Origin of the sequence: Achromobacter sp. MYb9 (assembly GCF_002975275.1) — a bacterium.
In the GTDB taxonomy this organism is placed as follows: domain Bacteria; phylum Pseudomonadota; class Gammaproteobacteria; order Burkholderiales; family Burkholderiaceae_B; genus Achromobacter.
In genome coordinates, this window is record NZ_PCOQ01000018.1 from 1 (window position 1) to 57,671 (window position 57,671).

The following is a 57,671-nucleotide window of genomic DNA, read 5'->3' on the forward strand; positions in this document are numbered from 1 at the left end:
CCGTATGCTCACCCCCGTCTCTCCCTCCGCCGACCTCCCCCCTGGCGCGCCCGCAGCGCCCGCCGCCCCTCTCACGGTCAGCACGCTTTCCCCCTTCGCCTTCCCCGCGTTCCGCATCATCTGGATCGCCAACCTGTTCGCCAACCTGGGCACCTGGGCGCAATCCGTCGCCGCCGCCTGGATCATCACCACCGAACAGAGCAGCCCCCTGATGGTCGCCATGATCCAGGTGGCCGCCGCCTTCCCGCTGGTTGCCCTGTCCATCCTGACCGGCGTGCTGGCCGACAACTACGACCGCCGCAAGGTCATGCTGACCGGCATGTTGCTGGAACTGGCCGGCGGCCTCTTCATCACCCTGCTGGCGTTCGCCGGCCTGCTGCATCCGATCACGCTGATCGCCTCGGTCTTTTGCATCGCCATCGGCAGCGCCATCGTCACCCCTGCCTGGCAAGCCGCCGTCGGCGAACAAGTTCCGCGCGCCCACGTCGGCAGCGCCGTCCTGCTCAACAGCGTCAACTACAACGTCGCGCGCGCCGTCGGCCCCGCCATCGGCGGCCTGCTGCTGGGCGCCCTGGGCGCGCCCTGGGTCTTCCTGCTGAACTGCTTCTGCTACGGCGGCCTGATCTGGGCGATCTGGCGCTGGCGGCGCGACCTGCCCGTGCGCCGCCTGCCGCCCGAAGGCCTGTTCGAAGGCGTCGTCGCCGCGCTGCGCTACACCCAGCACTCCACCGTGACGCGTGTCGTCATGCTGCGCTCGTTTGCCTTCGGCCTGTCGGCCAGCGCCTTGTGGGCGCTGCTGCCATTGCTGGCCCACGACCACGAAGAAGGCAGCGCCCTGCTGTACGGCTACATGCTGGGCGCGCTAGGCGTCGGCGCCATCCTGGGCAGCGCCTTCGTGCGCCGCGTGCAGGCCGCCTGGGGCGCGGGCGGACTGGTCACCGTGGCCGCCGCGCTGCTGGCCGCCTGCCTGTTGGCACTGGGGTTGACCAGCACCCTGTGGGTCGTCTTTCCCGCGCTGCTGGTGTCGGGCAGCTGCTGGATCGGCGTGCTGGCCACCTACAACACCACCGTCCAGATGCTCGTGCCCGACTGGGTCAAGGCACGCGCGCTGGCGCTTTACCAGACGGCCATCTTCGGCGGCCTGGCGGCGGGCTCGTTCATGTGGGGCCACTTCGCAGGCACCATGGGCGTATCCGGCGCGCTCAGCACCGCCGGCATCATGCTGGGCATCACCGTCGCGTTGCTGTATCGCTCGCGCCTGCCCGAACACGTGGACACCCAATCCCTGGCGCGCGTCGACAGCACCGAACCCGCGATGGCCGCGGCCGGCTTCAACACCCAGCACGGCGCGGTCCTGGTGGCGGTGGAATACCTGATCGAACACGACAAGCTATCCGCGCTGATCGGCGCCGCGCATCCGCTGCGGCTGCTGCGCCTGCGCAACGGCGCGCAGCAATGGCAATTGTTCCGCGACCTGGAACGCGAAGGCGTGTGGCGTGAAGTGTTCCTGGTGGAAAGCTGGATGCAATACCTGCGCATGATCGACCGCATGACGCTGGCCGACAAGATGGTGCTGGACGAAGTGCGCGCCCTGCACAGCGGCGACAAACCGCCGGTTGTGTCGCGCAACGTCAGCTACCTGGCCATGAACGAAGCGCAAGGCTTCTCCCTGCGCCGAGACCCCGAATCCCTATGACCCGCGAGGCCCGCCCATGCTTTCCTCCCTTTGGCGCAAGTGGCGGGCCTCGCGGCATGGCGGCCCGCAGCTGGACATCATCTTGTCGAGCGCCGATCCCGACGCCCCGCTAGCCGAGCGCAACCTGTGGATGGTGGATCTGAGCCGCTGGCTGGACCGCCCTGGCCGACCGGCGGCGTCCCCTTCCGCCGACACGGCGTCGGATACACCGCCCGATGCCGTCCGGCACCCGCAGCACACGCGGTTGCGCTACCTGCTGCAAGTGCTGGAAAACAATCCGGACCGCGCCGCCCCCGTCGCCGCCACCCTGCGTTCGCTGGTGGCCGACAACGACCCCACCTCGCTCCTGTGCGATACGGGCGTGGCCTCGCATCCCGGCTTCTGGGGCGAATTCTGGGAACGCGCGCAGGCGCGGCTGCTGCCTCCACCCCCCAACCGCGGCGACATGTTCGGCCTGTTCTCGCTGATCTTCCGCCGCGCCGGCGACGCGCGCTGGATCGAATCGCTGGACGATGACACCCTGGCCCGCATGCGCGCCCTGTACCGCCACGGCGACGGCGTGGCGCGCGCGGACCCCGCCGCGCCGGCGCCGCCCGCCCCGCGGCTTGAACAGGCGCTGACCAGCAGCATCCAGGTGCTGGTCAGCCAAGTCCGCGCGACGGGCTTGAGCCAGGACATCCGCTCGCGCCTGCCCGGCCGCGTGCAGGACACGCCATTCTTCGCGCTGGCCGCCGCCGCGGCCGAACTGTGCGATAGCGGGCCGGACACGCCGCGCGATGTGTTCGGCCGGCGGCTGAACATGTTCCGCGCGCTCTTGGACGGTTGCCGCACCGCCACGCAAGGCGTCTACGACGAACTGGAGAAAAACGGCGTATCCGTCGAAGTGGTGTTCCAGATCGAACGCATGAAGCTGCGGCTGGCCCGCATAGAACTGCTGCTGAGCGTGTGGGTGGACCCCACGCAGCGCCACAAATACGTGCACCTGACGGCCGAACTGATCCGCTCCACCCAGGCCCGCAGCAGCATCCGGCACCTGGCCGCCTCGTCGTTCGCGCAACTGGCGCGACGCGTCATGGAGCGCACCGCCGAAACCGGCGAACACTACATCGCGCGCGACGCCGCCGAGTACCTGACGATGTTGAAGGCGTCACTGGGCGGCGGCTTCATCATGGTGTTCACGGTCTACCTGAAATTCTTCATCGTCTCGCTGCACCTGGACAAGTTCATCGAAGGGCTGCTGGCGTCGTTGAACTACGCCGGCGGCTTCCTCGCCATCCACTTCGCGCACTTCACGCTGGCCACCAAGCAGCCCGCCATGACGGGACCCGCGCTGGCCCATCGGCTGGATGACGCCTATACGCCCGAAGGTCGCGACGCGTTCCTGGACGACACGCTGTCCATGATCCGTTCCAACGCGGCGGCCATCCTGGGCAACCTGGCCGTGGTCTTTCCCCTGGCCTGGGCCGTGCAATGGATTGCCGTGCACGGCCTGGACCGGCCGTTGATCAGCGCCGACAAGGCGCACGAAACGCTGGCGTCGTTTTCGATCTGGGGTGCGACGCCCATCTATGCGGCGGCCACCGGCGTGCTGCTGTGGCTGTCCAGCCTGATCGCCGGCTGGGCCGACAACTGGTTCGCACTGCACCGCGTGCATGACGTCATGGCCTACAACCGGCGCGCCCGGCACCTGTTCGGTGAACGCGGCGCGGCGCGCTGGGCCGGATTCTGGCAACGCAACATCTCGGGCATCGCCGGCAACGTGTCGCTAGGCCTGATGCTGGGCCTGGGCCCGGCCATCGTGAGCTTCTTCGGCCCGCACGTGGAAGTTCGCCACGTGACGCTCAGCGCGGGCCAGATCGGCACCGCGCTGGGCACGCTGGGATGGGAGGTCGTGCACACCCAAGTGTTCTGGATGGCGGTGGCGGGCACCGCCATGACGGGGCTGCTGAACGTGGGCGTGAGTTTCGCGCTGGCGTTCAATGTGGCGTTGCGCTCGCGCAACCTGCGCCGCGGCGACCGCGATTCGCTGTCCGCCAGCGTGCGCCAGCGCATCTGGCAGCGGCCGGCAACGCTGTTCTGGCCGGTCAAGCCCCGGCCGGCCCCCGAACGCGTTTAAGCCTGGGTTTCGGGCGCCCAGCCCCCCGGGACCCGTTGCAGGCGCGGTGACTCGAATGCGCAGGCCACGGGCAACGGCACGCCCGCTGCGTCGACCAGCCGCCCGTGCCAACGCGTGCCCTGGCGCATGGCCACGACGATGCCCGCCACCTCGGCTTCGCAACGCGCCAGCAGCGTCAGCGCGGACGCCATCGTCTGCCCCGTGCTGACGGCGTCGTCCACCACCAGCACGCGGCGGCCCCGCAGCATGCCCGCCAGGTTCGGGTCGACATACAAGCGCTTGCCGGCCTCGGGCGTGGTCAGGGACTGCACCGGCACGGACAGGCTTTCGTCATACCAGTACTTGCGGGAATAGCCGAACGGCACGTAGCGCGTGAAACCCAGCCCGCGCGCCACCAGCGGCGCAAACGCCAGGCCCAGCGTGGGCAGCCCCACGACCTCATCCGCGCCGAACACCCGCGCCCGGTCGGCCATGAACCCGGCTAGCGTCTCGACGACATCCAGGCTGGCGTGGTTGGCGATCAGCGACGCGACGCAACGGTCGGGATCGCCCGGCACGCCGCGCAGCGGCAGCACCAGATAGCGGCCATCGGGCAAGCGCGCGGGATAGCCACGGGAATAGGGCGGAGCGGCCGGAACGGACAGCGCGTCGGCCGCAACGATCTCTTGCCAGTAGTTCGTGGTGGCGTCGAAGGCCGGGGCCCGATCGGCGGGCGGCATAGCGGAAGCGGTCATACGGAAAACGCCGGGTTCAGAACGCGGGCGAGCCGGCAGTCAGGAAGCGCTCTGCCAGCGTGACCCAATAGCTGGCCGTCACCGGCAGGATGTCGTCGTTGAAATCGTAGTCGGGGTTATGCACCATGCAGCCGCCTTCGCCCTCGCCATTGCCGACGATGAAGTAGCTGCCCGGCACCGCTTCCAGCATGAAGGCGAAGTCGTCGCTGGCCTGCAGGGGCGCCAGGTCCGGGATCACCCGTTCGGCGCCCAGCCACTCGTGCGCGACCGCGACGGCGAATTGGGTCGCGTCGTGGTCGTTGATGACCGGCGGATAGCGCCACAGGTAGTCGACCTTGACCGTGGCACGGTGCACCGCCGCCTGCGCCGTGGCGATCGCGGTGATGCGTTCGCGCAGCAGCACGCGCGTTTCGGGGCGGCGGGCGCGCACCGTCAAGCGCAGTTCCACCGACTTCGGGATCACGTTGGGCGCGTCGCCGCCGTGGATGGCGCCGATGGTCACGACCGCCATGTCGTTGGGATCGACCTCGCGCGACACGATGGTCTGCAAGGCCAGGACGATGCTGGCGGCGGCCACGATCGGGTCCACGGCCACGTGCGGCATCGCGCCGTGCCCGCCCACGCCGCAGACCGTCAACACCACGGTGTCGGACGAGCTGTACATCACGCCGGACCGGAAGCCGAAGTGCCCGGCCGGATAACCGGGCTCGTTGTGGAAGCTGTACACGGCGTCGCACGGGAAGCGATCGAATAACCCGTCGGCGATCATTTTCTGCGCGCCCCCGTGGCCCTCTTCGGCGGGCTGGAAGATCAGGTGCACGGTGCCGTCGAACTGCGCGCGCTGCGCCAGTGCCCGGGCCGCGGCCAGCAGGGTGGCGGTGTGCCCGTCATGCCCGCAGGCATGCATCTTGCCGGGGTGCTGGCTTGCATAGGGCAGGCCGGTGGTCTCGTGAATGGGCAGGGCGTCCATGTCGGCGCGCAGGCCCAGCCGGCGCGCGCCCGATCCCCGGCGCAAGGTGCCGACCACGCCGGTCACGCCCAGGCCGCGGTGCACCTCGTAGCCCCAGGCCGCCAGGCGCTCGGCCACGAGATCGCCGGTGGCGACCTCCTGGTAGGCCAGTTCAGGATTCGCATGAATCCGATGGCGCAGCGCCACCATCTCTTGTTGGATCACCCGGATTTCAGGCAGCACGGGCCCCAGCGCGGAATCATTCATGTCGTGGCACATCCTTGGGAAGTCAGCAGCATCATTCCTGCTGGATATTGGCGCTTTTCACAATGTGCGCGTACACGGCCTTTTCCTTTTTCAGGAATTCGGCAAAGTCCGCCGGCGAACCTTCACCGGCGATAGCACCGCCTTCGGCCAGGCGCTGTTGCACGTCGTCCAGCTGCAGCACGGCGTTCACGGCCTGATTCAGCTGGCGCACGATTTGCGGGTCGGTGCCGGTGGGCGCGAATACGCCCATCCAGGTGTTCAGTTCAAAGCCTTTCAGCTGGGTCGTTTCGCCGAAGGCCGGCACGCCCGGCAGCGTGGCCACGCGCGCTGCCGACGTCACGCCCAGCGCGCGCAGCTTGTTCTGCCGCACCAGCGGCGTGGCGCTGGTGGTCACGAGCAAGCCCAGGTCCACCTGGCCGCCCATCACATCGTTGGTGATCTGCGCGCCGCCGCGATAGGGCACGTGGACCAATTTCACCTTGGCCTGGTCCTGCATCACTTCCATCGACAGGTGCAGCACGGTGCCAACCCCCGACGACGCATACGTCAGCGTGTCCGGCTTGGCGCGCGCCAAGGCGATCAGCTCGCCCATGTCGTTCACGGGCAGGCCCGGACGAGCCAGCAGCACGACGGGCGCGGTGGTCACCAGGGCGACGGGCGCCAGGTCTTTCTCGGCGTCGTACTTCACGGCGGAATTGATCAGCCGGGCCACGCTGATGGGGCCGTCGAACCCCATCACCAGCGTGTAGCCGTCGGGCGCGGCATGGGTGGCGCGGGCCACGCCCAGCACGCCGCCCGCGCCCGCCACGTTGTCCACGATGATCGATTGGTTCAACCGTTCCGACAGCTTCTGCGCCACCAGGCGCGCCGTCGTGTCCACGTTGCCGCCCGGGCTGAACGGCACGATCAGCGTCAACGGCTTCGCGCCGGGCCAAGGCGTCTGGGCCCACGCGGCAGGGGCGAGGCAAAGCGCGGCCGCCAGCGCGGACACGGACAGGAACAGGCGTTTGAGCATGATGAGGGCGAACGGGACGGATACGCGCGCGAAAGGCAGGGCGCGCAAGGAGGCGACGGCGCCATCCTACGCAGCTCGGGGTAATAACTGAAATGGTATATTTTTATAGATTCATCAGGTAAATCTATGACCAAGCGCCCCGAGCCGGACCGCCCGGCCACGCCGCCGCGCCAGCCGACGCTACGCCAGCTGCGCGGATTCAAAGAAGTGGCCCGGCACGCCAGCTTCAGCCGCGCGGCCCAGGCGCTGGCGCTGAGCCAGCCCGCCCTGTCCTCGGCAATCCGCGAGCTGGAAACGCTGATGGGCGTGGCGCTGTTTGAACGCAGCACGCATCATGTGCGCCTGACCCCAGCGGGGCTTGCCGCCCGGGCGCAGATCGAATGGCTGCTCAATACCTACACGCAAGGCGCCGACGACCTGCAACGCCTGCTGGACACGCAGGCCGCCACAGTGCGCATCGGCTGCATTCCGTCCACCATGCATCTGCTGGCGCCCGCCGTGGCGCAGTGGCGCTTGCGGCATCCCGAGACCGTGCTGATCTTGAGCGACCACTTGAACGATGAACTGATGGCCGCCCTGGACAACGGCGAACTCGACATCGGCCTGGGGCTGGATTTCGGCTTGATGCCCGGCGTGGCCGCCGCCTTCGTTGCCGAAGACGAGCTGGTCGCGGTAATGGCCGACACGCACCGGCTATCGCGCCGCAGCGCCGTCACCTGGCAGGACCTGAAGCACGAGCCGCTGGCGGTACTGTCGCGCGGCAGCACCTACGAGATGATCGTATCCACCTTGCGTCAGCAGGGCGCCGGCCTGGCCGCGACCGACACCTTGAACTACACCGACACGCTCTACAGCCTGGTGCGGGCCGGGCTGCGCGTGGGCCTGATCTCGCGCTTGTACACGCAAGGCCAGCGCCTGGATGGCCTGGCCATCGTGCCCGTGCAACGCCCGCAGATGACGCGCCGCATCTGCCTGATGACCCGCGCCCCCGAAACGCAGGCCCGGGCCGCCGTGCAACGCTGCTACGCGGAACTGACCGACATGCTGCGCGGCCGCGCCCCTTACTGACGAAGCGTTGAATTCCGATGCCGCATTAGAATCAGCTTTCCTGATTCCGGACGCTTCGTCCGGACGCCTCGCCCCACCCCGCCCCATGCTCTCGTTCTCCCGCAATACCGTCTATCCGGCTGGCGCCGGCCTGCCCGCCACCGAACGCCAGGGCGCCTTGTTGGCCGTCATGCTGGCGGTCTGCATGGCCAGCCTGGACACGGCCATCGCCAATACCGCGCTGCCCACCATCGCGCGCGACCTGCAGGCCAGCGACGCGGGGTCGATCTGGGTCATCAGCGGCTATCAATTGGCCATGGTGGCGGGGCTGTTGCCCGCGGCCGCCCTGGGCGAGATCCTGGGCCACCGGCGCGTCTACATCGTGGGGCTGGTGGTGTTCATCGTGTCGTCGCTGGCCTGTGGCCTGGCGCCGTCGTTGCCCGTGCTGGTGGTGGCGCGCATCCTGCAGGGGCTGGGCGCGGCCGGCGTGATGAGCGTGAACGGCGCATTGCTGCGCTTCATCTATCCGTCGCACATGCTGGGCCGCGGGCTGGGCCTGAACGCGATGGTGGTCGGCCTGTCGTTCGCGGCCGGCCCCACCGCGGCGTCCGCCATCCTGCTATTGGGATCGTGGCACTGGCTGTTCCTGGTCAACGTGCCCATCGGCATCGTGGCCGCCGTGCTGGCCCTGCGCGGCCTGCCGGAAACCGCCCGCGCGCCGCACGGCTTCGACGGCTTCGCTGCCTTGCTGTGCGCGCTGACGCTTGGCCTGTTCGTGCTGGGCTCGAATGAACTGGCGCACGGCGCGCCGTGGCCGCGCATCGCGCTGGAATGGGGCGGCGCCATCGCCAGCCTGTGGCTGCTGATGCGCCGGCAGGCAGGCCACCCCGCGCCGATCCTGGCGGTGGACCTGCTGCGCCGCCCCTTGTTCGCGTTGTCTGCCGCCACCGCCGTCTGCGCTTTCGCGGCGCAGGCGCTGGCATTCGTATCGCTGCCCTTCCTGTTCCAGTCCGTGCTGGGCTACAGCCAGGTGCACACGGGTTTCCTTATCACGCCCTGGCCCGTCGTGGTGGCCATCATGGCGCCGATCGCCGGACGCATGTCCGACCACTATCCCGCCGGCATCCTGGGCGGCGTCGGCCTGGCGCTGCTGGCCTTGGGGATGGTATTGCTGGCCTTGATGCCCGCCGCGCCGTCGGCCTGGGACATCTCGTGGCGCATGGCCATCTGCGGCGCGGGATTCGGTTTTTTCCAATCGCCCAACCTGCGCGCCATCATGACGTCGGCGCCTGCTTCGCGGGCGGGCGGCGCCAGCGGCATGATCGGCACCGTGCGCCTGCTGGGACAAGCCAGCGGCGCGGCGCTGGTGGCCGCCTGCTTCCATGTGTCCACGACACACGGCGCGATCGCCGCCTTGTGGCTGGGCGGTTTGTGCGCCGCGCTGGCCTGCATCGCCAGTTTTTCCCGCTTGCGTTTCGCCGCGTGAAAACGCTAACGAGCAACAATGTTGCGTTATTTTTCGATATATACGGGCATCTAGCCGATATATTCGTAAGTTGTGAAACAGCTGCTAAATATCGGTGAAGCCGGGTCGTTGTTGCTGGTGCAGCACTCGCTGTATCAGGGATACGACTCGTATGACACAGTTCTTGAAAGACATCACCATCCGCCGCATGATCCTGTGCACCCTGCTCATGATCAGCGCCTTGCTCACTGGCCTGTCAGCCATCAGCGTCAACGGCTTGCGTAGCGCGGGCGAAGCGCTCACCGCCAGCAACGAACTCCTTCACGAAGTCTCCGCCCTGTCCCGGGTCAACGATCAAATCATGCGCGCGCGGCTGCGGCTGTCGCGCCAGCTGGAGTACGCCAGCGAAGGCCAGACCGCACAGGCCGCGGAAGAAGGACGCAGCATCGACGCCGCGTTGGACGAAGCCAGACGCCAGCAAGCGATATTTGTGGACCTGGCGCAGAAGGATGCCCCGCCCGCCGTCATGGAATCCATGCAGGCCGGTTTCAACGCGCTTGTCACGGGCGGCATCGCCGTGCAGCGCCAGCACCTGGAAGCCGGCGACATCGCCCGCGCCCGGGCGCACGCGGCCAGCGCCGTCGTGACGGCCAGCCGCGCATTCGGCAAGAGCATCGAAAGCTATGAGGCCTATGCCAAGCAACGCGAAACGTTGCTGTGGGAAGCGGCCGCCGCCAAGCGCCAGCAGGCTTACATCGGAATGGGCGTCGTGCTGGGCGTCTGCCTGTTGCTGCTGGCATTGGGCGACCGCTACGTCGTGACGTTCGTGCGGCAACCGCTGGACTCGATCAAGGGCCATTTCCGGCGGATCGCCACGGGCGACCTGACCACGCCCATCGCGCCGTATGGCAACAACTGCGTCGGCCAGATCATCCCCTACCTGCAAGAGATGCAGGCCAGCCTGGTGCGCACGGTCCACGCCGTGCGCGACGGCGTGGTCGAGATCAATGCGGGCTCCAGCGAAATCGCCGCCGGCAACCAGGATTTGTCCAGCCGCACCGAGCAGCAGGCGGCGTCTCTGGAAGAAACCGCGGCCAGCATGGAGCAGTTGCTGTCCACCGTCACCAGCAACGCCGAAAACGCCCGGCAGGCCAACCAGATGGCGGCCACCGCCAGCGATGTGGTCCAGCGCGGCGGCCTGGCCGTGAAGGAAGCGGTCAGCACCATGCGCGAAATCGCGCAGGACGCCGGCCGCATCGAAGCCATCGTGAGCGTCATCGACGGCATCGCCTTCCAGACCAATATCCTGGCGCTGAACGCGGCGGTGGAAGCTGCCCGCGCGGGTGAGGAAGGCAAGGGCTTTGCGGTGGTGGCCGCCGAAGTCCGGTCGCTGGCGCAACGCAGCGCCAGCGCCGCCAAGGAGATCAAACAGTTGCTCAACGAGTCCGGCGCCACGGTGCAGGCCGGCGCCGCCCAGGTCGAGACGGCCGGCCGCAGCATGGAAGAGATCCTGGCAACCGTCGAACGCCTGACGCTGCTGGTCAGCGACATCGCGACGGCCTCGCGTGAACAGGTGACCGGCATCGATCAGGTGAACACGGCAGTGAACCAGATGGATCAGGTGACGCAGCAGAACGCGGCGCTGGTTGAAGAAGCCGCCGCGGCGGCGTCCTCGTTGGAGACCCAGGCGCAACGGCTGCAAGAGGCGGTCAGCGCGTTCCGGTTGCCCGCGCTGATCCGGGACCCGCGGGGCGTCGCGATAGCGGCTTGAGCGGCGCGCCGGCGGGCGCCAAAGGCGTCGGCGCCGCGCCCCGTCCGCCCGGCATCACTCCCGCACGTAGCAGGGGTATCGTGACTGCTGCGCCCGGGCGCGGGCCGGATCCACGTCGACCACCACGATCGATTCGCTGTCGGTGGTCTGGGCCAGCGGCTCGCCGTCGGGCTGGAAAGCGAACGCGCGGCCGCCAAACACCTGCCCGTCGGCCGTGCGGCCCGCCCGGTTGGAACTGACCACGTAGCAGCCGGACACCAGCGCCGCCATCGCGCCCGCCGTCAGCCAGCGGCCGACGGATGCGCCGCTTGCGCGCGGCACCACGATCAGCTCGGCCCCGTCCCGCCCGTAACGGCGCGCGCGTTCGTTGAACATGAGCTCGGTGCACAGTTGCACGCCAAGGCGGATGCCGCCCACCTCGAAGACCTCGAAGCCCTGCATCGTGGGCTGGAACCAGGTGGCCTCGAAGAAGCCCGGCTCTTCAGGGAACATCTGCTTGTGATGCAGCGGGGTGTAGCGCCCGCCCTGCAAGGCGAAAGCTTCGTTGGCCAGGCGGCCGCCGGCCGGCACCGGACGCGACGACACGACGGCGGGCAGTTCCAGCGCCGCCAACGCGCGCAAGCCGGCCTCGTGCAGCCGCACCGACTCGGCGGCCAGCGCCGGATCATAGGCGGGTAGCGCCGCCAGCCAGGGGCCGAACGGCATCTCGTTGGTAACCAGCAAGTCGGGCGCCAGTTCGCCGATGCGGTCGGCGATGCCCTCCCAGGTCGCGCCTTCCGGCGCCAGGTCCACGGGCCCTTCCATCATGCAGATCCGCATACGTTTTCCTCTACGCTTTGGCCATGCGCGCCCGCCATCGAGCGCCTTCCCGCCACATCGTAGAACACCACGCCGGCCCCCGGCACGGCGCTGGCGCATCAGGTCCGGATCGGACGCCTGTTGGTCCGAATTTGCCGCAGCCGTGGCCGGGCTCGGCCATGGCGGGCGATCAGTGCAGGCCCGCCACGTCCACCACGCCGCCGTGCCGAATGATGCGCTTGGGAAGATCGCCGCCGATCCAATAGGCCAGTTCGGACGGATGGGCAACATTCCACGCCACGAAGTCGGCGATCTTGCCCGGGGCCAGCACGCCGTGGGTGGCCTGCAACCCCAAAGCGCGGGCCGCGTGGGTGGTGACGCCGGCCAGCGCCTCTTCGGGCGTCATCCGGAACAGCGTGCAGGCCATGCCCAGCATCAGCCGCAACGACAGTACGGGCGACGTGCCCGGATTCAGATCGCTTGAAATGGCGATGGGCACGCCGTGCCGGCGCAGCAGGTCCAGCGGCGGCAACTGCGTTTCACGCAAGGCGTAGAAGGCGCCCGGCAGCAGCACCGCCACGGTGCCGGCGGCCGCCATCGCCACCACATCGCTTTCCGTCAGGTATTCCAGATGGTCGGCCGACAGGGCGCCATAACGTGCCGCCAGCGTCGCCCCATGCAAGGACGACAATTGTTCGGCATGCAGCTTGACCGGCAGACTCAGATGCGCCGCGGCCTTGAACACGCGTTCGACCTGTTCAGTCGAAAACGCCAGGTGCTCGCAGAACGCGTCGACCGCGTCGACCAGGCCTTCCGCGGCCAGCACGGGCAGCATGCGGCGCGCCACTTCGTCGATGTAGTCGTCGGCGCGCCCGGCATATTCCGGCGGCAGGGCATGCGCGGCCAGGCACGTGGCCTGCACCGTCAGCGGCAGCGTCCGGCCCAGGCGCCGCGCCACGCGCAGCATCTTTCGTTCGTTGGGCAGGTCCAGGCCGTAGCCCGACTTGACCTCCAGCGTGGTGACGCCATCGCGCAGAAGGTGCAAGGCGCGCTGACGCGCGCTGACGTACAGCGCATCTTCCGAGGCGGCGCGCGTGGCGCGCACGGTACTGGCGATACCGCCGCCCTGTGCCGCGATCGTGGCGTAGTCCACGCCTTGCAAGCGCTGCTCGAACTCCAGGCTGCGGTTGCCGCCGAACACCAGGTGCGTGTGGCAATCGATCAGCCCCGGCGTGACCCACGCGCCGCCCAGGTCATGCACCTGCGCGGCGTCGACGGCAGGCAAGTCTGTGTCTAAGCCGATCCATTCGATGCGGTCGGCCAGCGTCACAATGGCGGCGTGCGGGATCGCCGAATAGACGCCATCCACCATCGTGGCGGCGTGGCAATTGCGCCAGACCTGTCTCATCCCTTTCTCCTGAAAATCGTCCATCAATCCGAACCCTGCGCTACCGGCACCGGAATGCCGCCAGACGGAAGGTTGGGATGCACCCACATGCGGTACGCCACGCATAGCAGCGCGATCCACACCACGCCCACGGCCAGCGCCGCCTGCGTCCGGGGGAAATAGCCCAGCACGCCAAATACGAACAGCATGAACGCGATCGCCGCGATCGGCCCCACGGGCCAGAACGGCACCGGAAATTTCAACGCCGCAACCGCTTCCGGACTCATCTTGCGCCGCATCGCCACTTGCGACAACAGGATCATCAGCCAAACCCAGACCGTGGCAAAGGTGGCGATCGAGGCGATCAGCACGAACACGCCTTCGGGGATCAGGTAATTCAGCACGACGCCCAGCAGCAGCGCCGCCGACATCACGACGACAGTCATCCACGGCACGCCGTTACGCGACACCGCGCCGAAGCCGCGCGGCGCCTGGCCCTGCTGTGCCATGCCATACAGCATGCGGCCCGCGCCGAAGATGTCGCTATTGATCGCCGACACGGCTGCGGAGATCACCACGATGTTGAGGATCGTGGCCGCCGAACTGATGCCCAGGCTGTCGAAGATCTGCACGAAGGGACTGCCTTTGCTGCCAATCTGCGTCCACGGGAAGATGGACATCAGCACGAACAGCGTCAGCACGTAGAACAGCAGGATGCGCAGGGGCACCGCGTTGATGGCGCGCGGCAACGTGCGGCCCGGGTCCTTGGCCTCGCCCGCGGTGATGCCGATGATCTCGATGCCACCGAACGCGAAGACCACCACCGCCAGCGACGCGATCAGTCCGCCCACGCCGTTAGGCATGAAACCGCCGTGCGCCCACAGGTTATGCACGCCGGTCGCCGCGCTGTCCGCGTTCAGCTCGAAGCCGAACAGCATGATGCCCAGCCCGCCCGCGATCATCGCGATGATCGCGCCCACCTTCAACAGCGACAGCCAGAACTCCAGTTCGCCGAACACCTTGACCGAGCACAGGTTGATCGCGCCGATGAAGCACACGATGGACAGCACCCAGATCCAGCGCGGCACATCGGGATACCAAAAGCCCATGTACAGCCCGAAGGCCGTGATGTCGGCCAGGCAGACGATGATCATCTCGAAGGCGTATGTCCAGCCGGTCAGAAAGCCCGCGACCGGCCCGAGGTAGCTGGTGGCGTACTGCCCGAATGATCCCGACACCGGGTTGTGCACGGCCATTTCGCCCAACGCGCGCATCACCATGTAGACGGCGGCGCCCGCGATCAGGTAGGCCAGCAGCACCGAAGGCCCGGCCTCCTGGATGGCCTTGGCCGACCCGTAGAACAGCCCGGTCCCGATGGCGGACCCCAGGGCCATGAAGCGTATGTGCCGGGCAGTGAGCCCGCGTTTCAGGTCCTGCGCTGTTGCCTGTGTTTTTGCCTGCATTCCTGTCTCCATGCACTTGTAATAGGCGAGCACCGTCAACCGCCCGGCGCGCGCCATCTGCGGGCGCTGTCATCAGGCGTGAAATCAATGCGGCCCCTCTCGGGGCCGCGGTATCGGATTTAAAGGCTGGGCAGCAGGCCTGCCGGCATCAGGCCGTTCAGGACCTGCGCGGCGATCAGGCCGCTGGCGGCGGCGATGTCCGGCGCGAAGAAGCGGTCTTCTTCGTAGTGCGGCACCTGTTCGCGCAAGGCGCGGCGCGCCTGCTCAAGCTGCGGCGACGTCTTCAGGCCTTCCCGGAAATCCAGGCCCTGGCAGGCGCCCAGCCATTCGATCGCCAGGATGTCGCGCACGTTTTCGGCCATGGCCCAGAGCCGCTTGCCCGCGTTGGGCGCCATGGACACATGGTCTTCCTGGTTGGCGGACGTGGGCATGCTGTCCACGCTGGCGGGATGCGCCAGCGCCTTGTTGTCGCTGGCCAGCGCCGCCGCCGTCACCTGAGCGATCATGAAGCCCGAGTTCACGCCGCCCTTCGCCACCAGGAACGGCGGCAGTTGCGACATGTGCTTGTCCATCATCAGCGCGATGCGCCGTTCCGACAGCGCGCCGATTTCGGCCAGCGCCAGCGCCAGGTTATCGGCCACCATCGCCACGGGTTCGGCATGGAAGTTGCCGCCCGAGATCACGTCGCCCTGATCCACGAACACCAGCGGGTTGTCAGACACCGCGTTGGATTCGATCTGCAGCACCTGCGCGGCATGGCGGATCTGTGTCAGGCACGCGCCCATCACCTGAGGTTGGCAGCGCAGGGAATAGGGGTCCTGCACCTTTTCGCAATCCACGTGCGAATGGCCGACCTCGCTGTCACTGTCCAGCAGCCCGCGATAGACGGCCGCCACATCGATCTGCCCAAGCTGGCCGCGCGCTGCATGGATGCGGGCGTCGAACGGTACGCGCGAGCCCAGCATCGCTTCCACGCTGAGGCTGCCGCACACGAGACCCGCGGCCATCATGTCTTCGGCCTCGAACAGGCCGCGCAAGGCATACGCGGTGGACACCTGCGTACCGTTCAGCAACGCCAGGCCTTCCTTGGCCGCCAGCGTAAGCGGCGCCAGGCCCGCGCGGGCCAGCGCATCGTGCGCCGGCAGCCATTGCCCCTGATGACGGGCACGGCTTTCGCCCAGCAGCACCATCGACATGTGGGCCAGCGGCGCCAGGTCGCCAGAGGCGCCCACCGAGCCCTTCAGGGGAATATGCGGATAGACCTCGGCGTTCACCAGCGCGATCAGGCTGTCGATCACGTGGCGGCGGATGCCGGAGTAGCCCCGGGCCAGGCTGTTGATCTTCAGCACCATGATCAGGCGGACCATGGCGTCGTCCAGCGCTTCACCCACGCCGGCGGCGTGCGAGCGCACCAGCGAGCTTTGCAGCGCCTGGAGGTCTTCGCGGGCGATCTTGGTGGATGCCAGCAGGCCGAAACCCGTGTTGATGCCGTAGACGGTGCGGCCTTCGGCGATGATGCGCTCGACGGTTGCCACGCTGGCGTCGATGGCTTCACCCGCGCCGGGATCCAGCGTTACGCGGACCGGCTGCTGGTACACGCGCCGCAGATCCGACAACGTCAAATGGCCGGGTTTCAAATGCAAATCCATTCTGGGTCTCCTGTGCCGGTTGCCGGCATCATGCAATTTCATGGTCACGCCGGCTTTTCCGCCGGGTCGTGATGAACGGGCCGCGCGTCGCGGCGCGCGAACAGGTAGTAAAGGATGCTGGGCACGATCAGGCCGATGATCCACGAGATGTCCACGCCGCCCAGCCGTTCGACCATCGGGCCCGTATAGAGCTTGGTCGAGATGAACGGCATCTGCACCAGCACGCCGAAGGCGTAGACCAGGATGCCGGGCAGGTTCCAGCGCCCGTAGCGCCCGTTCGGATCCGACAGCGCGGCCACGTCGTACTGCCCGCGGTTCACGAAGTAGTAGTCCACCAGGTTCACCGCGCTCCAGGGCACGAAGAACGCCAGCAAAAACAGGATGAACGACTTGAACGCATTCAGGAACGAATGCTGGCCGATCAGCGCCACGGCGGTGGCCGCGGCCACGATCAACACCACGGCAATCGCCCGCTGGCGGCGCGTAATCTGGACCTGGCCCTTGACGCCGCTGACGATCGTGGCGATGCACATGAAGCTGCCGTAGGAATTCAGCGTGGAAATCGTGATCTTGCCGAAGGCGATGCTGAAGTACAGCAGCGCCGCCATCGTGCCCGTGCCGCCCAGGCTAACGATGTAGGCGACTTCGCGCCCGGCGAACTGGCCCGCGGCCATCGCGGCGGCCAGCACGCCCAGCACCATCGCAATCTGCGCCCCCACCACCGACCCCAGCCCCACCGCCAGGAACGTCTTCGTGGACGACGTGGCGCTGGGCAGATAGCGCGAATAGTCCGCCACATAGGGGCCGTAGGCGATCTGCCAGGACGCCGCCAGCGATACCGCCAGCAAGAACGAGCTCCAGCTGAAATGCCGGATCTGCAGCAACTGGCCCACGTCGCCCAACGCCATCACGCGGCTGAACAGGTAGACGAACGCGACGATGCCAAGGACGGTCGCGATGCGCCCGATGATGTGGATGACCCGGTAGCCGAACAAGGTGGCCGCGATGATCACCGCCGCGAAGATCAGGATACCCGTGGTGTCGCTGACACCGAACAGCTGGCCCAGCGCCTGCCCGGACAGCACGGTGCCCGTGGCCGTGAAGCCCAGGTACATCAGGCACACCAGCACGATGGGGATCGCCGCGCCGTAGACACCGAACTGCACCCGGCTGGAGATCATCTGCGGCAACCCCAGCTTGGGCCCCTGCGCCGCATGCAACGCCATGACGCCGCCGCCCAGCACCTGTCCGATGAACAGCCCGATCAACGACCAGAACACGTCGCCGCCCAGCACCACGGCCAACGCGCCCGTGACGATGGCGGTGATCTGCAGGTTGGCGCCCATCCAGAGCGTGAACTGGCTGTAGAGCTTGCCGTGCCGCTCGGATTCCGGGATGAAATCAATGGAGCGCCGCTCGATCAGCGGCGCCTGTACCGCTTCGCTGTCCTCTGCCATCGCATTGCCTCGTGGGATGCGGGAAGACCGCCCGTTGCCGGTCGCGGTGCCCGCGGGATTAGGGTTGCGGCGGGATGCCCGCCTAGCGGTTGCCAGTGACCATCGGCAGGTTCAGGCCTTGTTCGCGCGCGCAATCGATCGCGATGTCGTAGCCGGCATCGGCGTGACGCATCACGCCCGTGCCGGGATCATTGGCCAGCACGCGGGCGATGCGTTCGGCGGCCTCGTCCGTGCCGTCGCACACGATGACCATGCCGGCGTGCTGCGAGAAGCCCATGCCCACGCCGCCGCCATGGTGCAGCGACACCCACGTCGCGCCGCTGGCGGTGTTCAGCAGCGCGTTCAGCAACGGCCAGTCCGACACGGCGTCCGACCCGTCGCGCATGGATTCGGTTTCGCGGTTGGGGCTGGCGACCGAACCCGAGTCCAGGTGATCGCGGCCAATGACGATAGGCGCGGACAGTTCGCCGGAACGGACCATTTCATTGAATGCCAGGCCCAGCTTGGCGCGTTGGCCCAGGCCCACCCAGCAGATGCGCGCCGGCAAGCCCTGGAAGCTGATGCGTTCGCGCGCCATGCTCAACCAATGGTGCAGGTGCGCGTCGTCCGGGATCAGTTCGCGGACCTTGGCGTCGGTCTTGTAGATGTCTTGGGGATCGCCTGACAGCGCGGCCCAACGGAACGGGCCGACGCCGCGGCAGAACAGCGGGCGGATGTAGGCCGGCACGAAGCCGGGGAAATCGAACGCATCCGTCACGCCTTCTTCCTTAGCCATCTGGCGGATGTTGTTGCCGTAGTCGAAGGTGGGCACACCCTGCCGCTGGAATGCAAGCATGGCTTGCACGTGCACGGCCATCGATTGCTTGGCGGCCTTGATGACGGCGGCCGGCTCGCGCCTGGCGCGCTCGCGGTAGTCTTGCCATGTCCAGCCCGCAGGCAGGTAGCCGTTCAGCGGATCGTGCGCGCTGGTCTGGTCGGTGACCATGTCGGGGCGCACGCCGCGGCGCACCATTTCGGGAAGGATCTCGGCGGCGTTGCCGCACAGGGCGATGGAGACCGCGCGGCCTTCCTTCGTGTAGCGGGCGATGCGTGCCAGCGCGTCGTCCAGGTCTTGGGCCTGTTCGTCGACGTAGCGGGTGCGCAGGCGGAAATCGATGCTGGTCTGCTGGCATTCGATGTTCAGCGAGCAGGCGCCCGCCAGCGTGGCGGCCAGCGGCTGCGCGCCCCCCATGCCGCCCAGTCCGGCGGTCAGCACCCAGCGGCCCGCCAGGTTGCCGCCGTAGTGCTGGCGGCCGGCCTCGACGAAGGTCTCGTAGGTGCCTTGCACAATGCCCTGGCTGCCGATGTAGATCCAGCTGCCGGCCGTCATCTGGCCATACATGGCAAGACCCTTGGCATCCAGCTCGTTGAAGTGTTCCCAGGTGGCCCAGTGCGGCACCAGGTTCGAATTGGCGATCAGCACGCGCGGCGCGTTGGCGTGAGTCTTGAAAACGCCGACCGGCTTGCCCGATTGCACAAGCAGGGTCTCGTCGTCGTTCAGGTTCGTGAGCGATTCGACGATCTTGTCGTAGCAGTCCCAATTGCGGGCCGCGCGGCCGATGCCGCCGTAGACCACCAGTTCCGTCGGGTTCTCGGCGACGTCGGGGTCCAGGTTGTTCATCAGCATGCGCAAGGGGGCTTCGGTCAGCCAGCTCTTGGCCGTCAGCTTATTGCCGCGCGGGGCGCGGATGACGACATCGCGGTATCGGTTCGATTGGTCCAAGAGGCTCTCCTTGATCAGTTCATTCGCGCGCCCATTGCCTGCGCGCCGGTTGCCTGCATCATAGGACGCCTATGATTGTATATACAAGATAGTAAGACTGGAATTTGGATCAGGGATTTCCCTAGCGATAACGCGCGACGAGGCACGCGCCCTTGCACCTTGCGTGCGCAAAAAAAATGCCGCCCGAAGGCGGCGTAAAGCAACTTGCGCGGGGTCAGGCTGCGCGCGGCAGCAGTTCGATCACGCAGGCGTCCAGCGCGGCCGCGCCCTCCAGCCGGTATTCGGCCAAGCCCTCCTGCCTTTCGACATGCAGGCAGTCGTAACGCGACGGCAGCGCGTGCGCCGCGGCATCGACGCGCACCGACATCGCGTCGCCCGCGTTCAGCACCAGCACGCTGCGCGCGGCGCTATGGAAGGTCCAGGGGCCGGCGCCCGTCACCCATTGCAGGCGGGCATGGCAGCGCGCCGGCGAGTAGATCAGATTGAAGTCACGGATCGGACCATCAAGCAGGCGGCACCGCACCTCGGCCTCGCCCGCGAACGCATAGGCCCGACGCGGCGTCAGCGGGGCTTGCTCGCATCCGTTCACGGTCAGCTGAATGCCCGCGCCTTCCAGCACGGTGATGATGCGCTGATACCCGGTAAACGCCGAAAACCCGCCATCCTGCGCCACATCGGCGATGGACAGGCGCCAGTCGAAGGCGGCGGTGCTGCCGCCCGGGTTGCAGGCCACTTCCTGCGTGGTGCCGGCGCCATTGCGCCACGGCATGCGCGGGTAATCGGCGGCGCGGTAGAGACGGACTTCGGGTTGCATCATGACGAGAACTTGCCTTCCAGACGGTGGCGCGACCCGGGGTGGATCAGACGGGCCAGGGTGACTGCGCGGTCGCCGGACCAGGTGCGGCGGCTGATCAGCAGGCACGGTTCTTCGCGCTCGATCTGCAGCAGCTGGCACTCGCGGGGCTTGGCCAGAATGGCCTCGACGACGTGTTCGCCCTCGCTCAGCGGCGCCACGCGCGTCAGGTATTCATACGGCGTGCTTTGCGTGAAGTCCTGCTTCAGATAGTCGGGCGCCAGGCGCACATTCACATAGCGGTCTTCCAGCTGGATCGGAATGTCGTCTTCGTAGTGCACGATGACCGAGTGGTAGACCGGCTGCCCCGCGCGGATCTCCAGCGCCTGCGCCTGTTCGGCGCCCGCCGGCTCTTCGGCCAGGCGCACCACGCGGCTATGGTGCCGGTGGTTGCGCGCGGCGATCTCGTCGGCAATGTTGTTGACGGCGAACAGCGCCGACCGCGCCTTGGGTTGCGCCACGAACGTGCCCACGCCCTGCATGCGCACCAGCAGCCCTTCCGAGGTCAGTTCGCGCAGCGCGCGGTTGATCGTCATGCGGCTGAATCCCAGTTCATCGACCAGTTCGCTTTCCGACGGAACGCGGTAGTGCGCCGGCCATGCGCCGCTGCGTATCTGCTGCGCGATCATCTGCTTGACCTGCGCATAAAGCGGGGCGGGAAGGGCATTGGCCTGGGCGGGCAATCTGGGAGGGGAAGCGGCCACGGGAATTCCTGTTGTGCACTGCAAGGCTGAGTCAATCGGTCAGCGTCAAGTATAGACAGGTACAGATGTCTTGCGGCCCCGCCGCCTGCCCGGATGGGGTGGCGAGCCTGTCGACCGCCCCCGCAGCACCCGGGCAGCGCCCGGGCAGCACCCCCCGGCAGTGGACGGATGGCGTCGGATTCCTTATACTCCCCCCCTGTATCGTTTTCGGAGCCTGCCGTGCCGCATTCGCCGGAAGAGAAAAAACGTGTCGTCACCCGCCTGCGCCGCATCCAGGGGCAGGCGTTAGCATTGGAACGCGCGGTAAACGCTGGCACGGAGTGCGGGGCCCTGCTGCAGCAGCTGGCCGCGTTACGCGGCGCCGCCACCGGCCTGATGGCCGAAGTGCTGGAAAGCCATCTCCGGGAAACCTTCCTGCAATCCGCCCAGGGCGGGCCGCAAGACGCCGCGATCGATGCCGAAGCCGAGGTCGATCAGCTGATGCGCATCGTCCGTTCCTATTTGAAATAAGCCCGACATTCGTGGAGTAACGCTATGAAATCACGCGCAGCAGTCGCATTCGGACCCGGCAAACCGCTGGAAATCGTTGAAATCGACGTCGCGCCGCCCCAACGCGGCGAAGTGCTGGTGCAGATCACGCACACCGGCGTCTGCCACACCGACGCCTTCACCCTGAGCGGCGACGACCCCGAAGGCCTGTTCCCCGCCGTGCTGGGCCATGAAGGCGCCGGCATCGTCGTGGAAGTCGGCGAGGGCGTCACGTCCCTGAAGCCGGGCGACCACGTCATTCCGCTCTACACGGCCGAATGCCGCGAGTGCAAGTTCTGCCTGTCCGGCAAGACCAACCTGTGCCAGAAAGTGCGCGCCACGCAGGGCAAGGGCGTCATGCCCGACGGCACCTCGCGCTTCAGCTACGAAGGCAAGCCGCTCTACCATTACATGGGCTGCTCGACGTTCAGCGAATACTCCGTCGTGAACGAAATCTCGCTGGCCAAGATCAACCCGGCCGCGCCGCACGAAAAGGTCTGCCTGCTGGGCTGCGGCGTGACGACCGGGCTGGGCGCCGTGCACAACACCGCGAAGGTCAAAGAGGGCGATACCGTCGCCGTGTTCGGTCTGGGCGGCATCGGCCTGGCCGTGATCCAGGGCGCGGTGCAAGCCAAGGCCGGCCGCATCATCGCCGTGGACACCAACCCGAACAAGTTCGTGCTGGCAAGCGCCATGGGCGCCACTGACTGCATCAACCCCAAGGACTACGACAAGCCCATCCAGGACGTCATCGTCGAACTCACGGACGGCGGCGTGGATTTCTCGTTCGAGTGCATCGGCAACGTGCACGTGATGCGCGCCGCGCTGGAATGCTGCCACAAGGGCTGGGGCGAGAGCATCATCATCGGCGTGGCCGGCGCCGGCCAGGAAATCAGCACGCGTCCGTTCCAGCTGGTTACCGGCCGCGTCTGGCGTGGCTCCGCCTTTGGCGGCGTCAAGGGCCGCACGCAACTGCCGGGCATGGTGGAAGACGCCATGAGCGGCAAGATCGACCTGGACCCGTTCGTGACGCACACGCTGCCGCTGGAGCGCATCAACGAGGCGTTCGACCTGATGCATGAAGGCAAGTCGATCCGCACCGTGATCCACTTCTAAGCCCGCCTTCCCACTGGCGGCACCCGACAGGCCCGGCGCGATGCGCCGGGCCTGTTTTTTTGTGACACGGACAAGACAGCGCGGCGCCCGCGCATGACAACCCTGTCATTCATCTTGACGTCATCTTCGGCCGCAACCATTCGCCCTTCCAATAACGAGGGATCACACGAATGATTACGTGGAAGAGGAATGCAGGCGCCGCGATGCTGAGCGCCCTGTTGCTGGCCGGTTGCGGCGGCAGCGATGACGACGACGACGAGACGTCCAGCCCGGCGCCGGAACAGCCCGCGCCCGAGCAGCCCGCCGCCAGCCGGCCGATGGAACTGACGATCCTGCACATCAACGATCACCATTCCAACCTGGACAGCAAGAAGAAAGACCTGAAGCTCAAGAACGCCGCCGGCGCGGCGGTGGCCGTGAACGTGGAAGTCGGCGGATTTCCGCGCGTGACGGGCGCCTTCAACGCGCTGTCCGCGCAGTCGGCCAACGTGCTGAAACTGCACGCGGGCGACGCCAATACCGGCACGCTGTACTTCAACCGCGCGGGCGAAGCCGGCGAGGCCGACGCGGCCATGATGAACACGGTGTGCTTTGATGCGATGACGCTCGGCAACCATGAGTTCGACAAGGGCGACAGCGGTTTGAAGCGCTTCATCGACCTGTTGCATGCCGGCGCCTGCCAGACGCCGCTGCTCAGCGCCAACGTCACGTTCGCCGCCGCGTCGGCGCTGAATCCGTCGCGGGCGCCCGGCCTGGTCAAGCCTTCCATCGTGCTGCAGCGCGACGGCCAGCCTATCGGCATCGTCGGCCTGACGATCGCCAACAAGACGCAGCAATCGTCCAGCCCGGACGTCGGCACGCTGTTCTCGGATGAAACGGCGGCGGCGCAGGTGCAAATCGACGAACTGCGCGCCAAGGGCGTGAACAAGATCGTGGTGATGAGCCACGTCGGCTACGGCTACGACAAGCAGATCATCCCCAATCTGAGCGGCGTGGACGTGGTGGTGGGCGGTGACTCCCACACGTTGCTGGGCCCGGACGCGATGACGGCTTACGGCGTGGGTTCGCCGGCGGGCGCCTACCCCACCGTGCTCCAGAATAAGGACGGCAAGCGCGTGTGCCTGGTGCAGGCCTGGGAATATTCGCAAGTGGTCGGCGAACTGAAGGTCAGCTTCGACGCCAACGGCGACGTCACGGCCTGCGCCGGCACGCCGCACGTGCTGATGGGCGACGCGTTCACGGTGGCTGGCACCACACCCGCCCCCGCCGACAAAGCCGCCATCCTGGCCGACGTGGCAGCCAGCGGCTTCCTGCGCATCCAGCAACCCGACGCGCAGGCCACGACCGTGTTGCAGCCGTTCAAGGCCCGCGTCGACGCCTTCAGCGCCAGCCTGGTTGCCTCGGTGCCGCAGGAACTGTGCTCGCGCCGGGTGCCGGGCGGCCCGGGCTCGCGCGACTACGGTCGCTCCAGCGCCGCATGCAACACGCTGGGCAGCGTCAGCCTGCGCGGCGGCGATATCCAACAGCTGGTGGCGCAAGCCTATCTGGAGGTCGCCAACGCCAACTACGGCGGCGCCGATATCTCGTTGCAAAGCGGCGGCGGCGTGCGCGTGCCCTTGCTGGGCAACGTGACGGCCGCCAACGTCATCGAAGTGGTGCCGTTCGGCAACATGCTCTGGCGCCTGGAGGTCACGGGCGCCGAGGTCAAGAGCATGCTGGAAGACGGCATGCAGGCCGTCTACGGCGCGGGCGGTTCGACCGGCCCGTACCCGTATGCCGGCGGGTTGCGCTGGGACGTGAACGCGGCGCAGGCCCAGGGCAGCCGCGTGACGAACATCGAAGTGCGGGACGCCGCCAGCGGCAACTGGTTGCCGCTGGACGCGGGGCGCACCTACAAGCTGTTCGTGCTGAGCTTCAACGCCACGGGCGGCGACGGCTACAAAACCCTGGCCAACGTCCCCGCCGTGCGGCGCCAGGACATCGGCGTGCTGGATGCCGACGTGCTGCAAAGCTATATCGACAAGCAGGCCAAGGACCCGGTATCCGGCCTGCCGGTACTGAACCTGCTGCCCGTCAGCCTGTACAGCACCAAGACGTACAGCGAGTGACCGCCGCGCCCCTGATCTGACCGCAGGGTCATTATTGCGCTAACCGGACGGCCCTCATATTATGCAAGGAAGTGCTTGCATAATATGAGGGCCGTCTTTTGAGTTCATCCACTGCTATCTGGCTGTTCCTGTCCGTCCAGGCCCTGGGGCTGGCTTTATGGCTGACCCTTGCGGCGCTGAACAACCGGCGCGATTTCGCCGGCGCGGCAGCCGCGGTCGGTGCCACGATGGCGATGCTGCCGCTGACGCAAGAGCCGCGCATCCCCACACCCTTGCTCAGCCGCGCACAACGCGCCCCGGCACTGCATCGGGCGGCACTGGGGCTGTTGCTGATGGTCCAGACCGCTGGCGCCGCCCTGGCCTGGGCCGGCTGCCATGCGCTGATGATCCAGGGCGATCTGGAAGCGGCCCGCCCCTGGCTGAACGGCGCGCTGGCCGCCCTGTCTGCGTGCCTGCTGGCCATGCATCTGAGCGGCTTGTGGTTTGGCTACTGGATCCGCCAGGACACGCTGCAACTGACGCACATCGCATTGCTGCTGTGGTCGTGCCTGATGTTCCTGGCCTTCAATCTGGCGGCGTGAACGTCCGGCGGGCCCGGCCCGCGTTCAGGACGTCAGCCGCAGCTGGCTGCGGGCGCCCGTGGGGCGTTCCAGGTAGACCTCTTCGGTTCGCCCGACAAACTGCGCCAGCGAAAACTCGCGCTGCGCCGTGTTGCGTGCGTCGATGCCCATCTGCGCCACCAGGCTGCGATTCTGCAGGATCTCGACCAGGGTCTTGAACACGCTGCTCACGGAACCCGGCGGCACCACCCAGCCATTGCGGCCGTCCGTGACATTCTCGGTCAGGCCGCCCACCTTGCTGACGATGACGGGTTTGCCGGCGGCCATCATTTCTCGGCAGGCAAACGAGATCGTTTCCAGCCTTGACGACAGCACGAAGCCCACGTCCAGCGCGGACAGGAACGGGCGCACGTCTTCCAGCAGGCCCGTGAACACCACCTGGTGCGTCATGCCCAGCTCGGCCACGCGCTGGCGTTGACCGTCGTCGGGCTCCTTGCCGGCGATCAGGACCACGACCTGATCACGCAGGGGATCGGGCAGCAGCGACACGGCTGCCACCATGTCCAGCCAGTTCTTGTAGCTGGCGGTGCCGGCGTTGCTGCCGACCACCAGCCGGCGCCGCATGGCGGCGGGCAGCAGCGCGGCGCGCGCCTGCTCTGCATCGCGCGCGCTGGCCGGCCGGAACTGCGTGGTATCGACCCCGTTATGCACCACCCGCAGGTCCTCGTCGCGGAATACCGAGTCCTTCATGCGGCGGAACGTATGCCCGCAAACGCAGATGACGCGGTTCGTGCCCCACTTGGCGCGCATGCGCACGCCCAGGCTGTTGGCGGTGCGGTCGGTGTGCTGGGTCAGCACGATGAACGGGCGCTTGGCGCCCATGCCCATCGTGGCCAACATGCACAGACGATGGTCGGCGGATCCGTTCACATGAATCACGTCGAACTGTTCTTTGCGCAGCAATGCGCGCAGGCGGCGCAGCGCCGTCAATTGCTGGAACGGCCGGCCCTTGAATTCCAGGTCGATCGATTGCACGCCGGGCAAGGCGTCGGCTTCGGCCAGCAAACGGCTGCTGCGGGGCGCGGCAACGGTGATCTGCGCGCGCTGGCGCAACATGCGCGCCAGCGACATGACATAGGTCGTGTGCCCGCCGCCGTCGCCCTGGTGAAAGTTGGTGTAGAGGATCTTCATGATGTCAGGCTCGAAAGCAAATGCGGGGAAAGCGGGGAAGGCGGGGATTCCGCCTGATTGAGCAAACAGCTCCAATGGCGTTTTTCGAACACGTCGTCGCCCAGCCGGCTGTCCGGCGACAAGTTGTAGACCTTGACGCCGCGCGCGCTCAGCAGCTGGCTGGCCTGGCGGAACGCGGGTTCGATATGGCCGGCGAACTGGCGGTCCAATGCCGTGGCAAGCTGCGCGCCCGCGTTTTCGTAGAAGCGCGGCCCGGCGCTGGCGGTCAGGTCCAGCCCATGCACGTACAAGGTGCGGGCGCCCATCCAGGCCAGCAACTGCAAGCCGGTGTACGCGACCGTGCCTCCGCCGAACAGCCCGCGTGCGGGGTTCAGGCTGAAACCGTGCGCGTGCTGCGGGTGATGGGCGTCGAACAGCACCAGTTCAGGGTCGCCGGCCAATTGCGCCTCAAGGGCTTCCGGGCTTGGCCGTGGCTGTAGCGCCCGTTGATGCACTTCTTCGAACAAGACCATGCGGCAACGGATGTCGTCCGCCGCGAACAGGAATGCAATCCATCGGTACACCTCGGCCGTCACGAACAGCAGCAGGTCTTGCGACAGCACTTCGGCCACCAGGTCGCGCCGCCGCTTGACGAATCCGGCGTCCAGCATCGCGTAGTAGTCAAAGCGCAGCGAGGGGTGCTGGCGGCGCAGCGCGATGGAACCATTGACGCCCATGACGGCGCGAAGATGGCATTGCGCGTAGTCGATCTGCGCGATCGACGGACCGCTCAGGATCAAGTGCGCATCACCTTCGATATTGCGCGGCACGTCGTCCATCGGCAAGGTCGCGGGACCTTTCACGCCCACCAGATCACATCCCACCAGCCGTTCGTTGCCATCGCGCCGAATTTTCACCAGGGGCCACAGCGTCTCGTTGTGCCGATAGGCCGCGGGGCGCGTATAGCGGTAAAAATATCGAAAGCCCTTGGTCAAGGGACGCGAGCGCAGCAGGCGGGGAACGAGGGCAAAACGGGGCATGAACGGTGCCACGGAAAACGCGGCGAAACCTTACGAGCGCCTGATTCTACGCAGCCCCCCGCGCCAGCGGCCGGTTAGAAACATTTGAGATGTAACTGCATTGGTGGGCGCTGTTCCCGCCCTTTTTTTGCGTGTTTTGGCGGACGCGTCGGGGGTGTCCCACATTCCGGAACAAAGCGAAATCACGCGCCCGTATTCGCACCATTTCCGTGCATGGACACCCTTTCTGCTATACCCCCGGCTTGGGCGCGGCGCCCGCCGCGCCCGTACTTTCCATTACGTTTTGCGCCAAAGCGATAGGGTATTGAAAGTGAATCACGCGGCGCCGCGAGGCCAAAGCACGGGAAAGCTCGGATGCGCCCGGTGGCCCCCACAGGACCCCGATAGCCACGCGAACATGGGACGCATCTGATATCGTTCCCCACATTCCCCCGGCTTTTCCGCAACTGACTGATGAACGCCCTTCGCCCTGACTCACCCGCCCTGCAGGACGCCATCGCCGACGCCATCAGCACGGCGACGCGTGGCGCGGGCCGCGTGAACATCCTGATCGCCGGCAAGACGGGCGTAGGCAAGAGCACGCTGATCAATGCCGTGTTCCGTGGCGAACTGGCCAAGACCGGCGCGGGCAAGCCCGTCACCCAGTCCACCCAGGCCTATAGCCGGCCCGGCCATCCGCTCACCATCATCGACACCCGTGGCCTCGAAGTCGGCGACTACGCGCGCTCGCGCCAGCAGCTGGCCGACCTGATCCAGGAGCGCGTCGCGTCCGACGACCAGGACAAGCACCTGCACGTGGCCTGGCTCTGCATCCAGGACAGCAGCCACCGCGTCGAAGACGCCGAGATCGAGCTGTGCGACATGCTGGCCAATGCCGGCATCCCCGTCATCGCGGTGCTGACCAAGGCCCGCAAGGGCAGCCCCTTCGTGGATGAGGCGCGCAAGCTGCTGCCGCGCGCCAAAGAGGTGGTGGCGGTGCGCGCGCTGCCGGAATGGATCGAAGAGCTGGATGCCGAACTGCCGCCAATGGGGCTGGACGCGCTGATCGGCGTCACCGCCGAGTACATCCCCGAAGGGCAGCAGCGCGCCTACGCCAACGCGCTGTCCACGCGCAACAAGAAGGCCCTGGAAGTAAAAAAAAAGCGGGCTGAGATAGAGGTGAATGTTGCAGCGGGCTTGGCCGCGTCGGCCGCCGCCGCGCCCATTCCGTTCTCGGACGCGTTCGCGCTGGTGCCGATCCAGGTGGGGATGATCGCCAAGATCGGCATCACCTTCGGCATGGAGCTGGACACCACCGCGATCACGACCCTGGTGACATCCACGCTGGGCGCATCCGCCGCCACCCTGATCGGGCGCTCGGTCGTATCAGGCATGCTGAAGTTCATCCCGGGCGCGGGCAGCGCGGTGGGCGGCACCATCGCCGCCACCACCGCCGGCGCCATCACCAAGCTGCTGGGCAACGCCTACGTGGCGGTGTTGTACGACTTCTGCCAGAAGAATCCCGGCAAGGACATCGACATCGGGATGATCGCGCAGGCGCTGAAGCAGCGGGTAAAGCTGTAGCGCGGCCGCGCCTGGGGCTATAACGCGGCAGCGCCCGGGCGATCAGAACGCCCTGGCCAGCGCGGCGAAGAACGCGTCGTCGTTGATCTCCACGCGCTTTTTATAGCTGGGCTTGTTTCGCGCGCTAAGGACCACGGCAACGAGCTTGTGCGCCGGGTTGATGTGGATGAACTGGCCGTAGATGCCTTCGGCCTGGAAGGCGCCCGCCAGGGCGGGGTCTTTCAATTCCGGCACCCACCACATGTAGCCATACGGTATCTCGGTATCGCCAATGCGGTAAGGCGAGCCTGCCTGCGCGACCCAGTCATCCGGCAGCAGCCGCTCGCCGTCCACCTGCCCGCCTTCCAGCACGAATTGCCCGAACCGCGCGTAATCGCGCAACGTCGCATTCATGCCGCTGCCCGAGATCGTCATGCCCCCGGGGCATTCGGCCCACCAGGTGGCGTCGGATTCCATGCCGATGCGCGACCACAAGCGGGATTGCAGGTAATCCACCAGCCGCTGCCCCGTCGCGCCTTCCATCACCGCGCTCAGCAGATATGATTCGCCCGTGTTGTAGGCCCAGGCCTGTCCGGCGGGCTGGCGCGCCGGCAGGCGTTTCATGAAATCGCGAATACCACCCGGCTGCCACCGGGTCTGGATATCCAGCAACTGGCGGCGCTCGGAAGCCGGGTCGCCGTAATCCTCATTCCACTGCACCCCCGAGCACATGCGCAGCATCTGGCGCAACGAGACCTCGCGGTACACGCCGCCCAGCTCCGCGTACCGGGTCACCGGGTCGTCAAGCGAATCGATCAGGCCTTCCTTTAACGCCACGCCCACCAGCGTGGCCGCCACCGACTTGGCCAGCGAACACGAGTTCCAGCGGGTTTCCGGCGCGATGCCACGCTGGTAGGTCTCGAACGCGACCTGCCCATCCTTCATGACCAGCAACCCCGCCACGCCATTGACCGCCAGATAGTCGTACAGGTCGAACACGCGCCCCTGATCCTGGATGCGCAGCGCCGGCAGCCCGCCGGCCCGCAGCGGCAGGTCGCGCACGCGCTTGCCGCGCGCCACGGTGTCGGACGCGAACCAACCCGGGTCGCTGGACAGCGCCAGCGTCAGCTCGTCGGGAAGCAGGGTGCCGTCGTAGAACCGCATCAGGTGCGATTTCAGGGCGGGAGTCATGGGCATGGCAGGTTCCGAATTGAATGCATGGAAGGGCGGGACGGCGCGCGGCATGCGCGCGTTAGTCGTCCCGCATCACGAAGTGTCCTGGCGCGACCTCTTGGTAGCGTCGTTGTGGCGGCGTGTAGCCGGGCGGGCGCAGCGTGTGCCGGATCTCGTCCTGCGCCAGGCTGCGCGCGGTGCGCGGCGCGCCGGGATCCGCCACCGGCACCGCGTCCAGCAAGCGCCGGGTATAGGGGTGACGCGGATCGTAGAGGACGGCGGCGCGCGAACCGATCTCGACGATTTCCCCCATGTACATCACCGCCACGCGATGGCTGACGCGTTCAACCACGGCCATGTCATGCGAGATGAACAGATAGGCCAGCCCCATGTCCTGCTGCAGCTTCAGCATCAGGTTGATTACCTGCGCCTTGATGGACACGTCCAGCGCGGACACGGCTTCGTCGGCCACCAGCAGCGACGGGCCCAGCGCCAGGCTGCGCGCGATGCAGATGCGCTGCCGCTGCCCGCCCGAGAACTCCTGCGGATACCGGGCGCCGGCGTCGCTGTCCAGCCCCACGCAGGCCAGGAGATCAGCCACGCGGGCGCGCAGCGCGTCGCCCTTGCAGACCTTGTTGACGATCAAGGGACTGGCCACGGCTGCCGCGACGGTCTTGCGCGGGTTCAGGCTTGAGAACGGGTCCTGGAACACCATCTGCACATGGCGCGCCATGGCGCCGCGGTCGCGCCGCGCCGCCGCGTGGATATCGTGGCCGTTGACCCGCACGTGGCCCGCCGTCGGCGTCAGCAGGTTCATGATGCTGCGGCCGATGGTGGACTTGCCGCAGCCGGATTCGCCCACCAGCGCCAGCGTTTCTCCGGGCTGCACGCTGAACGACACATTCTCGACCGCATGCACCATCCCGCGGTCCCGCGACAGCAGGCCGGAACCCATGCGGTAGCGCATCGTCAGGCCCTGGACTTCCAGCGCCGGCGGCGCGTCCGCGCGCACGGTGTCCGCGGTCTCGGCCGCCGCCGTCTTCACGCCCGTCTGCCGGTCGATGGCCGGGAATGGCAGCGGGCGCGCCACGGTCTTCATGGCGCCCAGGCGCGGCACGGCCGCCAGCAAGGCCCGGGTGTAGGGCTTGGCCGGCGCATCGAAAATGCGCGCGGTGGGGCCGCATTCAACCTGTTCGCCACCGCACATCACCACCATGCGGTCCGCGACTTCCGCCACCACGCCCATATCGTGCGTGATGAATAGCACCGACATCCCGTCATCGCGCTGCAATTCCCGGATCAGGGTCAGGATCTGCGCTTGGATCGTGACGTCAAGCGCCGTGGTCGGTTCGTCGGCGATCAGCAGCCGCGGCCGGCACGCCAGCGCCATGGCGATCATGACGCGCTGACGCATGCCGCCCGACAAGTGGAACGGATAGTCTTTCAGTCGCGTCGCCGCCGCCGGGATGCGCACCTTCTCCAACAGGCGCAGCGCCTCGGCCTGCGCCGCGGCCCAATCCAGGCCCCGGTGCAACATCAGCGATTCGCCCACCTGAAAGCCGATCGTGCGCACCGGGTTCAAGCTGGTCATGGGCTCCTGGAAGATCATGGCGATGTCCGCGCCGCGGATCTTGCGCATGTCGCGCTCGGGCAATGCCAGCAGGTCGCGCCCGTCCAGCAGAACGCTGCCGGACAGTTGCGTGTCGCGCGGGTTCAGCAATCGCATGATGGACATGGCCGTGACGCTTTTCCCCGAGCCCGATTCCCCGACGACCGCCAGCGTCTCGCGCGGCGCCACGTCGAAATCAAGCCCGTTGACGACCGTCTTCCACCCGCCCGCCACGCGGAATCGGGTGTGCAGGCCGGCAACGCGAAGCACGGGCGCGTTCACGCGCTCAGCCCCATCGCGGACAAGCGCAACCAGATCGTCTTGATCTGCTGGTATTGCGCCATGGCTTCCAGCCCCTTGTCACGGGCCAGCGACCCCGACCGGCGATAGCCGCCGAAGGGCGTCTTGATGTCGCCTTCCGTGAAGCCGTTGACGGCGACCGTGCCGCACTCCAGGCGGCGGGCGAAGTACATCGCGCGGTCCAGGTCGCGGGTATAGACGGTGGCGTGCAGGCCGTAGTCGGTGCCGTTGGCGATCTGCAGCGCCTGGTCCATGCTGTCCACCGGCAGCACGCCCAGCACCGGCCCGAAGATCTCTTCGCGCGCAATCGTCATTTCCGGACGCAGGTCCGCGAACACGGTGGGGCCCAGATAGTGGCCCCGCCCGTTTGGAACGCCAGCTTCCAGGACGCGCCGCGCGCCTTCCTCGACGCCCTTGGCCACGTATGCCTGCACGCGGTTGCGCTGCCCCGCGGAAATCAGCGGCCCCATGTCGGTCGCCGGATCCAGGGGATCCCCGATCACGATCTGCTTGGTGCGGGCGATGATCTTCTCCACATAGGCATCCTGGCGCGACCGCGCGACCAGCTGGCGCATGTTGGCCGAACAATTCTGGCCACCGTTCCAGAAAGCGGCCATCACGGCATTGTCGATCAGATCTTCGGTCAGGTCCGCATCGTCGAGCACGATGAAGGGGCTTTTTCCGCCCATCTCCAGCCCCACGGTCTTCAGGTTGCTGGAGCCCGCGTATTGCAGGAACAGCCGCCCCACGTCGGTGGACCCGGTGAACGACACGGAATCGATGTCGGGATGCTGGCCGATCAACCGGCCCGTCGTCTCGCCCGGCCCCGTCAGCACGTTCAGCACGCCCGCGGGGATCCCCGCTTCGATGGCCAGGGCCGCCAGGGACAGGGCGGTCAACGACGTCTCTTCGGCCGGCTTGACGATGACGGAGCAGCCGCTGGCCAGCGCCGGCGCCAGCTTCCACGTCGCCATCAGCAGCGGGAAATTCCAGGGCAGCACTGCCGCCACCACGCCGATGGGTTCGCGCACGACCATTGCGCAGTCTTCCTGGCCGGTCGGCGCAACGTGGCCATAACTCTTGTCCACCAGTTCGCCATACCACTGGAAGATGGCCGGGACCTCTTGCGTGATTTCTCGCAGGCAGTCCCGGATCGGCTTGCCGCTTTCCAGGCTTTCCATGACGGCCAACCTGACGCCGTCGCGCCGGATCAGCGCCGCCAGCTTCAGCAGCGCTTCCTTGCGCTTTTCCGGCGCGCAGCGCGACCAGACGCCACTGCGGAAAGCCCCCCGCGCCGCCGCGACCGCACGGTCCACGTCCTTCTGTCCGCAGTGGGCCAGCGTGCTCAGCACGGCGCCCGTGGCAGGGTTGGCGGTCTCGAACAGCGCGCCGTTGTCGGATGCCGACCAGTCGCCGTCAAGGAAAGCGCGGTCCGGCAGGCGCAGGCCGGCGGCGATGCGCTGCAGTTCTGCATGGCTGGGAGGGGTCAGGGCGGTATCGGACATCATTGCTCCGGGTATCAGATGGCCGCGTAGGGGCGCGAATACGCCCCCCGCAGGAAACGGTCGGCCGAGAACGGCGCCAGGTCTGTCTTGGGTTCGGCGCCGCGGGCCAGCGCGGCGAGCGTGCTGCCCACCGCGGGGCCCAGCCCGAAGCCGTGCCCCGAAAAGCCCGTGGCGATGATCAGGCCGGCGGCCGGCCAGGCCGCGTCGATCACCGGCAGCGCGTCCGGCATCACATCGATGTTTCCGGCCCAGGACTTCACGATGTCCGCCGGCGGCATGCCCGCGAACAATTCCGCGAACCGCTTGCGGTTGTCGCGCACGCGGTGCGTGTTGGGCGCGATCTCCGGATCGCGAGGCTTGATCGCCCAATCCGACTTCGGGACGGACAGGCGGGTATACAGATCGTTGACGAAGGGCTTGCCCAACCGGAACGAAAACCCCTTGCGGTTGCGCATCACTTCGCGCACGAAATAGCGCGAGGCGCGCAGCGAATCCAGCGTCAGGTCGATATCCGTGCCGGCGTCGGTGGCAATGATGCAGGAACCGTCGGGACGCTGGCGCAGGCCCAGCCCGTACCCCACGAAACAAGGCAGCCCCATGGCGGGCAGGGGCGCCGTCAGCGATACCGTGCTGCGCACGACCTTCTGGGGCAACTGCACGCCCAACCCCTGCAACAGGCGGAAGGTCTGCGCGCCCGCCGCGCAGATGACGATGGGCGCGCGCACCTGGCCATGCTCGGTCTGCACGCCGCGCACGCTGCCGCCCGCGACGTCCAGGGCGCTGACGCCGCAATCTTCCAGCACCACCGCGCCGGCGCCGACGGCCGCGCGGGCAAATGCCAGGGTCGCCAGCGTGGGTTCGGCCTGGCCATCCGATTCGGCGATGATGCCGCCTTCGGTGCGCGGCGATACCAGCGGAAACCGCGCCGACACTTCGTCGGCGCTTAGCATCCGCGTATCGCTGACCCGCCCGCCGGCCTCGGCGAGCCACGCCTCGTAGGACCGCCGCTCGGCCTCGTCCGCGCACAGGAACAGGCAGCCGCTGCGCGTCCAGCCCGTCTCGTGGCCCAGCTCGGCCCGCAGACCGGGCCAAAGCGACAGCGCCTGGGCGGCCAGGGCAAGCTCGGCCGGATCGCGGTACAGCGACCGCACGAACCCCCAATTGCGCCCCGACTGCTGCGAAGCGATGCGGTTCTTTTCCAGCAGCACCACTTTCAAGTTGGCGCGGGCCAGGTACCAGGCGGCGCTGCAACCCATGATGCCGCCGCCGATGATGACGACGTCGGCCGCGGCCGGCAGGGGTTCGCTCCTGTCCAGCAGGCGCGACACCGCGTCCGCCGGCGCATGGCGCAACAGGTTAAGCGGCGACATCGACAATGGCGTCCATATCGATCTCGACCCGGATGGCAGGATCGAACAAGCCGGCCTGCACGGTCGTGCAAGCCGGGTCCACGCCGCGGAACACCTCTGCGTATACGTCCATGACCGCGTCGTAGTCTTCGGGCCGGGCGATGTAGATGCGCACCCGGACCACATCGCGCAGCGACGCGCCCGCCTGCTCGAACGCAAATTGGGCATTGCGGAAAATCTGCTCGGTCTGCGCCCGCGCGCCATCGGCCAGCACATCGGCCACATAGTCGTAGCCCGTCGTCCCGGACAGGCGGACGTGGCCGTTCAGCGCGACGGCGCGCGCATAGCTGTAAGTGCGTTCATACTCGCTGCCCGAGTAGATGGCTTGCCGGCCGCTGCGTTCACGCGTGTTGTCGTTCATGTCGGTTTTCATCCAGGAGTGCGTCATTGGCGAGCAGGATCGCGCAAAAGGCGTTGCCCCGTCGATGTCAAAAAATCGAGGGCTGGATGCAATTAATAGAACGACGGCGGCGGGCGAGCCGGGCCGGGCGCAAAGGAGGGGGGCTGCGCGGTCATGGTTTTCCCGTAGCGTTTTCCCTGGCGCGTGGGCAAGCCCGGACCCGGTGCAGATTATTGCGGTTTCGATTCCATTTATTCGACTCGACACTGTCGAAGGCGTTGGGATTCAATCGGGTCATTCCGGGAACAGCCCGGCGCCGCGGCACGGAACCAGCGGCTTTCCAGACGAAAGGGGAACACAGGATGCAGGTGGATTTTGTCATTGTGGGCGGCGGGATTTCAGGTGCGGCAGCCGCCTACTTCCTTTCCCAGGCCGGGCGAGTGGCGCTGATCGAACAAGAGCCGCATTTCGGCTTCCATAGTTCGGGCCGTACCGCCGGCCAGTTCACCGTCGGCATTTCGGCCGACCAGATGCGCGCCATGGCCGCTGCCAGCCGGGCGTTCTTCCAGGCGCCGCCAGCGGGCTTCGCCGACCTGCCCCTGATCGAGCAACGCGGCAGCCTCACGTTGGGCCGCCACAGCCAGAAAGCCGTGCTGGACAAGCTGCACGAGCGCATCGGACAGGCGGGCGGCAACGCCGAATGGGTAGACCGGGAGCAGGCCTTGGCCCTGTTTCCCGCGCTGCTGGCCGACAAGTTCGACCTGGGCGTCCATGAGACCGACGCGCAGGACATCGACGTCAATACCCTGCTTCAGGCCTATCTGAAAGGCGCCAAGCGCAACGGCGCGGTGCTGGCGACCAATGCGCCGGTGCAGAGTATCGAGCGCCACGAAGGCAACTGGCGCATCCGCACGCAGGACGAGGACTACACCGCCGGCGTGATGGTCAACGCAGCGGGCGGCTGGGCCGACGCCATCGCCCGCATGGCGGGTGTGGCGCCCGTGGGCATCACGCCGTACAAACGCACCGCCTTCACCTTCCCGTTGCTACCGGGCTCGGAAGGGGCGCGCTGGCCGCATGTGTGCAACGCGGACTACCAGTGGTACGTCAAGCCGGAACACGGTTGCTTCATGGGTTCGCCCGCCGACGCGCAGCCGGTTGCGCCCGGCGAGGTCTATCCGGACGAACTGGACGTGGCGCAGGGCATCTACAACATCGAACAGGAAACGACGTTGCGCGTTCCGCGCCCCATCAGCGTCTGGGCGGGCGTGCGCAGCTACGTGCGTGACCGTAACCCGGTCTGCGGCGCGCGCGCCGACAGCCCTGGCTTCATCTGGTACGCCGCCCTGGGCGGTTGCGGCGTGCTGACCTCTCCCGCGATGGGGCAGGCGGTGGCGGCGCTGGCGCAAGGCCAGGCGCTGCCCGATGCGCTGCGCGCGCAAGGCCTGACGCCCGAGGCGCTGTCGCCCGACCGCGCCACGCTTGCATCCGACTGATTCCGGCATAGACCAACCAGCACAACCACAACGGGGAAACGGAAGCCATGATCCACCATAAGCTCTCCAAACGCGACTTCCTGAAATTGTCGGCCACCGCCGGCACGCTGCTGGCGGCGCCCGCCTGGGCGCAATCGGCGCCGACGCCGCCCGCCGCGCCGCGCGGCCAGGTGATCGCCGGCATTTCACAAGAACCCACGGTATTCAACCCGCTGATGCCGGGCAGCGAAGTCGACCAGGGCGTCTGGTGGCAGCTGTTCAGCCCCTTGTGGTTCATCGACGGGCAAGGCAATACCGTGCCGGACCTGGCGCGCGAGGTGCCGTCGGTTGCCAACGGCGGGCTGTCGGCCGACGGGCTGGTCTGGAAAGTGAAGCTCCGTGCGGGCGCGACCTGGCACGACGGCAAGCCGTTCACCGCGCGCGACGTGAAGTACACGCTGGAATTAATCAATAACCCGGCGTTCCGCGCCCGCAACCGCGTCGGCCATTCCCTGGTGCGCGACATCACCGTGGTCGCGGACGATGAGATCCACTGGCGCATGGAAAGCAGCTTCACGCCCTACATGTCCGTGTTGTCCCAGACCTTCATGGTGCCGGAGCACATCCTGGGCACGGCCGCCGATCCCAATACCGCGCCGTATAACCAGGCGCCCGTCGGCACCGGCCCCTTCCGCTGGGGCGCGCGCCGCGCCGGCGACCACATCCAGCTGGAACGCAACCCGGCCTACCATGGCCAGGGCCCCTATCTGCTGCGGGTGATCTTCAAGTACATCCCCGACCAGACGATGCTGTATACGCAGTTCCGTAGCGGGCAGATCGACTATTTGGGCTTGTCCGGCATTCAGCCCAGCTTCGAACAAGAGGCGGCCAAGCTGCGCGGTGCGCGCATCATGCCGGTACCCACCCCATTCATCGAGCACGTCGCGTTGAACCTGGGTTTCGCCCCGTTCGCGGACAAGTCCGTGCGCGAAGCCCTGTACCTGGGCATGAACAAGGAAGCGCGCATCAAGGCCATCTATCAGGGCCGGCCGCTGCCGACGGAATCCTATGTGCCCAAGGGCCACTGGGCCTACAACGACGCACTGCCCGCGCACCGCTACGACCCGAAGGCCGCCCGCGCTTTGCTGGATGCGGCTGGCTGGGTGCCGGGCAGCGACGGCATCCGCGTGAAGAACGGCCAGCGTCTGGCCTTCTCCAATTCCACGACGGCGGGCGCGCAAGCGCGCGAGCAATCCCAGCAGTTGCTGATGCAGGACTGGCGGCAGATCGGCGTGGAGATGACCATCGAAAACATGCCCGCCGCCGTCATCTGGGGCAATTTCTGGCAGAAGTCGCAATACCAGTCGGTGATGGTGGCGTCCAACTTCCTCCAGGGCAGCGACCCCGACGTGACCGCACGCTTTTCCAGCGCGTCGATTCCTGCCAAGGGCGGTAGCGGCCTGAACACCTACCAATACCAGAATCCGGAAATGGACCAGTTGCTGTTGCAGGGCACCCGGGAATTCAACCTGGACGAGCGCAAGCGCATCTATCATCGGATCCAGGAGATCGTCAGGAGCGACCTGGTGCTGTTGCCCGTTTCCCAAACGGTCATCATTGAAGCCGTCAAGGACAAGCTCGTCGGCTACGAAAACAATATCAACAGCTCATCCAACTGCTGGAACATGCGCAGCTGGTACTGGGCAAGCTGACGGGCCGGAACCTCCAGATGACCCAATACCTGCTTAAGCGCGGCGGCCAATCCCTGGTGCTGCTGCTGTTGGTTTCGCTGATCGGCTTCGGCATCCTGTACCTGTCGCCCGGTGGCCCGCTGTCGCAGCTGGCGCAATCGTCGAACATGGCGCAAGAGGATATCGACCGCCTGACCCGCAGCATGGGGCTGGACCGCCCCTTCCTGATCCAGTACGGAGACTGGTTGCTGCGCATGGTGCGTGGCGACTGGGGCGCGTCGTACCGGGACGGCATCGGCGTGCTGGCCACCATCGGATCGCACATCGGGGCGACGTTGTCGCTGATGGCGGTGTCCACCGTCATCGCCGCGCTGCTGGGCGGCATGATCGGCATCTGGGGCGCGGTCCGCCGGCATTCCCTGATGGACGCGCTGTCGTCGGTGGGCGCGATGATCGCGTTGTCCATCCCGACATTCTGGTTCGGCCTGATGGCGATCTACCTGTTTTCCATCAAGCTGGGCTGGCTGCCGGCCGGCAACCAGCAGACGTTCGGCGACGGTTCGTTTCTGGACCTGGCGCACCACATGATCGCGCCGGTCATGGTGCTGGCGCTGGTCGAGACCGCGGTGTGGGCGCGCTTCATGCGTTCGTCCATGATCGAGACGCTGGAGCAGGATTACATCCGCACCGCGCGCGCCAAGGGCGCGGGCGGCCGCGCCATCATCCTGTCGCACGCGTTGCGCAATGCGCTGCTGCCCATGATCACCCTTGTCGGGCTGCAATTCCCCACCTTGCTGGGCGGCGCGCTGATCACCGAAACGGTCTTCAGCTGGCCCGGCATGGGCCGCCTGTTCTTCGATTCGCTTGAGTACCGCGACTACCCCGTGGTGATGGGAATTCTGATGCTGTCCGCCATCATGGTGATGCTGGGCTCGCTGCTGGCCGATGTGCTGTACGCCATCGCCGACCCTCGTATCCGGATGGATTGAGCATGATGAAAGCTCCTGGAATTCCCGAAACGGCCGCGGCGGGCGCGCCGTACTGTCCACCGGGCGGCCTGCGTGCCGGCTGGCGCCGCGTGACCCGCCACAAGCTGGCGGCGGCCGGCGCCGCCACCCTTGTCCTGATGATTCTGCTGTGCTTCGCGGGGCCGCTGGTCCTGAAGCTGGACGCCAGCTATATCGACGTGCTGAACCGCTTTGCCCCGCCGCTTACGGGCGGCCACCTGCTGGGCACGGACGAACTGGGGCGCGATGTGCTGGCCCGCCTGATGGCCGGCGGGCGGATCTCGCTTGTGATTGGATTCGCGGCCATGCTGATTTCGGTGGTGATCGGCACCCTTGTGGGAATGGTCGCCGGCTACCGGCGCGGTTTCGTGGGCGCCCTGCTGATGCGCTTTGTCGACGCCATGCTGGCGTTCCCGACCATCTTCCTGATCCTGGCCCTGGCCATGCTGGTCAAGCCGGGCATTGTCTCGACGACCATCCTGATTTCGGCCACCTGCTGGATGGAAGTGGCGCGTTTGGTCGAAGGCCAGTACCGGTCGCTGCGCAACACGGAGTACGTCGCCGCGGCCCGGACCGCAGGCGCTTCGGGCCTGCGCATCATGGTCGTCGAACTGCTGCCCAATGCCATGGGCCCGATCATCATCGTCGCCACGCTGAACGTGGCGCGCGCCATCCTGCTTGAATCCTACGTCAGTTATCTGGGCTATGGCATCCAGCCACCGGTCGCCAGCCTGGGCAACATGCTGAACAACGCCCAGATCTACCTGACATCGGCGCCCTGGCTGGCGATCGTGCCCGGCGTGGCGATCGCGCTGACCGTGACCAGCGTGAATTTCATGGGCGAAGGGCTGCGCAATATACTCGAGCCGCGCAGCCAGTGACGAATGCCACGGGCGCGCCAGCCGGTACCCCTTGATCCGAGCCGAGCCTAACCCCCAAGCCCTGGAGAATGGGATGCACCGACGCCTGCCCTCGCTGAACGCGCTACGCTGCTTTGAAGTCGTGGCGGCCCATACCAGCGTCAAGAAGGCCGCCCAGATCCTGAATGTCAGCGAAAGCGCGGTCAGCCGCCAGGTGCGCATCCTGGAAGAACAATTGGGGCAAACGCTGTTCCTGCGCACCCATAGCGGCCTGGAGATCACCGAGGCCGGGCGCAAGCTGGCCACCACGGTGAAAGAAGCGTTCGACCATATCGCCAACGCCATCGACCCCACGCACACCGACCAGGACATCGTCACGCTGCGGGTGATCCCCACCTTCGCGCTGCGCTGGCTTTTCCCCCGGCTGCGGCGCTTCCACGAGCAGTACCCGATGATCAAGGTCGTGGTGCGCACGCGGCTCAACGACATGACGGCCGACGAGACGGATTCCGACTTGGGGATCCGTTACGCGCTGGGCAATTTTTCGCACGAAGACGCCACCGAGCTCTACGCCGAATGGATCGTGCCGGTGTGCGCGCCCGGCCATATCGATGCGGCCGACCCCGAGCGCGGCTTGCAGGAATCCACGCTGCTGCATCCTCTGCCGGATCACCAGGACTGGATCACGTGGTCCGAGAAGACCGGCATCGACCTATTCACCCGAGGCGGCCTGGATTTCGACGCGCTGGACATGGCGTTGAGCGCCGCCGAGGCCGGCCTGGGCGTGGCCATCGCGGACGTCGTGCTGGCCGATCAAGCCATCCGGGATGGCCGGGTCGTCGTGCCGCTTCGCCGCGCGGTACCTACCGGCGTGTCGTATTACCTGGTGCGCCAACCCGCGCTGCGCCATCGCAGGCAGGTCAAACTGGTGGAAGACTGGATCGTCAGCGAGCTGGTGGAATCCAAGGCCATCATCGCGTCCTACGCCTAGCGCCTGTCGCGCCCTGCGGAAACCCCGCTCGGCGCGCCCCCACCAACCGGCGTCAAACAGGGGCCGACCCCGCATTCCGGGCCCCAACCCGGCGCCGACAAGCCTATACTTTTCTCACCATCGGGCGCGCTGCGACGCGCCATCGGCCCGATGCCCTCCACGCCGCGCGTCGGATGTTCCATCACGCAAGCCGCCCTTGGCGCGCTGCGTCGGGAGAACGCCATGACCCGTAAATACATCGACTGCCGCGAGTACCCGAGCGAGATGAACTGCTCGGTGGCGCTGGCGGCGGATTCCGACGATGAATTGCTGGAAGCCGCCGTGCAGCATGCCACCACGGTGCATAAGCACACGGATTCACCGGAACTGCGCACGCAGCTCAAGGGCATGTTCCATGACGGCTCGCCGCCGGCGGAAGCGCCGGCCCGAGTTTGAGGTTTGACGGCGCGGGGCTCATTCCGGCGGGATGTCCTCCGGCCTCACCGCCCGGCCCAACAGCCATCCCTGGCCGACGGCCGCCGGTTGGCGCGCCGACAGATATTGCGCTTGGGCTTCGGTTTCGATGCCTTCGACGATCAGCCCCACGCCCAACGCGCGCGAGATATCGATGACATGGTCAATGATGAGCGTGCCCGCCGGTTCCGCGCCGATGGCCTGCGTGAAACGGCGGTCCAGCTTGATGGCGTCGGCCTGCATTTCGGCCAGGTAGTTCAAGTTGGAATTTCCGGTGCCAAAGTCGTCGATCAGGATACGGAACCCCTGGCGCTGCAAGGTCCGGACGATGCCCCGCACGTGACCGTCCGACAGCGGCGAGCCTTCGGTGATTTCCAGCGCCACGCGCGGCGGGGCAATGCCTTGTTCGTTCACGGTGCGCAGCAGGAAGTCGGGGTAGGCATCGTCCTGAAGGTCTTGCGCCGACACGTTGATGCTGACGTAGAACCCGGCGGCGTCCCGCAGCCGGCCGGCAAGATCCTGCAGCGCTTGCTGCGTCACCACGCGGGACAACTCGCGGCCCAGGCCCATCTCTTCGGCCAACGGCACGAACAGCGCGGGAGGCACCTCCGATCCGTCGCGCGCCCGCCAGCGCGCCAGCGCCTCGACGCCGACCAGGCGGCGCGTCGACAGCTCGCGCAGCGGCTGATAACGGACTTGCACGCCGCCGCGGCGGATGGCTTTGCGCAGCGCGGCCCGCTCGCTCTTGGCCTGCTGACGCCACAACACGCACAGGCCGGCCAGCAAGCCCCCTGCCAGCGCGCCCGTGCACGCCAGGATCAGCGCGGGCAACGTGAACCAGTCATGCGAGCTGACGCGCGACACCGCGCATGTATCGGAGGTCGCGGGCGGGGCGCATTCCGCGATCAGGCGCTCGGCCCGCAAACTGTTTTCAGACGGGCTGTCGCCGCGATAGAGCGCCAGGCCGTCCGTACGGCCAAAGCGGCGGAAAACATGCGCGCCGTCGCGGGTCATCACCAGGGCATCGATCCCTGAACCGGGCTCCGGGAACCCATCGAAGGCGCCCGGCGCCGTGAACACGATCACGTCGTTGCGTGCCGCCATGTCCCCGATGATGCGGCGGTCGATGATATTGGCGGCCCCGGTCCACAAGGAGGTTCCGGTGCTTGTGGTGAAGGTGGCGGGGGGCAGGGCGTGGGGCGCGGCCAGCACGCCCCACGCAGCGGAACACACCAGCATGCCGTCGCTCAGGCGGCCAATGTCACGCAGGAACGTCGCATTGAACAGCAGCACCCGCAACGTGGCCACGTCGGACTCCGAACACAGGTCGGCGCTATGCGTGGCCGCCTGGATGAGGCGTTGGCTTTCCTGGGTCACGCGCACGGCGTGCGCCAGCAGCCGCGTATTGTGCCCGGCAAGCCTGTCGTCGACCTGGTTGACTTCGATCAGACGTCCGGTTGCCAGTCCCGCCAGGAAACCCAGCGTCGACATCGACAGGACTGCAGCCGCAATTCGGAAACGTGACATCAAGGAAGGGGACGCTGGCACCGCGCGTATCCACGACGGAGAACAGCGCGTAAGGCAATGTAACCGGAACCCGTCCTTCCACCCAGAAAAAAACGCCCATCATCGGCAACGGGCGTCTCTTTTTAGCGAAAACTGCCCGAGCCTAGCGTTGCGCCAGGGCGGGCTGGCCGCTGCGGGCCGTGCGCACCACGTTGAACAGGTTCTTGGGGTCCTGCAAGTGCGGCGCCACTTCAATGCAAGCGCCGATGCCGTGCCGGGCCGCGCTATCGCGCAGCCAACGCAGGGCCGAAAAGTCTTCCAGCGCAAAGCCGACCGAGTCAAAGATGGTCACGTCGGCAGCGCTTTGGCGGCCGCCGCGCTGGCCGGTCAGGACACGCCACAGCTCCGTCACGGCGAAGTCAGCGGGCATCTGTTGCAGATCGCCTTCAATACGCGTCTGCGGTTCGTATTCGACAAATACCGGGCCCATGCGCAGCACGTCGGCATGCAGTTCCGTCTTGCCCGGGCAGTCACCGCCCAAGGCATTGATGTGCATGCCGGGCTTGACCATGTCGGCCGTCAGAATGGTGGCGTAGGCCTTGTCGGCCGTCACCGTGGTGACGATGTCGGCGCCCTGCACGGCCTGGGCCGTGCCGTCGAAACGCACCACGCGCAGGGACGGCGCGACGGCGGCCAGGTTGCTTTCCAGCTTGCGCGTGGCCTCGGGGTCCACGTCATAGACGTGCAGCGTGTCGATGCCAAGGATGTAATGGAACGCCAACGCCTGGAATTCGGCCTGCGCGCCGTTGCCGATCAGCGCCATCGTGCGGGAATCCGGCCGGGCCAGGGCGCGCGCGGCCAAGGCAGAGGTCACGGCGGTGCGCAAGGCGGTGGTCAGGGTCAGTTCGCTGATCAGCAGCGGTTCGCCCGTGCTGACTTGCGCCAGGGCGCCGAAGGCCATCACGGTCGACAGGCCGGCCAGCGGGTTGCCAGGGTGGCCGTTCACGAACTTGAAGCTGTAGAGCTCGTTGTCGGCGGTGGGCATCAGTTCGATGACGCCGGCGGCGGAATGGCTGGCCACGCGTGGGCATTTATCGAATTCCTGCCATCGCAGAAAGTCGGCCAGCACATAGTCCAGCAGGGCGGTGAAGACCTTGCGCGGCCCTTGCAGGGCCACGATGTTGGCTACGTCCGAAGTCGTCAGCAGTGTCGTCAAAATGTTCTCCCCTAGTTATGGAATAGAAATTCTGGCGGACGGCCAAACCAATTCATAGTGACAACATTCAATACGAAACGCTAAGATTCTGGCAATACGACAGCAATATTTAGCACTTTTCACAATGGACACGTTAGACCAGAGTCTGCTGGGGCTGTTGCGCGCCAATGCCCGCTTATCGGTCGCCACGCTGGCGAAGAAGCTGGATGTGTCGCGCGGCACCATCGACAACCGCATCCGCAAACTGGAAGAGCGGGGCATCATCGTCGGCTATACCGTGCGGTTGCGCCCCGAGGTCGAAACCGAAGACATCGTGGCCTGGATGAGCATCGCCGTCGAAGGCCATGAAACCCGCAAGATCGTGAACCTGCTGATGGGCGAACCCAGCGTCGCCGGCCTGCACGACACCAACGGCCGCTGGGACCTGCTGGCCGAATTGCGCGTGCCCACCATCGAACAGTTGTCCGAAGTGCTGGACCGCCTGCGCACGCTGAAGGGCATTTCAGCCACGGAAACCAGCATCCACCTGAAGACGTTCAAAGCGTTCTAGGGCGCAGGCGCCCGCCGGAAATAGCGGGTAAACCCCATATAGAACTTTGCATGCCGTCTATCAGCTGGCGTTATGCCCGCCCCCGGACGCGGGGCCGCCCCTCCCGCAAAATATCAATCCAATCAGCGCCTTAGCGGCAGCGGGCACGCGTACCGCCCCGCGTCGCGGCGGTGTCCCCTCCGCTATCGGATTTCGGCACGCGCATGCATGCTTGCAGGCTGAAATTTTCCGGAGATTGACACCATGAGCCACGCCACCCCCGCCCGAAAAATGGGCTTGGCGGTCGCCCAGATGGGCGCCGTGAACCTTGCCGATACCCGCGCCACCGTGGTGCGCCGGATGGTCGAGATGATGCGCGAGGCCGCCGCCCGGCAGGCGGAATTCGTCGTATTCCCCGAGTTGGCATTGACGACGTTCTTCCCGCGCTATTGGATGGAAGACGCCGAGGCCGTGGACCGCTTCTTCGAAAAGACGATGCCCAACGCCGACGTGCAGCCGCTGTTCGACACCGCCCGCGAACTCGGCATCGGCTTTTATCTGGGCTATGCAGAACTGACGCCGGAAGGCCGTCAGTTCAACACGGCCATTCTGGTGGACCGCCGCGGCAAGATCATCGGCAAGTACCGCAAGATCCATCTGCCGGGCCATTCGGACCACAAGGTTGGCGCGCCCTTCCAACACCTGGAGAAGAAGTTCTTCGAAGTAGGCGACCTGGGCTTCGGCGTGTGGGAAACCAACGACGTCAAGATCGGCATGTGCCTGTGCAATGACCGGCGCTGGCCCGAAACGTACCGGGTAATGTCACTGCAAAGCGCGGAATTGATCGTGCTGGGCTATAACACGCCGTCGCTCAACATCCATTGGAACGAGCCAGCGCACCTGCGCACCACCACGCACGAGATCGTCCTGCAAGCCAGCGCCTACCAGAACGCGGTGTGGGTCGGCGCCGCGGCCAAGTGCGGTCACGAAGATGGCCACCACATGATTGGCAGTTCGATGATCGTGGCGCCTTCCGGCGAGATCGTGGCGCGCGCAAGCGGCGAAGAAGACGAAGTCATCACGGCAAAGATCGACCTGGGCATGGGCCAGCTATTTCGCGACCACGTCTTCAATTTCGCCAAACACCGCAGCCCGCACCACTACAAGCTGATCACGGAGCGCACGGGCGCCGGCGACCCGCTGCCGGTGGCGCCGATCGAATAAGGCGCGGTGCTAGACTGCCTGCGGCCCTTTGATTGATTGACCCCTTTCAGGCAGTGATCCCATGCGCTTCATCGACACGGAACAGACCCGGGACGCCCTGTCCTTTGACGCCGTCATCCCCGCCTTGCGCGAGGCTTTCCGCGACGGCGCGACGGTGCCCGGGCGGCATGTCCACGCCATTCAGTCCGGCACGGCCCATGGCACGTCGCTGATCATGCCGGCCTGGAGCGAGCGTGGCTATTTTGGCGTGAAGATCATCAACATCTTTCCCGAAAACACGCACCTGGGCCTGCCGGGCCTGCACGCGACGTACAACCTGTACAGCGCCAGGACCGGCGTGCCCATCGCCCAGGTGGACGGCGATATCGTCACCGTCTACCGCACGGCCGGCGCCGCCGCGCTGGGCGCGGACTACCTGGCCCGCCCGGACGCCAGCACGCTTCTGATCGTGGGTTCGGGCCGCATCGCCGGGCTGGTGGCGCAGGCCATGCGCACGGTGCGCCCCATCCAGCGCGTGCGGGTGTGGAACGTGCGAGCCGCGGGCGCCGAAGCGCTGGCGCAAGGCTTGCGCGAACAGGGTTTCGACGCCCAGGCCACGACCGACCTGGAAGCGGCCGCTCGCGACGCGGACATCATCAGCTGCGCCACCTTGTCCACGGTGCCGCTGATCCAGGGCGCATGGCTGCGCCCCGGCACGCACCTGGACCTGATCGGCAGTTTCAAACCCGAAATGCGCGAGACCGACGCCGCCTGCTTCGACGGCACGACCGTCTATGTGGATACCGACGAGGCGCCGACCAAATCGGGCGACCTGCTATCCGCGTTCGAGGCCGGCGTGTTGACGCGCGAGGCCATCCAGGGCGACTTGCGCCAGTTGACGACGGGGGAACGCCCGGGCCGGCGCAACGCGCAAGAGATCACGGTGTTCAAGGCGGTGGGCAGCGCGCTGGAAGACCTGACGCTGGCCACGCTGGTCTATGAAGCGGTGCAAGCATCAGATAGCGCCAAGGCCTCGTAGACACCGATGTGACGGGTGGCGCCGCATTGGCAGGCCCGCCCGTCTCAACGGAGACGCGCAGGTTGCGTCAACCGCCGGCTAATTCCATGGGCAGGTGTTCGCGCATGGTTTCGATGAAGCGGCGCAGCCGCGCGGGCTGGAAACGAGAGGGCGCATAGACCAGGGACACCGGCAGCGGGTCCGCCTGCCATTGCGGCGCCAGATGCACCAGCCGGCCCGCCGCCAGGTCTTCCTGCATGGCCCACGCCGACCCCAGCGCCACGCCCAGTCCCAGCACGGCCGCCTTGCGCAGCGCATGCAAGCCATCGGTGGACAGCCGCGGCTGGATGCCGAAACGTTCGGCGTCGCCCGACCCGCAATGCGTCAGGCTGACTTCGGTGCGGTAGAACGTGCGCAGCGCCAGCCAGGGCAGGCGCGCCAACTCGGCGGGCCGTTGCGGCACGGGCGCGCCTTGCAGCAAGGCGGGCGACGCGACGACGATGCGCGGAACGTCGCCCAGCTTCACGGCGATCACCGACGGGTCGGTGACCGCCCCCACGCGGATCGCGCAATCCACGTTCTCGGCGATCAGGTCGGGCATGCGGTCGTGCAACAGCCATTCCACCCTCATGTTCGGATACTGCTGCAGGTACCTTGCCAGCGGCTCGACGAACTGGTCCTGACCGAAGGCATGCGGCGCCACTACGCGCAGCGTGCCGATGGGTTCATCGCCCGCGCCCCGCACCTCGCTTTCAAACGACTGCCAGGTGGCGATCAGGTCCTTGGCGCGCTCATAGCAGCGCTGGCCATCTTCCGTCAGGCGGATCGCATGGGTGGACCGCTGCAGCAGCCGCACGCCCATCGTGCGTTCCAGCAACTGCAACCGCCGGCTGACCGTGGGCTGCGTGCCCCCCATCTGCGCGGCGGCGGCCGACAGGCTGCCCGCCTCGACGATGCGCACGAAAGTTTCGATCAGCAGGAGGCGGTCGGTGCCGGCCGCGGCGTTCAGGGCTGAGGTGGTCATACGTCTATCGTATAACGGATGTACCTTGGGATCGGCTACCAAAACCGGGGCGCGGCGCCCAGAATCCGTTCCGTACCTGATCCATCGGATAGCCAACATGACCTCCCGGACTTCTCCCGCTGCCCTGTCCCGCAGCCTGGTTCTTCTTCTTGCCGTCGGCGCTGGCCTGGCGGTTGCGTCCCTGTATTACAGCCAACCCATGCTGGGCGTGCTGGGCGCGGACATCGACGCCAGCGCCGCGACGTTGGGCTGGATTCCCACGCTGACACAGCTGGGCTATGCCTTTGGCATTCTGCTGCTGGCGCCGCTGGGCGACCGCCACGACCGCAAGCACATCATTCTGATCAAGGCGGCGGTGCTGAGCCTGGCGCTGCTGGCGGCCGCCGTGGCGCCGTCCATCGGCCTGCTGCTGGCGGCCAGCTTCGCCGTGGGCCTGTCGGCCACGCTGGCGCAAGACATCGTGCCGGCCGCCGCCCACCTGGCGCCGGCCGAATCACGGGGCAAGATCGTCGGCACCGTCATGACCGGCCTGCTGCTGGGCATCCTGCTTTCGCGGGTGGTCAGCGGTTTCGTGGCCGAACAGTTCGGCTGGCGCGCGATGTTCGTCGCCGCGGCCGTGACCATCGTGGCGCTGGGCGTGGCGCTCTGGCGCGGCCTGCCGCGTTTCGTCCCCACCACGCAACTGGCTTACCGTGCCCTGCTGGGCTCGCTTGCGACCCTGTGGCGTCAACATCCGGCGCTGCGCCGCGCCGCCATGGCGCAAGGCTTGCTGTCTTTGGGTTTCAGCGCGTTCTGGTCGACCCTGGCCGTGATGCTCCACGGCGCGCCGTTCCACCTGGGCGCGGGCGCCGCAGGCGCGTTCGGCCTGGCGGGCGCGGCCGGCGCCCTGGCCGCGCCGCTGGCCGGCCGGGTGGCCGACACGCGGGGTCCGCAAGCCGTCGCCAGCCTGGGCGCCGGGCTGACCATGGTGTCGTTCGCCGCGATGTTCCTGTTGCCGCTGCTGCCGCCGCATGCCGCGCTGTGGTTGATCGCGGGCAGCGCCATCGGGTTCGACCTGGGCATTCAGACGTCGCTGATCGCGCATCAAAGCATCGTCTACGGCATCGACCCCGCCGCCCGCAGCCGGCTCAACGCCATCCTGATGACGGGCGTGTTCATCGGCATGGCCGCCGGCGGCGCGCTGGGCAGCCTGGCGCTGGCCCAATGGGGCTGGACTGGCGTTACGTTGGTGGCAACCGGCGCGGCGGCCGCGGCGCTGGCCCTGCGGGTGTGGCCAGGCGTCTGCCGCAACCGCACCGCCAGCCGCTGCGCGGCATAAGCGCCTAGGCCAGCACCGACACCGTCTGCACGTTGGTGTATTCCAGCAGTCCGTCCAACGCGTTCTCCACGCCCACGCCGGACTGCTTGTGGCCGCCAAAGGCCACGTTTGGCGACATGACATGGATGTGGTTGATCCACACCGTGCCGGTTTCCAGCCGACGGGCGATGGCCTGCGCCCGGGCCACATCACGGGACCAGACCGACCCGCCCAGCCCATACTCGGTGTCGTTGGCGCGGCGGACGGCCTCGTCGACGTCGCGGTACTTCAGCAAGGGCAGCACCGGGCCAAACGCCTCTTCCACCACGCTGCGCGCATCATCGGGCGGGTTGTCCAGGATGGTGACCGGCACGAAATAGCCCTTGCCCTCGGGCACGTCTCCGCCCGTCAGAAAGCGCACGCCGGTGCGGTGGGCATCGGCGATCAACTCCTTCACGCGCTCGTATTGGACCCGGTTCTGGATCGGGCCCAGCCCCGTGCCGGGCTGCGCGCCGTCGCCCACCACCACCCCGGCCGCGACCGTTGCCAGCGCATCGGCGAAGGCGTCGTAAATGGACTCGTGCACGTACAGGCGCTTGGTGGCCAGGCAATACTGCGACGAATTGCGGAACGCGCCCCAGAACAGCTTGGCCGCCGTGTCTTTCACGTCCACATCGGGCAGCACGATGGCGGCGTCGTTGCCGCCCAGTTCCAGGGTCACGCGCTTCAGACGCGCCGAGGCGCTTTGCATCACGCGGCGGCCCGTGACCGTCGACCCGGTGAAGGCGATCTTGTCGATACCCGGATGCTCGGTCAGCCACGGCCCCAGACGGTCGCCGCCACTGATCACGTTCAGCACGCCGGGCGGCAACACATCGCGGAACAGCTCGCCCATCTTCAGCGAAGTCAGCGGCGTGTACGGCGAAGGCTTGAGCACCACCGTGTTGCCCGCCAGCAGCGCGGGCGCGATTTTCCAGATGGCCAGCGTCATCGGGAAGTTCCAGGGCGAGATCGCCGCCACTACACCGATCGCGACGCGCCGCGTTTCAAACAGATGGCCCGCGCCGTCGTCATAGCGGTCCACCGGCAGCTCGCGCGCGGCAAATTCGCGCAGCCACACGACGCACCGGCCCACTTCCGACCTGGCGTCCGCATGGGGCTTGCCTTGTTCACGCGTCAACAGGCGCATGAACCCGTCGGCATGCGCCTCCAGGCGGTCCGCCATCGCACGCAAGGCCTGCTGGCGCTCGGCGATGGGCCGGTCGCGCCACGGGCCGAACGCGGCGCGCGCGGCGGCGATCGCGGCGTTCAATTGTTCGAGCGACGCGTCGGGCGCCGCGGCAATGCGCGCCTCCGTGGCCGGGTTCAACACATCGAAGGTCTGCGCGGAAGACTCGCCGCGGCCGTCCAGCGTCATCGTGTAATCGGAATCCAGATTCAACGTCATGGGTGATTAGCCTGAGAAGAGGTGATAGAGGCCGCATCGGCGCCGAGCGCACCGGGGGTAAGCAACAGCCGTCCCACGACGCGCCCCGCAGCCAGGTCGGCCAGGGCGGATTGCGCATCGTCCAGGCACCGGCATGCCGTGGGAATGGCGCGGGGTTTGCGCTCGCGCACCAGCGTCATCAGCGCCTTGAGTTCGTCCAGGTTTCCAATGTAGGACCCTTCGATGCTGATGGCGCGCATGGGGATCAGCGCGGGCGACACGGTAAGTTCGCCGCCGAACAGGCCAACCAGGATCAACTGCCCGCCTTTGGTCAGCAGGTCCATGCCTTGCTGCACGGTCGCCGCCGCCCCCACGCAATCGATCACTGCCCAGACGGCGCCAGCCGCCTGCCGCACCTGATCCGGCGCATCCGTCGCACGGGCATCCACCGCCGCGTGTGCCCCGGCCGCCAGCGCCGCGCCCCGTCGCGCGCCGTCGGGCTCCAGCACGACGACATTCCGGCAACCCAGCGCGCACAGCAAGGTAACGCACATCAGGCCCAGGCCGCCCGCGCCCACCACCACGACGCTCTCTTCTTTCAACACCTCGGCCGGGATCTTCTGGATGGCGCTGTACGTCGTCAGTCCCGAACAGGCATAGGGCGCGGCCTGGGCGGGCGACAGGTCGCCGATGCCGACCAGATAGCGCGCGTCCGGCACCATGATGTGATCGCTATAGCCGCCCGGCCGGAAGATGCCCAGGAACCGCGGCGCGGCGCACAGGTTTTCGCGGCCGCGGCGGCACACCTTGCATTCGCCGCAACCAATCCACGGGTAGACCAGAAAGCGTTGCCCTGGCCGCACATCTGGCGCATCGGGACCGGCCGCGACGACTTCGCCCACGGTTTCATGGCCCAGCGTCAACGGCAGCGTCACGCCACGCTGCGCCATGCGCAGGCGCTTCTCGCCCCCCAGGTCGTAAGCGCCTTCCCAGGTATGGATATCGGTGTGGCACACGCCCGCCGCCAGCACCCGCAACAACACCTGTGCGCCGGCCGGGGCCGGCGTTGGACATTCATGACGGGCCAGCGGCTCGCCGAACGCCGCAACGTCGTAGCTGATCATTCCGCGCCTCCGGCGGCTTTGGCCAGCGCGCAGCCGCCCTTGTCCAGCGGACGGAACGCCACGTCGCCGGGGATCATGGCGACCTGCTTGTAGAGGTCCCATTCCCCCTTGGATTCCTCGGGCTTCTTCACCTGGAACAGGTACATGTCGCGCACGACGCGGCCGTCCACGCGCAGCGTGCCGTTTTTAGTCATGAAGTCGTTGACGGGCGTCTCGCGCATCTTCGCCATGACCGCGTCGGCGTCTTTGGTGCCTGCGGCCTTCACGGCGTTCAGGTAGTGCGTGACCGCGCCGTACGTGCCCGCCTGCGTCATGGTGGGCTTGCGGCCCACCTTGTCCTGGAAGCGTTGCGACCAGGCGCGCGTGGCGTCGGTCTGATCCCAGTAGAAGGCCTCGGTCAGCAGCAGCCCCTGCCCCAACGGCAAGCCGATGGACTTCACGTCTGATAGAAACGCCAGCAACGCCACCAGCTTCTGCGGGCTGCCCGGGCGCCCGATGCCGAAGTCGGCCGCCTGTTTGATGGCGCTGATGACGTCGTTGCCGCCCAGCGCCAGGCCGATGATGCCGGCCTTGGAGCTTTGCGCCTGCAACAGATAGGAGCTGAAATCCGGCGAGTTCAACGGCGAGCGCACCGCACCCAGCACTTTGCCTCCCTTTTTTTCGATGACGGCCGACGCGTCGCCCTGCAAGGCGTAGCCGAACGAATAATCCGCCGTCAGGAAGTACCAGTTCTTTCCGCCCTGGTCCGTCACCGCCGCGCCCGTGCCGTTGGCCAGTGCGTAGGTGTCGTAGGTCCAGTGCACCGTGTAGGGCGAACACGCCTTGCCCGTCAGCTCCGACGTGGACGCGCTGGTCACCATGACGACTTTCTTCTTTTCCCGGCCCAATTCACTGATGGCCAGGGCCAGCGCCGATGTGGGCAGGTCGGTGATCATGTCCACGCCGTCCTGGTCGATCCAGCGGCGCGCAGCCGCGCTGGCCACGTCGACCTTGTTCTGCCCGTCGGTGAACACCAGTTCGATCGGTTTGCCTAGCACCGAGCCGCCGAAGTCCTGTACCGCCATGCGCGCCGCTTCGACAAGACCCTTGCCGCCGATGTCCGAATACGCCGAACTCATGTCGGCCATGACGCCGATTTTCACGGGGCCCGCCGCGGGTTGCGCCTGCGCGCTGCCAGCGGCCAGGGCCGCGCCCGCCAGCGCGAACGTCAGTTTCAGAATTGCCATGGACTTGTCTCCGTTGTCGGTTGGCGCCGTCTATGCGGCGTATTGCTCTGGGGAGCGTCCTTTTGTATCGTAGGCACGCGTTTTCGCCTTCGTCCAAAGCGACGATTTTTCAGTTCCGCGCGGGTTAACCCGGGGCGATGCCGCACTGCACAGACCCTTCGTCCCACAGGCAGCTCATGCGTCATTCGTATTCGGTGGAACACGCGCTGGCCAGCGGCAAGTTCAGCGCGCCGGCGCCTCACGGCGACCACATCGCCCGGCAGCGGCTATGCGAACAGATCTGCCGCCCGGACGGACCCAAGGTCGTCGTGGCGCGGGGTCCGGCGGGCTATGGCAAGACGACGTTGCTGGCGCAATGCCAGGCGCTGATGCTGGCGCGGCCCATGCGCACGGCGTGGCTGACGCTGGACCGCGCCGACAATGACCTGTCGCGGTTCCTGCGGTGCCTGACGGCGGCGCTGGGCCCGCTGTCGGGCGCCGCCGCGGCCTCGTTGCGCGAAGGCGGCGGGCCGGACGACACGCTGGCCCTGGCGCTGGTCGAAGCCGTCGCATCGCAGTCCGCGCCCTTTGCGCTGATCCTGGACGAATTCGAAGCCATCACCGCGCCCGCCGTGCTGGACTTGGTCCAGGACCTGATCGGCAGCCTGCCCGCGCATGGCCGGCTGTTGATCGGGTCGAGGCATACGCCCGGCCTGGCGCTGGGACGGCTGCGCGCCGCCGACCAGCTGCTGGAGATCGATGCCGCGCAGCTCTGCTTTTCCGTGGACGAAGCGCACCATTTCTTTTCGCGCCGCCTGCCGGCGCTGACGCCTGCCGAGGTGGCGCAACTGCATCGCAAGACCGAAGGCTGGATCGCCGCGCTATGCCTGGCCGGCGCCAGCCTGTCGCGCCAGCCGTCCGCCGCCGCCTTTATCGAGCGCTTTTCAGGCAGCGACCAATCCGTGGCCGACTATCTGGCTGAAGACGTGTTGGCCAGCCAACCGCCCGAGCTGCAGCGCTTCTTGCTGCACACCAGCCTGCTCAAGCAGCTAAGCGCGCCGCTATGCCAGGCGCTGTTGCCGGACCTGGACTGCGCGCGGCTGCTTGCGCAGCTGGAGCATGGCCACGTGCTGCTGACGCGTTCGGCCACGGACGCGCGCCACTACCGCTATCACAGCCTGTTCGCCAGCTACCTGCAATCACAGTTGCGGGCGCAAGCGCCCGGCGATATCGCGCGGCTGCATCTGGCCGCTTCGCGCTGGTACGCCGAACAGGGCCGGCCCGTTCCCGCCATCGACCACGCGATTGACGGCGGCGACTTCGAGCGCGCCTTGTCGCTGCTGCAGACCCATGCGGACGCCCTCCTGGCCGAGGGCCGCATGCGGCTGCTGGCGCGGTGGTTCACGCAAGTCCCGCCTGCGGTGCTGGCCACGCGGCCGCATCTGCTGGCGGTGCAGATATGGGCCACGTGCTTTACGCGCGGCCCTAGCGAGGCCTCGCAGCAATTGGAAGACCTGGGTCTTGCCCGCAGCCCCGATCCCGGCGTGCAGGCGCACGTGCGGGCGCTGCAGCCGCTGCTGTTGTCGATGATGGATCGGCAAGAAGACGCCTACGCCATCGGCATGCCCAGCGTCCAGGCGCTGGGCGCCACGTTGTCGTTCACCGAAACGGCGCTGGCCAACGCCATGGCCAACGTCGCAGCGGTGCTGGGCCGGTATCACGAAGCGCGCATGCTGCTGGACACCGCCCGCCGCGCGCAAGGCGGCGCAGCCGGCACATTCAATCTGATGTACTCCGAGGCGGTGGAGGGCATCATCGATCTGCAGGAAGGACGCATGAGGCAGGCGGGCGCGCGCTTTCGCATGGCGGTGCGCGCCACTCGCAACGGCGCCTATGGCCAGGCCAACGGCAACGCCTGGGCCGGCGTGCTGTACGCCGCGTGGGTGTACGAAACGGGCGACCTGGCGCAGGCCGCGCGGCTATTGCAGGTTTATGTGCCGCTGGGCCGCGACGTGGCGCACCCCGACCATCTGATCATGGGCTACCTGATGCTGTCGCGCGTGGCGTTCTACGACGGCGATGTCGAGCAGACCTTCTACTTGCTGGGCGAACTGGAATACCTGGGCCACCAGCGGCGCCTGCCGCGCATTGCGGCTAGCGCCCGCGTCGAACGCGCGCGCGTGCTGTTGTTGCAAGGCCACCCGCAAGCGGCGCGCGACGAGCTGCGGCGCGCCGACGATGCGGACTTGTGGAGCCGGGTGGAAGCGTTGCGCCTGCCCGCCAACGATCTGCTGACGCCCCGGCTTGGCCGTTTGCGGTGGGAGGCATACGCGGGCGACCCGGGTACCGCGCTGCGCCAGCTGGACCTGGACATCGGCCAGGCGGAAGCCACGCGGCGCATGCGCCGGGCGTACAAGCTGCAGCTGTTCCGCGCGGTGGCGCTGGACCGGGCAGGAGAGGACGCGAAGGCCGGCGACCAGTTAACTGCGGTGATCGCCATCGCGCAGGCGGAAGGCCTGTGCCGGGTGCTGGTGGATGAGGGCGCCTTGCTACATCGCCTGATCCATCGCCACGCCGCCACGCCGGCGGGCCGCGCCGGCATGACGTCCGACGGCGCGCGCGACTGGTGGGCGCGCTTTCAGGCGCAGGCGCCCGCCGACGCCGACGCCGTTGCGCCCGCGCCCGGCCCCGATCGCGCGGAAGCCCTGACACCGAAGGAACTGCGCGTGCTGCGCCTGTTGGCCGAAGGCCATTCCAACAGCGCGATCGCCCAACAATTGTTCGTCTCGGAGAGCACCGTGCGCACCCACCTGCGCCATCTGAACGTCAAGCTCAGCGCGGACAGCCGGACCCAGGCCGTGGCGCGCGCCCGCAGCGCGGGGCTGCTCTAGGCGGCGCGCTGCGGCTTATTCCGGCGAGTTGATCTGGTCGGCCGTGATGATTTCCGCCACGAGCACCTGGCCCGGACCGTCCAGGAAATACTCTTCCTTGCTGGGGTCGCGCAGCTTCATGTAGGCGTTTTCGCCGATCTGCATCGTATGGCCCGCCGCCAGTTCGGCGCCGCTCTCGCGCAGGTAGCCCATGATGTTGTTGAACATGTTGGAGTAGGTCTCGCCTTCATGGTGGCCGTCGGCCAGCGCCGCGAAGTCGGGCAAGCCGAACACGTCGCCGCCGAACGTGCGCATCCACACCCCATCCACGCCTTCGACCTCGTACTTCACGAAGCCGCAATACAGCATGTTCAGCGGCAACGTGCGCAGCAGGTCCAGGCTTTCTTCGCCCAGCGATTCGGCCTCGAACACGCCGGCCGGCAACGACGCTCGCGCATGCTCGTTCAGCACCGCCATCGCGCCGAAGCCCGTCAGCGCGCCTGCCACGGCGGCCAGCGCCACGTATTGCTCCAGCGGGTCTTCTTCAAACCCGGCGTAGTAAAGGATGACGTGGCTGGCGTGGCCACGAATCTCGTCCTTCACCGTGGCCGGGTAGTGCGCGGGCGCCACGCAGGCTTCCAATGCGTCTTTGGGATAGGGCGCATTGAAGCCCACCATCCGCACGACGTGCTTGTCCCAGCCGGCCAGGCCCAGGCATTCCGGCATGTCGGGCGCGATCTCGGTGCGCGCCTGGGCCATGGAGGGATGATAGGCGCGCAGCGCCGCCGTCAGCGTGTCTTCGGCGATGGCCAGTGGCCCGGCGAAGAGCACCTGCAAGCTAAGGGGATTCTCGATGGCCGGATTCGCGGACAGCGCGCAGGCGTCCGCGGTTTCTTCCTTGCGGCCAAAGAAGCGGGAGAAGATGCTCATGATTCGGGGACCTGGAAAATAAACGGGGGCAGTATACGGTTGCCCCGTTGGCCCACACCCGCGATGTCGCCAATGGACACATCTCTCACCGCCCGGCCGGCTCCAGCAAGCCATCCTTGCCGATGGCCTCCACCACGTAATCGATGAAGGACTTGATGCGCGACGAGATCGCGGTGTTGCGGTAGTACACCGCGTTGATCGGCTGCCGGACGTCCTGCGTCTGCTTGACCAGCAGCTGCTGCAACGCCCCCGACGCGCGGTCGCCCCGCGTCATGAAATCCGACAGGCAAACGATGCCGCCGTCGTTCAACGC

The 57,671-nt window shown here is 67.1% G+C and carries 47 protein-coding genes (1 of these 47 running past the window's edge); 21 read left to right on the forward strand and 26 right to left on the reverse strand.

Going from position 1 to position 57,671, the window contains the following annotated elements:
* Window positions 1-4 precede the first annotated feature (4 nt).
* Both CQ050_RS21975 and CQ050_RS21980 read left to right on the forward strand, forming a co-directional pair.
* On the forward strand, window positions 5-1,696 hold the full coding sequence (locus CQ050_RS21975; protein ID WP_105558945.1) for an MFS transporter: 1,692 nt from the start codon (window positions 5-7) through the stop codon (window positions 1,694-1,696).
* 16 nt (window positions 1,697-1,712) lie between these two features.
* Window positions 1,713-3,812 (forward strand): site-specific recombinase, encoded by a 2,100-nt coding sequence (locus CQ050_RS21980; protein ID WP_105558946.1) that lies wholly within the window; start codon window positions 1,713-1,715, stop codon window positions 3,810-3,812.
* On the opposite strand, the gene CQ050_RS21985 is transcribed toward CQ050_RS21980, so the two are convergent.
* From CQ050_RS21985 to CQ050_RS21995, 3 genes are read right to left on the reverse strand one after another with little or no spacing between them, the layout of a single operon-like run.
* Entirely contained in the window at window positions 3,809-4,546 is a 738-nt protein-coding gene (locus CQ050_RS21985) for a phosphoribosyltransferase (RefSeq protein WP_105558947.1), read from the reverse strand. The genes CQ050_RS21980 and CQ050_RS21985 overlap by 4 nt on opposite strands.
* Before the next feature lie 16 nt (window positions 4,547-4,562).
* The gene (locus CQ050_RS21990; RefSeq protein WP_233214221.1) at window positions 4,563-5,762 is read right to left on the reverse strand and encodes a M20 aminoacylase family protein; all 1,200 of its coding nucleotides are present in this window, start codon (window positions 5,760-5,762) and stop codon (window positions 4,563-4,565) included.
* Window positions 5,763-5,793: 31 nt separating this feature from the next.
* Window positions 5,794-6,777 (reverse strand): tripartite tricarboxylate transporter substrate binding protein, encoded by a 984-nt coding sequence (locus tag CQ050_RS21995; protein WP_105559032.1) that lies wholly within the window; start codon window positions 6,775-6,777, stop codon window positions 5,794-5,796.
* 126 nt (window positions 6,778-6,903) lie between these two features.
* Here CQ050_RS21995 and CQ050_RS22000 point away from each other — a divergent pair, with 126 nt between their 5' ends.
* The 3 genes from CQ050_RS22000 to CQ050_RS22010 all read left to right on the forward strand — a co-directional run bounded on the left by CQ050_RS22000 (window position 6,904) and on the right by CQ050_RS22010 (window position 11,060).
* Window positions 6,904-7,845: a LysR family transcriptional regulator gene (locus CQ050_RS22000; protein WP_105558949.1), complete on the forward strand. Its 942-nt coding sequence runs from the start codon at window positions 6,904-6,906 to the stop codon at window positions 7,843-7,845.
* Window positions 7,846-7,930: 85 nt separating this feature from the next.
* Window positions 7,931-9,310, forward strand: coding sequence for an MFS transporter (locus tag CQ050_RS22005; protein WP_105558950.1), 1,380 nt, complete (start codon window positions 7,931-7,933; stop codon window positions 9,308-9,310).
* 151 nt (window positions 9,311-9,461) lie between these two features.
* Window positions 9,462-11,060 (forward strand): methyl-accepting chemotaxis protein, encoded by a 1,599-nt coding sequence (locus CQ050_RS22010; protein ID WP_105558951.1) that lies wholly within the window; start codon window positions 9,462-9,464, stop codon window positions 11,058-11,060.
* Between the two features lie 54 nt (window positions 11,061-11,114).
* Here CQ050_RS22010 and CQ050_RS22015 read toward each other — a convergent pair whose 3' ends face one another.
* The 8 genes from CQ050_RS22015 to hutC all read right to left on the reverse strand — a co-directional run bounded on the left by CQ050_RS22015 (window position 11,115) and on the right by hutC (window position 21,133).
* Entirely contained in the window at window positions 11,115-11,867 is a 753-nt protein-coding gene (locus tag CQ050_RS22015) for a carbon-nitrogen hydrolase family protein (protein WP_233214223.1), read from the reverse strand.
* A gap of 181 nt (window positions 11,868-12,048) precedes the next feature.
* The gene (gene hutI, locus CQ050_RS22020) at window positions 12,049-13,266 is read right to left on the reverse strand and encodes an imidazolonepropionase (protein ID WP_105558953.1); all 1,218 of its coding nucleotides are present in this window, start codon (window positions 13,264-13,266) and stop codon (window positions 12,049-12,051) included.
* A gap of 23 nt (window positions 13,267-13,289) precedes the next feature.
* Window positions 13,290-14,708, reverse strand: a complete 1,419-nt coding sequence (locus tag CQ050_RS22025; protein WP_105558954.1) for an amino acid permease — start codon at window positions 14,706-14,708, stop codon at window positions 13,290-13,292.
* 119 nt (window positions 14,709-14,827) lie between these two features.
* Window positions 14,828-16,357 carry a histidine ammonia-lyase gene (gene hutH / locus CQ050_RS22030; RefSeq protein WP_105558955.1) on the reverse strand — a complete coding sequence of 510 codons (1,530 nt, stop codon included), beginning with the start codon at window positions 16,355-16,357 and terminating at the stop codon, window positions 14,828-14,830.
* A 44-nt stretch (window positions 16,358-16,401) separates the two neighbouring features.
* Entirely contained in the window at window positions 16,402-17,814 is a 1,413-nt protein-coding gene (locus CQ050_RS22035) for a cytosine permease (protein WP_105558956.1), read from the reverse strand.
* 82 nt (window positions 17,815-17,896) lie between these two features.
* Window positions 17,897-19,576, reverse strand: coding sequence for a urocanate hydratase (hutU, locus tag CQ050_RS22040; RefSeq protein WP_105558957.1), 1,680 nt, complete (start codon window positions 19,574-19,576; stop codon window positions 17,897-17,899).
* Between the two features lie 214 nt (window positions 19,577-19,790).
* Window positions 19,791-20,393, reverse strand: a complete 603-nt coding sequence (locus CQ050_RS22045) for a HutD family protein (RefSeq protein ID WP_105558958.1) — start codon at window positions 20,391-20,393, stop codon at window positions 19,791-19,793.
* Entirely contained in the window at window positions 20,390-21,133 is a 744-nt protein-coding gene (gene hutC / locus CQ050_RS22050; protein WP_255410198.1) for a histidine utilization repressor, read from the reverse strand. The genes CQ050_RS22045 and hutC overlap by 4 nt, the downstream gene beginning before the upstream one ends.
* A gap of 219 nt (window positions 21,134-21,352) precedes the next feature.
* On the opposite strand from hutC, the gene CQ050_RS22055 reads away from it, so the two are divergent.
* The 4 genes from CQ050_RS22055 (at window position 21,353) to CQ050_RS22070 (ending at window position 25,466) form a co-directional block, all read left to right on the forward strand.
* Window positions 21,353-21,643: a metal/formaldehyde-sensitive transcriptional repressor gene (locus CQ050_RS22055; RefSeq protein WP_105558960.1), complete on the forward strand. Its 291-nt coding sequence runs from the start codon at window positions 21,353-21,355 to the stop codon at window positions 21,641-21,643.
* Window positions 21,644-21,667: 24 nt separating this feature from the next.
* The gene (locus tag CQ050_RS22060) at window positions 21,668-22,777 is read left to right on the forward strand and encodes an S-(hydroxymethyl)glutathione dehydrogenase/class III alcohol dehydrogenase (RefSeq protein WP_100853426.1); all 1,110 of its coding nucleotides are present in this window, start codon (window positions 21,668-21,670) and stop codon (window positions 22,775-22,777) included.
* 170 nt (window positions 22,778-22,947) lie between these two features.
* Entirely contained in the window at window positions 22,948-24,885 is a 1,938-nt protein-coding gene (locus CQ050_RS22065) for a bifunctional UDP-sugar hydrolase/5'-nucleotidase (protein WP_105558961.1), read from the forward strand.
* A 98-nt stretch (window positions 24,886-24,983) separates the two neighbouring features.
* Entirely contained in the window at window positions 24,984-25,466 is a 483-nt protein-coding gene (locus tag CQ050_RS22070; protein ID WP_105558962.1) for a DUF2165 family protein, read from the forward strand.
* A 24-nt stretch (window positions 25,467-25,490) separates the two neighbouring features.
* Here CQ050_RS22070 and CQ050_RS22075 read toward each other — a convergent pair whose 3' ends face one another.
* Window positions 25,491-26,636 carry a glycosyltransferase family 4 protein gene (locus CQ050_RS22075; RefSeq protein ID WP_105558963.1) on the reverse strand — a complete coding sequence of 382 codons (1,146 nt, stop codon included), beginning with the start codon at window positions 26,634-26,636 and terminating at the stop codon, window positions 25,491-25,493.
* The gene (locus CQ050_RS22080; protein WP_105558964.1) at window positions 26,633-27,655 is read right to left on the reverse strand and encodes a hypothetical protein; all 1,023 of its coding nucleotides are present in this window, start codon (window positions 27,653-27,655) and stop codon (window positions 26,633-26,635) included. Before CQ050_RS22080 ends, CQ050_RS22075 begins: the two co-directional genes overlap by 4 nt.
* Before the next feature lie 453 nt (window positions 27,656-28,108).
* Between CQ050_RS22080 and CQ050_RS22085 the strand changes: the two genes are divergently transcribed.
* Entirely contained in the window at window positions 28,109-29,218 is a 1,110-nt protein-coding gene (locus CQ050_RS22085) for a YcjF family protein (protein ID WP_105558965.1), read from the forward strand.
* A gap of 42 nt (window positions 29,219-29,260) precedes the next feature.
* On the opposite strand, the gene CQ050_RS22090 is transcribed toward CQ050_RS22085, so the two are convergent.
* From CQ050_RS22090 to CQ050_RS22110, 5 genes are read right to left on the reverse strand one after another with little or no spacing between them, the layout of a single operon-like run.
* Entirely contained in the window at window positions 29,261-30,394 is a 1,134-nt protein-coding gene (locus CQ050_RS22090) for a serine hydrolase (RefSeq protein WP_158266076.1), read from the reverse strand.
* Window positions 30,395-30,449: 55 nt separating this feature from the next.
* Window positions 30,450-32,261 carry an ABC transporter ATP-binding protein gene (locus tag CQ050_RS22095; protein ID WP_233214225.1) on the reverse strand — a complete coding sequence of 604 codons (1,812 nt, stop codon included), beginning with the start codon at window positions 32,259-32,261 and terminating at the stop codon, window positions 30,450-30,452.
* The gene (locus CQ050_RS22100; protein WP_105558967.1) at window positions 32,258-33,784 is read right to left on the reverse strand and encodes an aldehyde dehydrogenase family protein; all 1,527 of its coding nucleotides are present in this window, start codon (window positions 33,782-33,784) and stop codon (window positions 32,258-32,260) included. Before CQ050_RS22100 ends, CQ050_RS22095 begins: the two co-directional genes overlap by 4 nt.
* A gap of 14 nt (window positions 33,785-33,798) precedes the next feature.
* The gene (locus CQ050_RS22105; RefSeq protein ID WP_105558968.1) at window positions 33,799-35,154 is read right to left on the reverse strand and encodes an FAD-binding oxidoreductase; all 1,356 of its coding nucleotides are present in this window, start codon (window positions 35,152-35,154) and stop codon (window positions 33,799-33,801) included.
* Complete coding sequence (locus CQ050_RS22110; protein WP_158266077.1) at window positions 35,141-35,554, reverse strand: Rid family hydrolase; 414 nt, start codon at window positions 35,552-35,554, stop codon at window positions 35,141-35,143. Before CQ050_RS22110 ends, CQ050_RS22105 begins: the two co-directional genes overlap by 14 nt.
* Before the next feature lie 347 nt (window positions 35,555-35,901).
* Here CQ050_RS22110 and CQ050_RS22115 point away from each other — a divergent pair, with 347 nt between their 5' ends.
* The 6 genes from CQ050_RS22115 to CQ050_RS22140 all read left to right on the forward strand — a co-directional run bounded on the left by CQ050_RS22115 (window position 35,902) and on the right by CQ050_RS22140 (window position 41,992).
* Window positions 35,902-37,029: an FAD-binding oxidoreductase gene (locus CQ050_RS22115; protein WP_199196896.1), complete on the forward strand. Its 1,128-nt coding sequence runs from the start codon at window positions 35,902-35,904 to the stop codon at window positions 37,027-37,029.
* A gap of 47 nt (window positions 37,030-37,076) precedes the next feature.
* A complete protein-coding gene (locus tag CQ050_RS22120) occupies window positions 37,077-38,720 on the forward strand; it encodes a peptide ABC transporter substrate-binding protein (protein WP_105558971.1) in 1,644 nt (547 codons plus the stop codon).
* A gap of 17 nt (window positions 38,721-38,737) precedes the next feature.
* Window positions 38,738-39,688 carry an ABC transporter permease gene (locus CQ050_RS22125; RefSeq protein ID WP_088589915.1) on the forward strand — a complete coding sequence of 317 codons (951 nt, stop codon included), beginning with the start codon at window positions 38,738-38,740 and terminating at the stop codon, window positions 39,686-39,688.
* A gap of 2 nt (window positions 39,689-39,690) precedes the next feature.
* A complete protein-coding gene (locus CQ050_RS22130; protein WP_199196897.1) occupies window positions 39,691-40,587 on the forward strand; it encodes an ABC transporter permease in 897 nt (298 codons plus the stop codon).
* 73 nt (window positions 40,588-40,660) lie between these two features.
* The gene (locus CQ050_RS22135; protein ID WP_105558972.1) at window positions 40,661-41,557 is read left to right on the forward strand and encodes a LysR substrate-binding domain-containing protein; all 897 of its coding nucleotides are present in this window, start codon (window positions 40,661-40,663) and stop codon (window positions 41,555-41,557) included.
* A gap of 222 nt (window positions 41,558-41,779) precedes the next feature.
* The gene (locus tag CQ050_RS22140; protein ID WP_105558973.1) at window positions 41,780-41,992 is read left to right on the forward strand and encodes a DUF1059 domain-containing protein; all 213 of its coding nucleotides are present in this window, start codon (window positions 41,780-41,782) and stop codon (window positions 41,990-41,992) included.
* Between the two features lie 18 nt (window positions 41,993-42,010).
* On the opposite strand, the gene CQ050_RS22145 is transcribed toward CQ050_RS22140, so the two are convergent.
* Both CQ050_RS22145 and CQ050_RS22150 read right to left on the reverse strand, forming a co-directional pair.
* Window positions 42,011-43,501: an EAL domain-containing protein gene (locus CQ050_RS22145; protein WP_105558974.1), complete on the reverse strand. Its 1,491-nt coding sequence runs from the start codon at window positions 43,499-43,501 to the stop codon at window positions 42,011-42,013.
* Between the two features lie 178 nt (window positions 43,502-43,679).
* Window positions 43,680-44,732 (reverse strand): ornithine cyclodeaminase, encoded by a 1,053-nt coding sequence (locus tag CQ050_RS22150; protein ID WP_105558975.1) that lies wholly within the window; start codon window positions 44,730-44,732, stop codon window positions 43,680-43,682.
* 124 nt (window positions 44,733-44,856) lie between these two features.
* Between CQ050_RS22150 and CQ050_RS22155 the strand changes: the two genes are divergently transcribed.
* From CQ050_RS22155 to CQ050_RS22165, 3 genes are all read left to right on the forward strand, one after another.
* On the forward strand, window positions 44,857-45,282 hold the full coding sequence (locus CQ050_RS22155; protein WP_006226764.1) for an Lrp/AsnC family transcriptional regulator: 426 nt from the start codon (window positions 44,857-44,859) through the stop codon (window positions 45,280-45,282).
* A 270-nt stretch (window positions 45,283-45,552) separates the two neighbouring features.
* Window positions 45,553-46,485 (forward strand): N-carbamoyl-D-amino-acid hydrolase, encoded by a 933-nt coding sequence (locus tag CQ050_RS22160; RefSeq protein WP_199196900.1) that lies wholly within the window; start codon window positions 45,553-45,555, stop codon window positions 46,483-46,485.
* Window positions 46,486-46,546: 61 nt separating this feature from the next.
* A complete protein-coding gene (locus CQ050_RS22165) occupies window positions 46,547-47,503 on the forward strand; it encodes an ornithine cyclodeaminase family protein (protein WP_105558977.1) in 957 nt (318 codons plus the stop codon).
* Window positions 47,504-47,570: 67 nt separating this feature from the next.
* Here the strand turns inward: CQ050_RS22165 and CQ050_RS22170 are convergent, their stop codons facing one another.
* Window positions 47,571-48,506, reverse strand: coding sequence for a LysR family transcriptional regulator (locus CQ050_RS22170; RefSeq protein WP_105558978.1), 936 nt, complete (start codon window positions 48,504-48,506; stop codon window positions 47,571-47,573).
* Between the two features lie 97 nt (window positions 48,507-48,603).
* On the opposite strand from CQ050_RS22170, the gene CQ050_RS22175 reads away from it, so the two are divergent.
* Complete coding sequence (locus CQ050_RS22175) at window positions 48,604-49,824, forward strand: MFS transporter (protein WP_105558979.1); 1,221 nt, start codon at window positions 48,604-48,606, stop codon at window positions 49,822-49,824.
* 4 nt (window positions 49,825-49,828) lie between these two features.
* On the opposite strand, the gene CQ050_RS22180 is transcribed toward CQ050_RS22175, so the two are convergent.
* From CQ050_RS22180 to CQ050_RS22190, 3 genes are read right to left on the reverse strand one after another with little or no spacing between them, the layout of a single operon-like run.
* Entirely contained in the window at window positions 49,829-51,250 is a 1,422-nt protein-coding gene (locus tag CQ050_RS22180; protein ID WP_199196898.1) for an aldehyde dehydrogenase family protein, read from the reverse strand.
* Window positions 51,247-52,353 carry an alcohol dehydrogenase catalytic domain-containing protein gene (locus tag CQ050_RS22185; RefSeq protein WP_105558980.1) on the reverse strand — a complete coding sequence of 369 codons (1,107 nt, stop codon included), beginning with the start codon at window positions 52,351-52,353 and terminating at the stop codon, window positions 51,247-51,249. Before CQ050_RS22185 ends, CQ050_RS22180 begins: the two co-directional genes overlap by 4 nt.
* Entirely contained in the window at window positions 52,350-53,579 is a 1,230-nt protein-coding gene (locus CQ050_RS22190) for an ABC transporter substrate-binding protein (RefSeq protein WP_105558981.1), read from the reverse strand. The genes CQ050_RS22185 and CQ050_RS22190 overlap by 4 nt, the downstream gene beginning before the upstream one ends.
* A 176-nt stretch (window positions 53,580-53,755) precedes the next feature.
* Between CQ050_RS22190 and CQ050_RS22195 the strand changes: the two genes are divergently transcribed.
* Window positions 53,756-56,449 carry a LuxR C-terminal-related transcriptional regulator gene (locus tag CQ050_RS22195; RefSeq protein ID WP_105558982.1) on the forward strand — a complete coding sequence of 898 codons (2,694 nt, stop codon included), beginning with the start codon at window positions 53,756-53,758 and terminating at the stop codon, window positions 56,447-56,449.
* A 15-nt stretch (window positions 56,450-56,464) separates the two neighbouring features.
* Here the strand turns inward: CQ050_RS22195 and CQ050_RS22200 are convergent, their stop codons facing one another.
* Entirely contained in the window at window positions 56,465-57,358 is an 894-nt protein-coding gene (locus CQ050_RS22200; RefSeq protein ID WP_105558983.1) for a DUF4261 domain-containing protein, read from the reverse strand.
* A gap of 85 nt (window positions 57,359-57,443) precedes the next feature.
* Window positions 57,444-57,671, reverse strand: the final stretch of a protein-coding gene (locus CQ050_RS22205) for a LysR substrate-binding domain-containing protein (RefSeq protein WP_105559036.1). It continues 687 nt past the right edge of the window; the window shows 228 of its 915 coding nt (coding positions 688-915); its start codon lies beyond the right edge, outside the window; it ends in the stop codon at window positions 57,444-57,446.

What these genes read in the sequence shown, in the direction of transcription:
- CQ050_RS21975 (WP_105558945.1), top strand. Translation starts at nt 5, where the DNA reads ATGCTCACCCCCGTCTCTCCCTCCGCCGACCTCCCCCCTGGCGCGCCC.
- CQ050_RS21980 (WP_105558946.1), top strand. Translation starts at nt 1,713, where the DNA reads ATGCTTTCCTCCCTTTGGCGCAAGTGGCGGGCCTCGCGGCATGGCGGC.
- CQ050_RS21985 (WP_105558947.1), bottom strand. Translation starts at nt 4,546, where the DNA reads ATGACCGCTTCCGCTATGCCGCCCGCCGATCGGGCCCCGGCCTTCGAC.
- CQ050_RS21990 (WP_233214221.1), bottom strand. Translation starts at nt 5,762, where the DNA reads ATGAATGATTCCGCGCTGGGGCCCGTGCTGCCTGAAATCCGGGTGATC.
- CQ050_RS21995 (WP_105559032.1), bottom strand. Translation starts at nt 6,777, where the DNA reads ATGCTCAAACGCCTGTTCCTGTCCGTGTCCGCGCTGGCGGCCGCGCTT.
- CQ050_RS22000 (WP_105558949.1), top strand. Translation starts at nt 6,904, where the DNA reads ATGACCAAGCGCCCCGAGCCGGACCGCCCGGCCACGCCGCCGCGCCAG.
- CQ050_RS22005 (WP_105558950.1), top strand. Translation starts at nt 7,931, where the DNA reads ATGCTCTCGTTCTCCCGCAATACCGTCTATCCGGCTGGCGCCGGCCTG.
- CQ050_RS22010 (WP_105558951.1), top strand. Translation starts at nt 9,462, where the DNA reads ATGACACAGTTCTTGAAAGACATCACCATCCGCCGCATGATCCTGTGC.
- CQ050_RS22015 (WP_233214223.1), bottom strand. Translation starts at nt 11,867, where the DNA reads ATGATGGAAGGGCCCGTGGACCTGGCGCCGGAAGGCGCGACCTGGGAG.
- hutI (WP_105558953.1), bottom strand. Translation starts at nt 13,266, where the DNA reads ATGAGACAGGTCTGGCGCAATTGCCACGCCGCCACGATGGTGGATGGC.
- CQ050_RS22025 (WP_105558954.1), bottom strand. Translation starts at nt 14,708, where the DNA reads ATGCAGGCAAAAACACAGGCAACAGCGCAGGACCTGAAACGCGGGCTC.
- hutH (WP_105558955.1), bottom strand. Translation starts at nt 16,357, where the DNA reads ATGGATTTGCATTTGAAACCCGGCCATTTGACGTTGTCGGATCTGCGG.
- CQ050_RS22035 (WP_105558956.1), bottom strand. Translation starts at nt 17,814, where the DNA reads ATGGCAGAGGACAGCGAAGCGGTACAGGCGCCGCTGATCGAGCGGCGC.
- CQ050_RS22045 (WP_105558958.1), bottom strand. Translation starts at nt 20,393, where the DNA reads ATGATGCAACCCGAAGTCCGTCTCTACCGCGCCGCCGATTACCCGCGC.
- CQ050_RS22060 (WP_100853426.1), top strand. Translation starts at nt 21,668, where the DNA reads ATGAAATCACGCGCAGCAGTCGCATTCGGACCCGGCAAACCGCTGGAA.
- CQ050_RS22065 (WP_105558961.1), top strand. Translation starts at nt 22,948, where the DNA reads ATGATTACGTGGAAGAGGAATGCAGGCGCCGCGATGCTGAGCGCCCTG.
- CQ050_RS22075 (WP_105558963.1), bottom strand. Translation starts at nt 26,636, where the DNA reads ATGAAGATCCTCTACACCAACTTTCACCAGGGCGACGGCGGCGGGCAC.
- CQ050_RS22080 (WP_105558964.1), bottom strand. Translation starts at nt 27,655, where the DNA reads ATGCCCCGTTTTGCCCTCGTTCCCCGCCTGCTGCGCTCGCGTCCCTTG.
- CQ050_RS22085 (WP_105558965.1), top strand. Translation starts at nt 28,109, where the DNA reads ATGAACGCCCTTCGCCCTGACTCACCCGCCCTGCAGGACGCCATCGCC.
- CQ050_RS22090 (WP_158266076.1), bottom strand. Translation starts at nt 30,394, where the DNA reads ATGCCCATGACTCCCGCCCTGAAATCGCACCTGATGCGGTTCTACGAC.
- CQ050_RS22100 (WP_105558967.1), bottom strand. Translation starts at nt 33,784, where the DNA reads ATGTCCGATACCGCCCTGACCCCTCCCAGCCATGCAGAACTGCAGCGC.
- CQ050_RS22105 (WP_105558968.1), bottom strand. Translation starts at nt 35,154, where the DNA reads ATGTCGCCGCTTAACCTGTTGCGCCATGCGCCGGCGGACGCGGTGTCG.
- CQ050_RS22110 (WP_158266077.1), bottom strand. Translation starts at nt 35,554, where the DNA reads ATGAACGACAACACGCGTGAACGCAGCGGCCGGCAAGCCATCTACTCG.
- CQ050_RS22120 (WP_105558971.1), top strand. Translation starts at nt 37,077, where the DNA reads ATGATCCACCATAAGCTCTCCAAACGCGACTTCCTGAAATTGTCGGCC.
- CQ050_RS22125 (WP_088589915.1), top strand. Translation starts at nt 38,738, where the DNA reads ATGACCCAATACCTGCTTAAGCGCGGCGGCCAATCCCTGGTGCTGCTG.
- CQ050_RS22130 (WP_199196897.1), top strand. Translation starts at nt 39,691, where the DNA reads ATGATGAAAGCTCCTGGAATTCCCGAAACGGCCGCGGCGGGCGCGCCG.
- CQ050_RS22135 (WP_105558972.1), top strand. Translation starts at nt 40,661, where the DNA reads ATGCACCGACGCCTGCCCTCGCTGAACGCGCTACGCTGCTTTGAAGTC.
- CQ050_RS22140 (WP_105558973.1), top strand. Translation starts at nt 41,780, where the DNA reads ATGACCCGTAAATACATCGACTGCCGCGAGTACCCGAGCGAGATGAAC.
- CQ050_RS22145 (WP_105558974.1), bottom strand. Translation starts at nt 43,501, where the DNA reads ATGTCGACGCTGGGTTTCCTGGCGGGACTGGCAACCGGACGTCTGATC.
- CQ050_RS22155 (WP_006226764.1), top strand. Translation starts at nt 44,857, where the DNA reads ATGGACACGTTAGACCAGAGTCTGCTGGGGCTGTTGCGCGCCAATGCC.
- CQ050_RS22160 (WP_199196900.1), top strand. Translation starts at nt 45,553, where the DNA reads ATGGGCTTGGCGGTCGCCCAGATGGGCGCCGTGAACCTTGCCGATACC.
- CQ050_RS22165 (WP_105558977.1), top strand. Translation starts at nt 46,547, where the DNA reads ATGCGCTTCATCGACACGGAACAGACCCGGGACGCCCTGTCCTTTGAC.
- CQ050_RS22170 (WP_105558978.1), bottom strand. Translation starts at nt 48,506, where the DNA reads ATGACCACCTCAGCCCTGAACGCCGCGGCCGGCACCGACCGCCTCCTG.
- CQ050_RS22175 (WP_105558979.1), top strand. Translation starts at nt 48,604, where the DNA reads ATGACCTCCCGGACTTCTCCCGCTGCCCTGTCCCGCAGCCTGGTTCTT.
- CQ050_RS22180 (WP_199196898.1), bottom strand. Translation starts at nt 51,250, where the DNA reads ATGACGTTGAATCTGGATTCCGATTACACGATGACGCTGGACGGCCGC.
- CQ050_RS22185 (WP_105558980.1), bottom strand. Translation starts at nt 52,353, where the DNA reads ATGATCAGCTACGACGTTGCGGCGTTCGGCGAGCCGCTGGCCCGTCAT.
- CQ050_RS22190 (WP_105558981.1), bottom strand. Translation starts at nt 53,579, where the DNA reads ATGGCAATTCTGAAACTGACGTTCGCGCTGGCGGGCGCGGCCCTGGCC.
- CQ050_RS22195 (WP_105558982.1), top strand. Translation starts at nt 53,756, where the DNA reads ATGCGTCATTCGTATTCGGTGGAACACGCGCTGGCCAGCGGCAAGTTC.
- CQ050_RS22200 (WP_105558983.1), bottom strand. Translation starts at nt 57,358, where the DNA reads ATGAGCATCTTCTCCCGCTTCTTTGGCCGCAAGGAAGAAACCGCGGAC.